A 57,671-nucleotide genomic window follows, 5' to 3' on the forward strand; every position below is an offset into this window, starting at 1 on the left:
ATTGTGGATCGTCGAAATTACCTTGTAACGAGAAATATCCTGAACTGGCATTCAGTGAAAAGCGTTTAAAAAGCCGAAGACTCGCTTCTATCGTACCTGCATGCAGGATATAATTGGAGTCATTTCCACTAATGGTATAGAACAATCCACCGTTATAGTCCGCAATCAACAGCAGTCGGTTCAATAAACTCAATTCACCTCGATAGCGATAGCTTAAGCCCGAACCATAATTGTAATTACGACTTGCGCCATAAAGCAGGTAAGGATCTGGAACAGCAGCCAAAGCTACAGCACCAGCCCCAACACTCATATTGAGCCTGTTGTTTTTCTTATATCTAAACTCAGAGACCCAATTATAATTAATACTTTGTGCCCCATAAAAGAACGCGTCATTATTATAGAAGTCATAATGTGCATTCAAGGTTCCAAAATGACTACTTTTCCTACTTTTAAAGAATTCCGCACCGTACAGCAATGCATGGACATTCACCGCGTTAATAAATGTGCTATCTCCATCCCCTACTTCAAAGTTGACATAGAATTGATCAAAAGGTCTTTTATAATTATGGGCTCCATTACTGTATTTAAAACGTAACCGGGCATAAAACGTATTCTTTCCCTCAGTTAGGAAATCCCCTTCGCGGGCATCGTATCGTCTTATGCCAGCGTCTACTTCGGCACTGATAACAGATGAGTCGACTGAATTATAATCATCTACTTTTCCCCATTTACCATCTAGCAGTCGATTAAGACCGTTGACAGGGTTTACGATAAAAGCGACGATTTCATTGCCGATCCGATTTCCATATTTTCCCCGTGCTAAAATATTCCGAGAAACCCGGTGCGTCATTTCTCCCAGAATTACTCCACCGAAAGCTGTATTTACGAGATCATTTATGGAAGGGTGTTGCGTTTCACCCGCTGTTTCCCAAATATAAGATCCCATTAAAGTCGCTACAGTTGATTGGTAAAAGTTATAACCATTACTTCGAAAAGCATTAAAATACAACTGTCCGTGATAGGGGTGGTCGATTTGATTGGTTGTGAACTGATTATCATCCCAGTCCCAGGCACTGATACGTTGATGGTCAATAAAATTTTGGAACGAAATATAAGAATATGGGTCGCGCGTAATAAATCTATTAAATGATGCCGGCACTGCCTGAGCTAAAAACCACTCCGCACCAGCTCGCCAAAAATGCTTCGGTCGAATAGGGTCTATATTTTTAGTAAATGTGTCCTGAATAGAATAATTGACGGGTATATCACTAAGTATCTTTACTTGGGCCATTGACATAGAATCCGCAGGCTGCTGCGCAACAGCAACAGATTGGCTGCAAAAAAATATAAATAACAACAATTTACCCACAATAGAAATGACTTTAAGAGGCAAAAATAATATTTTACTGTAGCTTCTTCGTACTAAACCTCAAAACATATAATAAAATGGCAGTCATAATTTACCAGGGGTATAGTGTATGCAGTGACTACAAAGCTATGCATCTTTCTAATTAAGAAATCGCTTACTGCAAGACGCCGAAAAAGCCTCATCTTTTTGATAAGGTTTAAAATAAATGACCGAGTATTAGTTGATTTTTACTCGGTCATTTTTATGTTGATTATTTCTAGTTGTTTTACTTTTTTGTGGCTTTAACAAGGTTATAGGCCCTACTTTTTATTCTTCCATTGTAGTGAAAATATTCGAATGCACACCTCCAAAAATTTGGCAAAATCTAAAGATTTCGCAAACGCAGTAAAGCCTCAATGTAATAATAATCTGCATAAATAAGTGGAACATCAACTTCAATGCCCCCCGGTTTATGTCCGACGGAATGCTTTAGCAAGAAATCACCTGCTTCTCCGAAATCAGTTCTGTAAGGTTTTTTGCTCAAATTGATAAGCATCTCACGCGCTTCGGCAACGTAATGATCTGCCGTTTCCTTATCCACATAACCTTGCAATTCTAATAACCCGCTGCTAAAAATAGCTGCAGCGGAAACATCACGCTCTTCATTTGGAATTTCGGGCGCATCGAAATCCCAATAAGGAATCTTGTCTTCCGGAAGATTTGGATGATTGAGGTAAAAGTCGGCAATTGACATGGCCTGCTTCAAGTATTTTTCCTCACCAGTTTCACGAAACATCACGACATATCCGTATAATGCCCATGCCTGACCTCTCGCCCAAGCAGAGTTATCGCTGTACCCTTGATGCGTTACTTGTGCTAATGCCTTGCCCGACTCGTCATAACAAACCACATGGTAACTACTATAATCCGGTCTAAAATGGTTTGCCATGGTAACGTCTGCATGTTCGACCGATAGTTTATAATACGAACTGTCTCCCGAATGAGCTGTAGCCCAAAACAGGAAGTCCAAATTCATCATATTGTCGATGATGACCGGAAAATCGTAGTCACGAAACGAATCCCACGATTTGATCACCCCTCGATTAGCGTCAAAACGTGTCGACAACGACTTTGCCCCCTGCATGAGGATCGGTAGATAGGTCGAATCGTTTGTTAGACGAAAACCATTACCAAATGGACAGAATACCATGAACCCGAGATCGTGCGTAGTGGTGTTATATTGTTCCTTGGCTACTGCCATGGACCAGAGATGGGCTGCTTCTTTCCACTTCTGATCTTGACTGTATTCGTACATGTACCACAGCGTCCCTGCAAAAAAACCACTACCCCACCATTCCGAAGGTTTATCGTGATAAGTTCCATCTTGATGTAAAGAATGAGGTATCTGCGTGGTATCGCGATGAGTCGTTAGCATGATCTCATACTGTTTCATAGCCTTCGCTAGTTCTTTATCCACGTCAAGGGTTTGAGGCTCCCTGTTACAACTACTAATCAGGGCAACAATCCCAAGTAGAACAATCGAAATACGATTCATTTGCATAATCATTTTTTATATTTTAACGTTAAATTTTCTTAAATATAACGAGGCTGTATCAAAAAAGGACTTTTTACGTCATCCCGACCGGAACGAAGTGTAGCGGAGGGATCTAAATATTTGTAATTCGAAACTATAGATTCCTCTATTCCGCTACGCTTCAATCGGAATGACGGATTTTACGACTTATGAGACATCCTCGTTATCAATTTAGGGGATGGCAATTCCACCCGTAATCAGCTCATTGTTGCCATCAAAGACAAAAAGATACTGTTGAGAGATCGTGCCCTGCCCTTTTGTTTTTACGATCACCTTAATTTGGGAATCGGTCCAAGAAGTGGAAGGCATAATGCTCAGTTCGGTACAGTTTGCATACACAGGCGCATCACCGACTTCTACCCGTGCGGGAGCGTTCGGCCCAGTAGCTAAATAGACATCATCGTAGACACCGCCTGGATTTACCAGACTGTTTCCAAACCATCCGGGAACATTCAGTTGGTTCCATTGATAGGAAGTCGAGCCCGATGCCTCCCCATTAAATACCGGCTTAATGTGCTCCCGTGTAAAGATAGGCATTGTCTTGGCACTTAACCATTGAATCCAGGTATAACCTTGTGTTTGCGGAGCTGCTGGGTCTGCCCGTAACCAGGTAGTTATCCGATTAAATCCGTCCATATCAAAGAGGTCGTCTAGGCTGGCTACCCATCCGATTTTATCCGTATTTCCTGAAACTTGAAGGGCCTGAGCCTGACCATTGGTAGGAATACAAAGGTCTGCCCTCCCATCATTATCCTTAAAGCCATTATCGGTATCCATCAGCCACGTCATCTTCCAGTGGCTTGCTGTCCCCCATTGATCTCTAGAGGGGGCGCCCGGAAAATTTTTCCCAGGAGGAACAGTTAACTGGTATGAAAGAAAAACCTCCTGGGTATCATCAAAACGAACCTTCAGTTCTGTACGTTTCCCGCCATACTGACCCGTAGTTGCCAACTCATCCTGCATGGAATAAGAAGTATTGCCAGAATAGGCGTAGTCATAGTATCGGGCCACATAGTTTGTAGATTTCGTAGTCCAAGCACCGATCAAGGGTGAATTCAGAGGTATCGGATCGTTGTGATTTCCCCCTTCAAAATCATCGTAGATAATAACATTCGGTCCAGAACCGAATCCACTTCCTGAAATAGTGAGCTCCTCTCCTTGGTTTACGCTACCCACGACCTGCACATCGCCATCGACAAGAAAATCACCCGATGCATCAATGACAACCGAGAGGACTTCCTTCGTCGTCTGAAGATCATCATCCGTGACTTCCAACTGCAGGGATATTGTCTTATCCGCATAGGGAGCATTAATCACCAATTGGCCGGTATATTTTTCCAATCCGACAGCGTCAACAACCTGTTGCTGCACATCATCCACAGATTGAACAACCTGTTTAATCTTGGACGATGTGGTAATGGTATAGTCAACCGTGATCGGGGTCTCTTTCAGCAATGAGCACTGAATAACATGGTCTGTTATGGTATGCCCTGGGGCGACAACAACGATGGAGGGCATATCGCCTTTTTTATCGAGAATGTTGTCCTTTTCTTTACAGCCCACAAGAGCTACCAGCAGAAAGCTGGCTATTGTACTTATTGTCATTAATTTTTTCATATCTATTACAAATTTAAAGTTTAAGTCTCACTCCTTTTAAAAAGTGGATAATAACGAGGCTGTATCAAAAAGAACTTTTTTACGTCATCGCGACCGGAACGAAGTGTAGTGGAGGGACCTAAATATCTGTAATTCAAAACTATAGATTCCTCTATTCCGCTACGCTTCAATCGGAATGACGGATTTTATGACTTATGATACAGCCTCCTTTTCTTTTAGGGAATAGCAATCCCCTCCTCAATCAGTGCATTATTACCATCAAATATAAAAAGGTACTGCTGGGAGATCGTCTCTTGTCCTTTTGCCTTGACGATTACCTTAATTTGCGAATCGGTCCACGAAGTGGAAGGCATAATGCTTAAGGCCGTGCAGTTTGTATATACAGGCGCATCCCCGACCTCTACCCGTGCGGGAGCATCCGGTCCCGTAGCTAAGTAAACATCATCGTAAACCCCACCCGGATTCACGAGACTGTTCCCAAACCAACCTGGTACATTCAATTGGTTCCATTTTTCTGAGGCGGGGCCTCCATTAAAAACAGCTTTATGATGTTCACGTGTCCAAGGTGTCACCGTCTTGGCACTCAGCCATTGCGCCCACGTGTAACCTTGCGTTTGAAAATTGACCGGATCCGCTCTGAGCCATGCAGTCATTCTATTGAATCCATCCATATCAAAGAGGTCGTCCAAGCTTGCAAGCCACCCGATATTATCTGTGTTTCCCCCAATCTGAAGTGCTTTAGCTTGGCCGTTGGTAGGTATGCACAAATCAGCCTTTTCATCCTGGAAGCCATTGTTCCCATCCATCAGCCACGTCAGCTTCCAATGACTCGCTGATCCCCATTGATCCCTAGAAGGAGCCCCCGGAAAGTTTTTCCCAGGAGGTACAGTAACTTGATAGGAAAGGAAAACTTCCTGTGTATCGTCAAAACGCACATTCAACGCTGTGCGTTTTCCACCGTATAGACCTGCCGTTGCCAACTCATCCTGCATGGAGTACGAAGTATTGCCGGAATAGGCATAATCATAGTATCGGGCGACATAGTTTGTAGATTTTTCACTCCAAGCACCGATCAAAGGCGAAGTCAACGGGATAGGATCATTGTGCGCCCCCCCTTCAAAATCATCATAGATGATAACATTCGGTCCGGAACCAAATCCACTTCCTGAAATAATGAGCTCCTCCCCCTGATTTACGCTACCTACAACCTGCACATCACCATTGATCACAAATTCACCGGATGCAGTGACAACAATAGAAAGGACTTCTTTGGTCGTTTGAAGATCCAAATCGGTCGCTTCCAATTGTACATATATTATTTTATCCGCATAAGGCGCATTGACCACCAATTGCCCAGTGTATTCTTTCAGCCCAACAGCAGCAGCAACCTGTTGCTGCACACCATCCAAGGACTGAACAAATTGTTTGATCTTCGATGAGGTTGTCACGGTATAATCGATCGTGATCGGGGTCTCTTTCATCACCGGAAAATTAATCACACCGTCAGCTATCGTCTGCCCTTGCGAAGTAACAGCGATGGAGGGGATATCGCCTTTTTTATCGAGAATGTCGACCTTTTCTTTACAGCCCACAAAAGCGATCAGTAAAAAGCTGGTTATTGTTATTACACCTATTATCTTGAAATTTTTCATACCTATGATGATTTTATGGGTTAAGACTCACTCCTTTCAAAAAGTTGAGATCAGCATCAAAAAGCAAGATACTGGAAGCCTCAAAAGAGATCTCTCCTTGGCTCCACATCTTTAAAGTAATCGTGTTGGTCACGTCGTCGCTACTGACATATCGCAAAGGGACAGCTATAGAGGTAGTCTCCGGCGTTGTTCCGTCTGCTAAAAATAGCAGCACACCACCGCGCTGTACATACATGTCAGTCCGTAGGATCTCGATGTCAGCTGCTTTGGATGCGTCATCGTTATTGCCTATATAATCTTGCCATAACACCCACCTCGAGCGTTCCGGAAATGCCGACTTCACCACGTCATTCTGCACCTGATTGCTAGAGTTCTTTGGGATGTGTATTACCATAGAAGGACGATCGTCATCCAGCAGGAAAGTTTTTGCTAAGCCGTCCTCCAGATCGGGCGTATTCTGCTTCCACAACCAACCAAAACGGTGGACAAGCCCTTGATGCCGAGGCGTAGGGGTACTCGTACTTTTAGCACCATCGCCTCTATATGATTGCATTCTAGGGCCCGTCCCCCCTGTTGTTGTCTCGGTGATATAGGCCGAATTCGAACTACTTCCATTGAGATTTGAAGCAGCACGAATACGATCTTGCTTCCACTGATACGTAGCCCCGGGATTTATGCCAGCTAAACAACGGGATACCGAATACATAAACGTGGACTCTCCCGGTCCTATAATAGAGCCGGTATCCCAGTTGATGGAACCAGCCCCTGATGGATTGGCTGCTCCACCTGGCTTTAATACACTTCGTGCCCAACGATATCCTTGTTCATCGATGTGAACAAAACGCAAATTATTACCCTCAATCACCCATTGCTCACTACCCGAAACAATCGTAGTAGGAAACGCAGTACCCTCGCTTTCCTCGTACAACCAGCCTTCGCCAAACCCCAACCAGATGGATTTGTCAGGTGGCGTCAGCGTATGCGTGTTACTGGTAAGTACGATCAATTTCTGATCGCCTAAGCCAGCTGGCGCATTCCAAGAAAGCTCAGCAGTACCTCCGGATACAGAAGTCTCTTCTACGACAATTGTCCTTTTCTTAACAACTATTGAAAACGATTTCGTCTCCACACGGTTACCTGCATCCATCACCTCAAGCTTTACGGAGATAGTATTATCTTCTGCAGGGATATCGACTTTCAATTGACCTTGATATTTATCCAGTCCCTTTCCTTCTACAAGGGTTGTTTCATGGCTATCTATGACTTGTGTGAGCTGTTGAATCTTCGCCTTAGCTGTAATCGCATAATCGAAGACCAGGGTCGAATCTGCTAGAACAGACAGATGAACAGCGTCGTTAGCAAAAGTGAACCCCGAGGCAGTGATATCGATGACGGGTGCCTCTGGCTCCATCCCGTTCTTCTTATCCTTACAACCTACACTACTTATTAGTAGTGCGAGCGCAATAATTACATTCATTAGTTTTTTCATGTTATCATAATTATGGTTCTAACTCATGTTATAGTTTCACTCCCATCGTCGGAAAGCTGATCAGCGTACATTTTATCCCTTGCTCTATCCAATCGTCTTGCAGTCTGTGCCTTCTGTATCTATAGTAGCCTTTTCAAGTTACGAGCAGAGCGACCATCATTGAGTGAAATGTTGCATTTATATTTTAATTAATAGCGACTGCAGCTGTTTCATTGATGTCATCCGAATAGATAAGGTAGATCTTCTCCGAGGCAGGATCAAGAGTGCCTAGTCTCACTTTTATGTTCACACGTTTATCCTCCCATAGTATTGGTCGTTGCAATTCCACTTTGGTCGCAGCTTCTATGGTGGGAGCATTAGCGAGGTAGAATCGCTTTATCGAATGATCCATATAAATATCACTAATATGGGTTTCTTGGGTAATCTGTGTCCGTGCATCGTTGCCATTGAATCCGATCATTCCAATATTAACTTTCTGACCATGTGGCAGTATCAACCGCGAAGCGTCTGCATCGTGTATTATTTTTCCATCCACTTTTGCCGTTAAGCGATCAGGCGTTAATAATAGCTCCATAAAGGCCCAACGCTCTACCATTTGCGTGCTGGTGGTCCCCCAATAGCTACCATCATATTCTTCGACGCCATCAGGATGTGTCATCAGACTCTGGGTCCAGGAAATACGTACGACAGGGTCATTCCCCACGTTGCTCCACACCCGTATCCATTTGTTAGATCCTTCGTTTCGGAACGTGCTCTCCCCGCCTTTGGTATTGGTCGTGAACGTAGCACTAGATGTTTCTCCAGTGACCACCACGTTGTTTCCAAAACCCGTAGAACCTATTTCCGGCGCCTTCGGATTACGAATCATTTCAAAAGATATTCCTTGATCGCTTATTCCTGTGATGCGTCCTGATATTCCGTTTCCGGTAACTGTCTCCCCATAACGTTCTCCGGGTTTAGGACCGATAAAACTCGACGATCCATTCAATTCAACCCCGTTAATGTCCCGTATGTATCGGTTATACAATCGTGCATCATATTTAGATTTGACATACCACCCGACATATATTGTTTTATTACCCTCTGTAGGATAGGGACTTTCTAATGCTGCAGAAGGCTGATGGAACGTATTCGACGCCCCGGGCATATAAAACACTGGTCTGCCGGCCACCCTTAAATGTGCTTGTGTTTCGAAATAAGAAGCCCCACTTCCACCACGTCCAGTATATACCTCATCCTTATTATCTTTGACAATATCGATCACTTGTCCCTGTACGTGATTCTCCCGAACCATATTGCGTACGCCATTTTCATAGACCACATCTACCTCATCCAACAATACGGGAGCGGCCTGTAATTTTGGACCAAACGTAAATCCGCCACTTCCATCACTGGTCACTGTCATTTCCGCATCTTGATGAAGATTTTCAAAGGAAAATGCAAAGGAAGATGTCCCACCTTCTGTTCGATTTACCGATTTTTCCACTAAAATTGAAAATTCTTGGGTACTCACTTGATCATGAGCATCTGTCGCCTGCAATTTCACAGCGATCGTTTTCTTTTCCCATGGAATATCTACGATCATCTGGCCTGCATAACCTTCCGCCCCAACAGCATTGTCGATCTTCTGCTGGATACCATCGACGGACTGAACCAACTGCTTAATCGTCGATGATGTTGTCACCGAATAATCGATCGCTATGGTTGTTTCCTTAGAAACTGGAAAATGTATGATCCCCTCTGATAGCGTATGTCCTGGTACCGCAACAGCGATAGCGGGCATTTCGCCCTTTTTATCGTCAATAGACTCCTTTTTTTTACAGCTGACTACAACGAACAGTAAGCAGGTGGCTATGGTAAATAATGTTTTGAAATTTTTCATTTCACAGTTTGTTATTGGATATATTTCGATTTATTACTGCATCTGTATCCCTACGCCGATCTGATTCCCGTCTACACCCTGAATACATACATATTTTCCCTGAATGGAGGTGAAGGTACCTTGTCGAAGATAAACCTGTATCTCATTGTCCACCCATACGGTGGCAGGCAGATATTCTTTTTCGGTGGCCAATGACAGGTCTGCATTGTTGGTCAACATAACACGTTGTTCCGAATCATCCACGGCCAGCATGTCGTAATAAACCGCAAAACCTGCAGGAACTTCGGACAGGTTAACCACCTGATCAATTGCTAAAGACTCCCATCGTCCCGGTTTTGCAGTCGTATGAGAAGTGGAGTTAACAAGCGCGCTAACAAAAGCGCCGTTCCTGCGCAAGTGAATGCTCGCATCTTCGACATCGATTGCACTTGAAGCGACGTACCTCACCTCGTCAAGTACCCAGGTCCTGACAAAAGGGGTATGAAAGGTTGCACCATTCCAATATTTCGCAAAATTCGTCGGTGCTTGCTCCATCAATAGGCGATCGTATTGGTAATATGGATTGATCCCATTGTTAGGGCTCAGCCGACATAGTTTGTGATTAAATCTATTGAGCCGATCATGTCCTTCTGTATTTCCATCATGTGTCCAATACCTTCGTACGAATATGCTGACGCCTGGTGCAAAATCCGTATCCTTAATTTTGACCACACTGGAACCATACGTTAAGTCCTTAAGGGGAGCTTTCCACGATTGGGCTTTACCGGGAGGGATCTGTTCCGTTGACGTGGCCCCCACCGTTTGTATGATCGTACCGACCCCATTTTTCCGACTATAAACAGCATGGGGTGCAGCCGATCCCGCTGAAAAATCAAAGAAATACATGGGCAACGGATTCAACTTGATTCCGAACCTCGATTCGGCATCGGATAAGGTTAAAATGCTCCCGTCAGAAAGTTCATCCGCCTCCCAACTTATCCCCCCGCTTTCACCGCTAAATGAGGATCCCTCCTGTACGTTAACCTCGATAGATAATGCATGGAATACTTCTTGACCATGTTTATCCTTTGCATAAAATTTTAATGCGATAACCTTGTTTTCGTAGGGAACATCTATTGTTAGTGCTCCGGCAAATTTCTCTTTACCACTCGCTTCAGAAACTAATTTTTCAATGCCATTCACCGTTTGAACGAATTGCAGGATCGCTGACGAGGTGGTCACAGTATAATCGATCGTGATCGTTGTTGCTTGTGTGACGGGAACTTGAATAGCGCCGTCTGCTATCGTAAGCCCTTGTGATGTAACCGCAAAAGAAGGTATCTCTCCTTTTCTATCGAGTACATCCTTTTCTTTACAGCTCACAAAAGTTGCCAGTAACAAACCGATGATGGCAACTAGGTACGTGAAATTTTTCATAAAATTATAAATTTATTTATTGGTCAGAAGAGTATCTTTGGCAGGATCAGCGGAATGATGAAGGTCTATCGGCTCCTCTTTTGAATTAGGATTATTAGAATTTAACGCTCGTAGTAGAAAATGGGCCCTACGCATGATATTGAGGGCCCATTTTCGTGATGGACTCAAACCGTTCTTATTTCGTTTGAATCGTTGCGTTTAGAACTACTCGATTTACCCCAAGTGCAGATCTCTACTGTTGGATCTTCAAAAGAAAAGTAGCATCATCCACACCTGAAGCAAGACTCTCAAAATACAACACCCCAATCTTCCCCTCATTTGTTTTGAAAGCGATGACTTGACCTACCTCTAATTCTTCCACTTTAGTTTGATTGATCACCAATTTTTGCAAAGGCAAGTCATTCCTCATCGCATCAAACTCTGCTTTCGTAAAGTTAGTCACCAAGAATCTTGCGCCCGTGTTTGCGAACCGATCTTGCTCCGTATCTGTATTATTAAGTGAATTGTTCGTATAGAAACTATCCATAAAAGGTGCTTTGCCGCAGTTAACACCTATATTTCCTGCACTATTTGGTGTACACCGCATCGATAAACCACCATACCCCTCTGGTATATCCAAATCCCAGCGGCTATTCTTACTACCACTTATCCCACCCATTTCAACCGTCGTCACGGTCGTTAATGGAACAGACGGAGGAATAATGGCACGAACGCGAATCGTTACCGTTGAAGCTGTCGACTTACCGTTCTCATCGGTCACTTCCACTTTTAGCACATAACTCTTATCCTCAAGAGGAATGTCAAGAGCGATATCCTTTGAAAAGGAGGTCTTGGCGTTCGCGTCGGCAACCGTTTCTAAAACACCGTCAAGGGTTTGGTCCAATTTTTTGATTTTACCAGCTGCCTCAACAGAATACTTCAAGGCAATTGTCGAATCTTGGTAAATAGCCACACTGATAATCCCATCCGTTACGGCTAGACCTGTGGCTTCCACTGTAATTTTAGGAGCTTCTGGAATGATGACGTCGTCACCACCATCTTTACTACAGCTAGCAAAACCAAGTGCTAACCCACCAATGGCCATAGCCATACATTTTGTAATCAACTTTCTAGTAGACATAATTTAAAATTTAATAAATAAAAAAATAACAAAAACGTTCATAAACCTATCCTGTTACACGGTTTCCTTCTCTTCTACGGGATATCCCCCATGGCAACATCAATAAAAACGGGATGACCCAAATTGCTACATAAGAAATGGGCTCAAACTTATTATTCACGGAATACGTATGCTTAGGCCTCCCAAAAATATCGACGAGAAAATCTGTCGTATACGGATCTACCGCATCTTCGTAATACAGATCAGCCATATCCTGATAAGATGCCCTCACGAGCTCTGGATTGGTCGTGATCGCAGCGGTATCATGGGGTGTATATACACCGTAATCCGGATCCAAAACATAAGCGGAACGATCGGCATATTCCGCCCGAACAACCACGTGCCGTCCTCCTACATCCAACAACTCTGCTTTGATACCATGGTCATTTAGCACCCCTTTTACCACGGTAGAGTGACTAGAGCAAAGACCGACCCCTCGTTCTAAATTTTTCTTATAATCTGAAAACTCATACCGTTCGTATTTCTTAGGATTGACGAAGGAAGCCATATACAGCAAATAATTTTCCCACGCCGGCACCCGCATATGGAAGCGATCGATCCCTTCCTTTTTCCAATAGTGCGAAAAACCATCGTGAACCAAACTGTTCACCCTAATGGAGAAATCTTGCTCCGATTCGCCTTCCTGACGGACCAGTTGCTTTTTGATATCCGGGTACCGAATGACCACATCATTCTTCCGATTTCTGATTTCGTGCTCTAATGTGTAGAGTTCTTCGTTCCGCATGGACTTGGACAACCCAACGGTATTGAGCAATAGCAGAAATATGCCTATTCCGAATAAAACACCTCTTAGTACCTTCATAGTGACTATTTTATTGTTTATAATGATCTGTAGTAATTACTTTAAGGGAGATGCCAGATAATTTTCTATATCCTGCCAATGTTTCCACATGATTTTTCGCTTGGTCTTTAACTGCTCGGTGAAATCAGGGCCTAATAAAAAAGAATCCTCATAGCCTTGATGACGCGCCTTGATCACCAATTGTTCTCCCCCTTTTTCCATCAGCTGGATCAATCCCAACGCATTATCATATTCGTTACGCATGATTTCATTGAAGCGGATATAATCCGGATGCCCTTCCCATGTCGCTACTTTACCAATGACGACCTCGGAACCGTTCAAGACGTCTGCTGCCCGATCGCGGATCTCCTGTGCGTAGATAAAATTCGCACAGCTTTCCAAGATCTTAGCATAAATACGTAAGCCTAATGCCATGTTGTTCAGATACGTCTTCTGAGCGGCCTGACTACCCACTCCTTCAAAAGTATGGGCGACACGATCCGCCCGTTCTGCAAACCCAAATGCACCCGCGGGCGGTACAAATACACGAGCACCGTGCAGGTCCACATAATCGTGACGAGCGTCCTCTTTTGATATGCTAAATACGTACGGTAAAAAATACGATTCCTCCGCTGCGGTAATCAATGCAGGATCGAACAATAACGGCCGGTTGACCAAGCGCATGGTCACGCCCCAATACAACGAACTGATCCGTGGTATCGTGGTGGATTTGTAAGCAAACGCTTCGTTCATGGCCGTAAAGGCACGCTTTAGAGACAATGCGTCCTGAGTACCGCCCCAATTCAAGGCTACTTCATCCAGCACGCTGTCTAGCGTCGCTTGCTCGTCTTGATTGGCCTTCGCCTTCAGCGCTGCCTCCATGATGCCGATGGTCAATGCGATCGTCTCAGGAGTATCGCAGCCACGATCATACGCTGCTCTAAAGTTAAGGTATACGGTAGCGGCTTGTTGTTGCTTGATTTCCAACACTTGCTTGACTACAGCAACGGGATCAATCAATCCTTGAACAGGATAAGTCGTATTCAGCAAAGACCCCACGGTATAAATCTTACGTTTGTCCCCTCCCGAGAAAAAACAATGCGGAGGCATATGCTGTTCGATATCCCGCTTCTCTGCTTCGGAATAATTTGAATTTTTATCATCTACATAAATAGACAATGGCTTGCCAGCTGCACTGGCTCCTGATTGATAGGACTCCAACAGCATTTTCATCCGTTGACCTGCACTGTATCCGCGACATCCAGCCGGGCCATTAGCACCGGAGTAGAGCCAGTCTGACCAGTCAATTCCAGCACCTGCATCGTTTGTTTTGAACCCAAACATGGTAATTTCCGGCACGTGAGTCAACATATCTGACATCATGCGCGAGTACATATTACGCGTCTCGGCTGCACAAACGGACGGTGCAAATGCTTTCTGGGTACTTCTCCTGGGGTGATCAACACGAGGTCCCAACATCGCAGGATGAGCTTCAAAAAATTCTTCTGGCAAAAAATTCGGCTCGTACCCCAAAAATGCCCCCTCTACTTGGTGTTTACGTAGAATAGCTGCCTTTGCAAGCAATAATTCCCGATTTTTCTTTACAAAGTCTACCGGTATGAAGGGAGCCACTAGCTTATCGGGAAAAAATTTGGACGGCGTAGGGTTGCTGGAGGCATACTCATGCCACGAGCTACCTTCTTCCGGTATCTCATGAAAACTTTTATCCGCCAGTGTACTGATATTGACCCGAACCGTTCCAAACGACTTCAAGGGTGTTGCCGACTCCACGATCCGTTCAAAATTTGATAAATCATTGACCGGTGCATTCACCACGAATACCAAGCCCTTTTCCCCATCTTGGGTGTGTTGTGCATACCCTTGATTAAAAAAACCTAAACTACCTTTAGCGATCAGCACTACCGATAGAAGCCACTTCATCTTACTTTTCGACATTTTTTCAACTCTAACTCTTTATATATTCTCTTTTTCTATTTTAAACAGGTATTATATCCCGTCCCATAATCACCGATGGATAGCTAAATCTCGAAGACAGCCTTCCAATTCATCAAGGGCCGCTATTTGATAATAACAAAGTAATTTCCTCTCTACTCACCCACCACCTTATTCATTCCGATACGTTTTTTAGCCACCACGATATGGTCATATAAAACACCCACGTCACTATGTTCTCCGTGATGATATAATCTGGCATTAAACAAGCTTACTTTCAGACCAGGTGCTGTCCTCAACCATAGATTTTCAAACGGCCCGTATTCGACGCCATCAATCCAAAAATTAATAACGCCATCTGCGTCTTCCTCCGTGGCCGTCGGAGTTCCCATATCGAGCATCAGTTCAATACAATACCACTTACCTGCCTCCAATTCTGGCGTACGTTTTTCAGGTTTTTCACGATACTCCGGTTTGGTGCAATAGCTATTGCTTAAGAAACAAGGAAGATGATCTCCCCAACACTCGCCATTAGGATTGCGACAATCCATGTACATCCCTCTATAATATGTGTATAAAAAGGGTTTAGCATTCCTATGATCATATTCGAACCCCATCGACACACGGTCTGTTCCATCCGGTCTCATTCCCGATGATCCCATAAGGCTTCTCTCCCCAGCGAATAATCCACCTCCATGATTCTTTGCTGTGAAATCAAATCCTTCTTCCCATTTAGCATACCAGCGTGCATAGACTTTATCATGTTTACTCGGTAAGACCTTCACCACATCTGCCCCACCTCTTCCCGGCTTCGCCCAAAGACGCATCACATGGTTATCTGGCTTATTAAAGGGCCCCGGATCTTTTAACAACGTATTTTCAGGTTCTGGATTTCTGTCGTAATCGTCCCAGACCCTCAGATGTCCATCCTCAAAGCTATTCATGAAAATAATATCCGAGGTCGTTAGGAGCTCCAACTCCTCCGGCTCTTCAGGCGACGGAGGTGGTTCTTCCACAATGGAATCTTCTACAGTTGGTTTTGAGGTTTTATCGCAAGCAGAAAGCGAAACAGCGATCAAACAAGCAGCGATCAGTACACTGTAAACTTTGACAACTAGTGATTTTTTCATAATAGTTATATGATTAAAATGATGCCGCTCGGACCAAGAACCCTTCTTCATTCATTTCATTATCCGCATTCACCACATAGAGGTACACCGCGTCATTGGCAGGCAAACATCCGATCATGGATTTGAAGGTAATGCCCGTTGCCGTACGGCTTATCGTTGGACAGGTCACATGCTGGAAATCAATCGAAGCCGTCGCTGTCGGAGAAGTGCTCAGATAAACACGTTCCAACGAATTATGGATATATACATGGTTGATGTCGAGGATCGTACTCTGTTGAGCTCGTTGGTAAAAGGGAAAATAAAAACGTTTGAACGTTGCATTTACCACCCCAGCTCCGCGCGTCATAGAAAGCGGTTCTGCCCATTCATCTGGAGTAGCAAAAAAATTACTCCCGCTATACGTCCATTGGTTACCCCAAGATGTGCGGAGAAATCGCATTCCATCAGCATTCCCCGGTGTGGAGTGTTTCCAATAATAGGTATCTCGATGCCAAGTACCATCATTCGTCATACGGAAAGGACTATAGCGCATAGGCCAAGTGTTCGTATCATACTGAAAAGTCATGGTAGGAGCAGGTTGACCACCTTGAATAGTGATACCGAAAAATGGTGCGTCGGTATGACCAGTTCCACTGGTGAGGCGAGTATGTTTGATTTGAGGAGCATCTGTGGCCGTATAATCGATAATGTTATATCTGTAAAAAAACTCCACATAGCATTCCTCTAGATCTGGCAAAATAGCGTACATATCTCCAAAACTGGTCTGATCGGGTGCTGCACGTGCAGCTTTCGTCCCTGTCAGCGGAGATTCGTTGGCGTATAAGTAATTTTTAGAAACGGTGTGCATATCTCCTGCGAATCCAGATTCACCGCTCACCACGCTAGCTCCAAGGCTACCGTTTTCAAAATCCGTAAAAAGAAATGTTGCATTGGTTTCGGTGGTAAATCCATTTCCCGTAATGACCACGGTCTCACCTTGATCAGTAGATCCAGAAATAGAAGCAATGACAAAACCCTCTAATACGGGTTCAGGTGTGGGGGGTGGTCCCTGCTCTACCTCTGTTTCTACTATCGGCTTATCGGTCTTGGTGCAAGCAGCAAGAGACACGAATAGCACACTTAGCGCTGTGAGCAAGGTACCGACGGTAATAACTATTGACTTTTTCATAATGGTTATAATAACAAAGTGATTTCCTTTCTACTCACCCACCACCTTATTCATTCCAATGCGCTTTTTGGCAATCACGATATTGTCGTACACAACACCCGCATCACCGTGCTCTCCATGATGGAATAGCGACGCGTCAAAGTTTCTTATTTTCAAACTCGGGACCGTCCTCAACCATAAGTTTTCAAAGGGCCCATATTCCACGCCATCGATCCAAAAGCTAACCACGCCATCTGCGCCTTCTTGTGTAGGCGTAGGAGTCCCCATATCCATCAATAGTTCGATACAGTACCATTTACCTGCTTCAAGTTTTGGTGTGGGTTTCCCTGGCTTCTCGCGAAGCGCCGGATCTTTACAATAGTTGGCACTCAAAAAACAGGGAAGATGATCGCCCCAACAGGAGCCATTTGGATCGGCGCAATCCATATCCATCCCTCTATAGTAGGCGTATAAAAAAGCCTTAGCATTCCTGGCATCATACTCAAAACCAATGCGCGCCATATCTGCTCCGTCCGGTCTCCTACCTGCTACCCCCATGAGATTTCTATCTCCCGCATGCAATCCTCCACCGTGATTTTTTGCCGTGAAATCAAAACCTTCTTCCCACTTCGCATACCAGCGTGCATATACTTTATCATGCGGACTCGGTAAGACCTTCACCACATCTGCTCCCCCTCTTCCTGGCTTCACCCAAAGGCGCATCACATGGTTATTTGGCGTATTAAACGGTCCGGGATCTTGAAGCAATGTATTTTCAGGTGCTGGGTTCTTATCCCAATCGTCCCATACATTCAGGTTTCCATCCTCAAAGCTATTCATGAAAATAATATCCGATGCGGTTAGCGGCTCCGGCTCTTCAGGTTCTGGAGGCTCTTCAGGCGTTGGAGGCGTTTCCACTATCGGGTCTTCTACCGCTGGCTTTCCCGTCTTATCACAGCAAAGCCATACAAAACACAGTAAAATCAATACTGGGCTTAATAAAATATTTCTTTTAATCATCTGCGTACTATTTTTTATATAAATCAATTAAAAATTACCGTTAAATTTCACCATACCTCCATCAAGGGACGTGTATGCTCGAACACCTACAGTTCGCCAAGATATGTTATAGATACCCACCATTACTCCCCTACAACCTTCCCAAGTCCGATACGCTTTTTAGCCACCACGACATGGTCGTATAATACGCCCACATCACTATGTTCTCCATGATGAAATAATGCCGCGTTGAACAAACTCACTTTCAAATTTGGTGTAGTTCTGAGCCATAGATTTTCGAACGGACCATATTCTATCCCATCAATCCAAAAACTGATGATACCATCTGCTCCTTCCATCGTTGGCGTAGCTGTCCCCATATCCAATAACAACTCCACACAGTACCACTTACCTGCCTCTAACCTCGGTGTCGGGTTGTCCACCTTCTCCTTATGTGCTGGATTAGTACAGTATCTCGATGCTAAAAAACAGGGAAAATGATCTGCCCAACAGGTACCATTCGGGTCAACACAATCCATATACATCCCTCTGTAGTACGTATACAAAAATGCTTTACCATTGGTACTTGGGCTATATTCAAAACCAACACCTACCCTATCTGTTCCATCCGGTCTATTACCTGCTACCCCCAAAAGGTCCCTTCGTCCAGCAGACAGCCCTCCGCCATGGTTTCCCGCTCTAAAATCAAACCCTTCTTCCCACTTGACATACCAACGTGCATATAATTTATCATGTTGGCTTGGCAATACTTTGACTACATCCGCATTTCCTCGTCCCGGTGGCACTAAAAGACGCAATACATGATTATCGGGTGTATTGAAAGGTCCAGGATCTTTTAACAACGTAGTTTTTGGGGGTAAGTTTCCGTCCCAGTCGTCCCACACATTCAAGTGACCATCCTCAAAGCTATTCATGAAAATAATATCTGATGCCGTTAGAGGCGCTAATTCTTCAGGCTCTGCAGGCGCGTTCGGTTCTTCAGGCTTTGACGGTATTTCTTCCGCAATGTGATCTTCTACCGTTGGCTTTGAGGTTTTATCACAGCTAATGCATAAAAAGCATAGTAAAACCCACGTCGAGGTAAATAAATAACGTCTTTTCATTCTAATCTTTATTATAATCACAAACATGGCAAGCCCACCCTTCCCAATTATCTATCGGTTTAACCATCCAGATGTTCAGAAAGAATAAATAGTTATCGGTAAGATTACGGCGCATCAATTACGCCGCAATCTATATTCGATTTACAAGTTGTCAGAGTTCAAAACGTATTAGAGCTATGATTATATCATGTTAATGTTATGGGCATATCTGATTAAATACCCTCAGTTGGAAGCATCCCCTGCCTAGGATGATGAAACGGTAGTCCCGCCTTTTTATCCCACCAGATTCGGCTAGTCAGCAGATTACCACCCTGCATTCTGTTTGATGCTTCGATCACATTTGCTTCGTTACGCTGATACTCTTCGTCCGGATAGGTCAAGCGCCTTGGTATCTCACCATTGGTGACCCCAAGTGACTCACCTGTCCAAATTCGTGGATAACCCGTTCTTCTAAACTCTGCATAACTTTCATAATGGTTGTAATAATTACCGATCCACTTCTGATTGATGATCTGCTCTAGTTTCTCTTCCTCTGTTCCTGTCAATGTACCGGCAGGAGATGCCAGATAATCGTTGATATCACTAACGGGAACACCGTACTGGGCCATGGACAAGCGGATACCATTCGCAAAATAGGTCTGTGCATTTTCATTAGTGACCCCTGCATTCGCGGCTTCGGCACGTAGAAAACTAACTTCAGCTGCATTTAACATTACAATGTCAAACACGGGCTGCAAAAACATATCCGACATCAGCGATATATTACCTCCCGAGTAACTTCCTGACTCATCCAGTAGCTGTAGGGGTAAGCCCAAATAGTCACCGGTTAATTCTGCTGGCTTAGCAAAGATAGGCAACCTAGGATCATTCAACTTCCCGAGTAGATCCGTAGTCGTAAAAGAAACACGCATATTTCCGGGAAGTGTGACACTCTTTGTATACAAAGAGTTTTGATTTTCCTCCACTCCGTCATTCAATGTCTTCACAAACATATTATCAGAATTCGTCAAAATGAGTGGCTCGTACGTCGCCTCATTGATATGCTCTGCAGCTACCTGCGGCGACGCATAACGAATGCGCATCGCCATGCGCAATCTCAACGAATTTCCTAATTTTTTCCACTTATCGATATTTCCTTGAAAGTAGAGATCATTGTTGCCCAGTGATTGTTGATCAGGCACCGTCCCCAGCGCTGCAGTAGCCTCTTTCACCTCTTTCAATAAATCATAATAGATGTCTTCCTGCTTATCATAAAAAGGCTGTAAGATGGTCGTGTTCACACCTAGAGCCGCTTGAAAATAGGGTAAATCACCATAGAGATCCGTTAAGTGTTGGAAAATCATCGCTTTCAGAATTCGAGCAATCGCGTTTTGATCATTTTTAGCGGGATTGTCCCGTGTCATACGCACTAACTCACTTGCGTTAATGTAGTATTGACGGTAGAAGTTATTGTGCGGATTTGCCCAGTTATTATTAGAGAATAGATTTCCTCCCGCTGGATTCGTATAATATCCGCTGTAGGATGAAATACGATATTGATGACTATGGATTTCAAACGAAAATCGCTTGGCCACATAGGTAAAAATATCTTCTGTCTTCACAAAACTTTGCTGCAACAGAAGGGGGTTCGTGTTGATCTCATCAAAACCCTTTGTACAACTAGTCGCCAAAAGGATCATGGCAAGAGCTGACTTCGTTATATATTTATACATTTTCATGATCTGTGTATTAGGAATTATTAAAGTGAAAATGACAGGTTAAAACCAAACGTTCTAGTGACAGGAATACCCGTCATTTCATAGCCTTGTGCTGTAGTGAATGGACCATACGCTCCTTCCGGATTGATACCCATTTCTTTCATTTCAGAATTCTGTTTGATGTAAAACAGATTCCTAGCAACTGCGGATAACTTGAGCGAATTCAGGGTAGAAGTTTTAGGAAAATGCCGACCGATGTTATATCCAACACGCAACTCTCTAAAAGCAATATAAGAACCATCCAAAACAAAAGCCTCCGCGATTTTATTTGTATTCAAATCACCGTAATACGCCCTTCTACCAATCACAATATCATTTTGAACATACGTCCCATCGCCTTGCTCAATAACGCCCTCGGCAATCAGATTCTCCCCCTTCTCGGTCTGTACAGCCGTACCGTATTGATATTGCTGAAATTTAGACATGGAAAACACCTCGCCACCCAAACTCATATCAATTAACGCACCGATACTGAAGCCCTTATAGTAGAAGTCATTCGATAGACCACCCAAGAAATCCGGCTGAACATTTCCCAATATCGAAGGCTCTGTTTCCGCTAACCAAGTACCATTCTCAGAGACCACTACTTGTCCAGCTTCATTACGCTTGAATTTGTAGCCCACGATATTACCAAAAGGCTCTCCTGGACGTGCCTCTATGGCGGTTTCACCAGTACTAAACAAATTGAGGGAATTAATATCAGGATACAAAGACAGCACTTTTGATCTGTTTCGCGAGAAATTCAACGAGACATTCCATCCGTAATCTTTCTGTTGAATCACTTTCCCAGTGAGCATGACTTCAAAGCCGTGGTTTTTAATCGATCCGGCATTGATTAGCTTATTAGAAAAACCGGTTGATGACGGGATACTGACATTCATGATCTGATTTCGTGCAACCGCATTGTAGTAGGTAAAATCTATCCCCAAACGATTATTAAAAAACTGAAGATCCGTACCCGCTTCAATAGAGGTCGTCAATTCATTTTTCAGATCTACAGCTGGAATATTGTTGCCAATAAAAGCCTGTCTGATAGAGCCATACCCCACACCTGCTTGCGTGTAACCGATCATGGTACGATAAGGAGCAGTATCTTTACCCGCCTGTGCGACAGAAAAACGCACTTTACCAAAATTTAAGATATCTCTAGGAAGATTAAACGCCTCTGTAAATACAAAACTCGTACTGACAGAAGGGTAGAAAAACGATCGGTGACCTGCCGCTAAAGTCGATGACCAGTCATTCCTACCGGTGATATCCATAAAAAGATAGTCGTCGTAAGCCAATTGTCCTGTAAAGAACACCGAGTTCATTCGGCGTTTATTGGGAGCATTAGTAGCTACGACGATGCCCGCATTAACAATATTATACCAGTGATCAACATTCAGTCGATTACCTTTCAATGTTGTCGTCGTTAGTTCGCGGTCACGGCGGCTAGCTCCTAGAGATGCAGAGCCCGACAACTTGCCGAACAAGTTCCCGTCAGCAGTCAACATCGCATCAAAGTTTTGTTCATTCATGCGCAAGCGGTCATTATTTACCTGTCCTCTCCTCAAGTTCCCTTCTCCTCCGGTAGGTGTATTGACGCCTATCCTGGAATCTCTATTTTCTACATAGAAATCAGTACCTCCTCTGGCTTGTAAACTCAACCAGTCGGTAAATTTGTACCGCAATGTTAGGTATCCGTTCACACGGTCACGTGAATCGGTCGCGATAAACTCATTGGCCACCCAATAAGGGTTAAACGGACGACCATCCGCCCAGTTTTCAGCCATACCTAGATCATTTTTATACATCTGTAGCATCTCATCGCTCAAGAAAGCCGGATACCGCTGTAGTGACATTCCCACCGTATTTATGTTTGAACCGAACCCAGGGCGATTATAGCCACCCGACTTCGTGTACGTCACACGAGACTCCACAGTCAACTTGGACGTCGCTTTGTATTCTCCCGCAGTAGAAATGGTCTGCCGATCGAATTCGGAATTCGGAAAGATCCCCTTATTCCGCAAGTCACTTACCGAGGCACGAAAACGGAGTTTCTCTGTTCCGCCCGATATCGCTAACGAATTGGTGTACGTAGAACCAGTTTTGTAGAACTTCGCCACTTCATCTCTTCCTTGCGGATTCATCGGGAAGACACCCAACATAGGCCATAACTGCACAGAAATTAACTGTCCTTCCATCTTAGGACCCCACATCGAGTCAAACGAAGTACCCATCTCATAATATTCGGTACCGTCATCTTGTGTTTTAAGTGTCCAACCCGCTACGTCCAATGACTCTGTCCAACCCGGTCCATACACATTCTGACGTCTAGGTGTGACCAACGCATCTTCGTACGTCGCATTTGAATTAAACTCTATTTTTGGTTTAGCACCCGCGCTTCCCTTTTTCGTGGTAATCAATATAACACCATTGGCACCACGCGCACCATAAAGCGATGCACCATTAGGTCCCTTGAGCACGGTCATGCTCTCAATATCATCAGGACTGATACCGCCGATCCCATCGCCATAATCCCGCCCCTGCCCTACCGGGTTGTCGAGTGCCGGAGCGCCCACATTATCATTATCCATAGGAACCCCATCAATAACATACAGAGGTTGATTGTTTCCCTGAAAGGACGAAGCCCCCCTTATATTGACATAAGAAGATCCACCAGGGCCTGTCGCTGGTGTACTTACAAAAACCCCTGCGACCTTCCCTTTCAACGAATTGGCTACGTTGATCTCTCTAGCTTCGGTCAACTCACTTCCTTGAATAGTTTGGGTCGAATAACCTAATGCTTTTTTGTCGCGTTCCACACCGAATGCGGTAACAACAACTTCTTGCAATGCCGAATTTTCATCGTACAACTGGACATTAATGACCGATCGTCCATTGACCGGTTCAGAAACAGAGCGCATTCCTACATACGTAAAAACAAGTGACCCCACACCCTCGGGAACACTTATCCGGTATGCACCCTGATCATCTGTAACAGTCGAACTAGTGGAACCCCTCAACTGCACAGAAACACCTTTTATCGGCTTTCCATCTAAAACAGCCGACACAGTACCGGAAACAAGCTGTTGTGCCTGCACACAGACTCCGGAATACAGAACCATCACGCAGAGCGCAATAAATAATTTTTTGGTAAATTCTCTCTTCATCATTTTTTAGTAAATTGGGTTAAAAAGGAAAAAAAAACAACAATCAACATATCCCTTTCAATATAATTGCTTTATCAGGACGCAAAATACAAAAAGAAAGGTAAAGAACAAAATAAAATTAAAAAATTTTTATAAAACCTAATTAAAAATGAAAAATAAGATATTAACAATCAAAAAGAATAGCTTTCAAAAATAAAAGGAATCAATGAACGATCAAAACCTTCTCCATACACCAAGAATCGATACGAAAGAACAAGACCGGAATTAGGAATCAAAAAAGGTTTCCTCCCGGGAAAAACAGGATTTTGCATACTTTTAAAGCTTCTCAAGATCCATTCCCCCTTATGATCCGGTCCTTTAGGATCCACCATTACCGCAACACCCCCCTCGTCACTTCCATTAATAAGCTTTCGAAAATCCATCCAGTCGCCAGTGACTACAGGCGTTTCCTTAGGCTCAACGTAGCCCTTCTCGGAAAAAAAGCGAAGCTGGTCAGCGTCTTTTAAACGAAGAGAAAGTCCACCATACCCTTTTTCATTATCCGCCCCCCCGACACCAACCCCCTCCATCGTAGGCTTAATTTGCAGTCGTAAATCGACCATCCGATAACCTTTTTCCTGAGGATAAACCGTAATCTCCGTGTATTCCTTTACGATTCTTGTCTTCCCTCTTTTTCCTTTAAGCAACACAAGCCAATCAACTTGCGAAGACAAGGATAGCGTATCCTTTATTTTTCGCACCTTAACCTTTCGTACGTCCCACGAAATATCCTCACATATCCAGCCATTTGCCACCTGTACCCCCTCCAACAATATTTGGTGCCATGCCCAATAAACGCCATGTTGATAAGGGTGATCTGAAGGTGAAGACTCCGTCAAAGCTTTTCCATCATACCCAAATAAAGGATGGATGTATCCCGCTCTTTTATACGCACCAGTATCAGGAGCTGTCCGATAAAAAAGTACCGGACGATCCTGCTCGGTAATCAAAAATCCTTCAGGCTGCTTTACAACAGAAAGCCCTTGTCCATACGCGACCAAGGTCGATCCGCACAAAAGCAGCGGCAGAAACCAGCTTTTAAGAATATCGACCATTATAACCCCCAAGTTTGCCCGGTACGCGATACTATGGACTGGTTCGCCTTATGCACAGCGATAGCTGAATTTTTACCTGTTACTACGTCCGAAAATGGCTTTTTCCCATCCCAAATACAGGCCAAAAAATCCAACAGTGCAAACACGGTTGGATCCGCATTCACATCATGAAGATCTTCAAAATTCACCGGAACAGGTTCACCTTGTCCCCAAGACTGCACAGTAGCCCCTGTCACACCATCAACCACACCAAGCTCTCTTTCTTTTTCTTCAGGATACAAATACGCTTTATTTTGCTGTATCTCCACCGTTGCATTGGATCCCAGCACCCGCAAAGAATACCCTTTATAAGCATTACTTAAAATAGAACTCACGCTAGCTTTTATACCGCCCGGAAATTCAAATAACGCCCTGACATTATCCCAAGTTTCTCTACCATCCTTCCAATAATCAATCCCCCCAACCCCGCTCACGAACACCGGATTAGCACCCCCGAACCATTGAAGCACATCTATCTGATGTGAACAAAGCTCGGCCATTAGACCTCCAGAATACTCCTTGTACATCCTCCAGTTTACCTGCCGCTCCAACGAAGGGTCAGCCACTGGGTTTCGCCAATCTGAATTGCGATGGTACTGACACTCATACTGAAGAACATCTCCTAGCCATCCCGCATCAATCAGCTCTTTCACTCGACGATACAAACCATAATACCGGTATTGGTAACCAACTTGAAACACAAGCTCTGGATGCTCCAGCACTTTTTTTTCTAACGCAATGGCCTGCGGAATATCATACGTCATCGTCTTTTCGACATAAACATGCTTTCCTGCCTCAATGGCATCCACGGCCATGCGATAATGCTCGTGCAAAGGGGTAGCAATAATAACAGCTTCCACACGCTTATCCTCTAATAGCTGTCTGTAATCTGAATAAGCGGCAGCCTTACTGCCAGCATGCGCCAACCCTTTTTCCAAATTTTTCGGGAGCACATCGTTGCATGCCACGACCTCCAAACCTTCCAAACGGCGTATGATATTCGCCATCCCGGCCCCTCGATTGCCCGTACCGATGATACCAACACCTAGCTTTTTCTCCCCACGAGGATAAGCTGGCAGTATTTGAGGAATCCCCATCATTGAGGCTCCAGCCAAAGTCACTGCCCCGTTTAACAAAAATGTTCTTCTATTCATATTCGCATCAGATTTTATATCTATATAATTATTTCATCAGGTTGTATCGCTCGATCAATCGTTTTGTACGTCATACCAAGACCACTTGACATAGCTTCTTTCACGTAATCAATCCAGACTAAAAACAACCTTCGTATCCTTATCCAATTCCACAAGCCTTTCTTTCTTTCCAACACGAACTCTAAAAGGCGAAAAAACCTCTTTAATCTCATTATTAACCGCACAAGCTAACAACTCGGTCAGCACTTTTCCATCCTTCGCCACCCCACTGAAGACGCGCTGTCCCTTACGATCAAACATCTCTACCAAACGGGTTTTAATCTTCTTACGTTTAGATGAAACCAACTCCAACTCCAAGGTCCAAAGAACACGGTAACTTGTCTCGGCACTACCTTCTCGCGCAATACGGAACGGCATACCGTCCACTTGCGTGGATCGAAACGAAATGGAAGTAGCCGGGCGGCTCCCGTACTGATACCCTAATCGCACTGACGCGAAGTCGGGTACCGAGTCAGTAATTCTCGAAATCCGGTTTCGCGACAAGTCGATGTTGGACGCCCCGTCATAGACGGTGGCCACCCAGATTGGGGTGGCATTAGCCCTAATTCGATTATCGTACAACAGCCCTTCGTTCGCGTTGCCAATGTAAAATGCATAGGCTTGGGTATTCGAGGTAGAATCCTCCAGCACCACGGAGATGTCATTGTCAAAAACCTCATTACCCCCGGCGCTCGCGCTGTAGAAGATGGCGGTGGCCAGAGGCACGTAATTCGGATATTCCGGGAAGGCCTTGCCGATGATCTCAAACGTATTGCCATAGATTTTATTTCCGATCGCTCCCTTGGGGTCGCCCGTCTTTGCGCCGTAGTCTGAAATCCGTATCCCGTTCGTACTGTAATCTAGGTTGTATTCACACGATGGTGGGGCAGCCGTGATGCGGAAGAAGTTGTTGTACACTTCTACGCCCTTGCGCCGATAAATACCAATGCCCGATCCGATTTCGGGCTCAAACCGATTGTTAAAAACCCTTGTGCTGTCGCCCGACGGCGACAGGCTGTAATGATTGGTTACGGTTTGTCTGTTTACAAACAAATTGTCGTGGATCACCGACTTGATCCCCTTTACCGTCAGACACCCCTGCCCACCATAAAAGGTGCTATACGACACCTCAGACGGACGTTCGCCTCGCAAGTTGACCGCCATAAATTGATTTCCGTGGCGGTTGATCACAAATGGACTCTGGATATCAAACTTACAATGCCGGATGGAGCCGTACAACCCTTCAACAGCGACTGTGCTTATCCCTGCCGATTCAAACTCTACCTGCTCCAACACAAGCCTAACATCGTCCGCTGTAGACTGCACACCGGCAGACAGGACGCCTACCGCCGCATTCTTTATACGTCCGTTTCGAATCGTCACTGTGCCTTCTCCGGTCACTTGCTTCATTCCCGACGTCGAGGCGTCGGCGGAGAAGACCTTTGCGTGGTCAAAAAAAGCGCCAAATCTACCTTCGAATAAATGACCATAGTGCCCATACCTTTCTACTCGACCTACAATCCCCACGCCCACGTCAAACGCTGGCCGAATATCGATCTCATCCACCAAACAATCGGTTTCCGCCCTTACGCGTACCCGATATTTGCCAGCAGGCAATCCCTGCAGATGCGCCATAACAAAACCACCACCCAACCGGGGTGATTGGTTTATAGTTGGGCAGCTCAATGCAGCAGAGTCTGCATATTCCGTTAAACAACGAATCGATTTACCCTGTTCATCTTCCACGAATACGCTAACCCGCATTTCGTTGTTCATATCGCCCTTCATATCTTCATAATAGTAACCCGTCACACCACACATGGCGTAGTAAGACCGGTCAGCCACCGGAAGCTCCATGTACGAAGACACTATTTCGTCACCCGCTTTCAGGCTCATTAGTTTTTCGCCAACAAAGACATGCACATCCTTAGTATTTACTACCTTCGCGCCTGGGGCGCTAGATAGCCCCCAACCGGTTATCCCCTGTTCGAAACCACCGTTAAGCAGGTTGTTGTAACCTCCATCGGCATAGTACACGGTAAATCCATTGAGGTCCAGTGTCACGTCCTTACCCAGAAAAAGGCCGCTGTGGTCACTGTGGATATCTTTTGTCAATCGGTAAGTGACTCCGGGCTCGACATAAAACCCTGGACCAGATACCAGTACCACACGCTCATTACCAACACCTTCCTGAGCAGCAACCCCACACCAACCTCCAAAAAATAAGACTAAAAGCCCTACATTAATTGCACAAACACTGATTCTCATTGTTTAACTTCGATTTTTAATTTCACATTTTCCGTTAAGTGAATCAATTGCTCACCTCCCGGATAGACTAGTTTATACGGCTCATTTGATACCACCACACCACCAGACACTTCAGTTTGCGTGAGTTCAACTTTTAGCCCCCCCCCTACCGAAGAGGCACCTCGATAAACCTCCGATCCCTGACGATCTAAAACAGACACCGGAACACCGGAGACACCCGTTCCGGTAGTCCCGACAAATTTCGCATCTAGGGTCCAACGGATCAGATAGTCCTTTTCAGCTTCACCGACTTGTTCCACCGTAAAAGGCATTCCTATCAACGTATTGGATCGAAACGCAATGTTCAGGGCTGGATTACGAGCCCCCTTATATCCCAACCGTATTGCCGGAAAATCGAGATCAGCATCCTTATGCTTAACCAAGGTATTCATCGTCAGATCAATATCCGCCGCACTCCCATAAGGACAAGCCACCCAAATTGGCGTTACATTCGAAACAACGGTATTCCTCTCAAACATCCCCCCATCCGCGTTCCCTATATAAAAGGCATGTGCGATTGTTTTGGCTTCCGGATCCTCATGCCATACCGACACTTGATTACCATAGACCTCATTATCTCCGGCACTGGCACTAAAAAAGATCGCATTCGCCATACCCACATAGTCCGGATACTCGTCAAACCTATGTGCCGCTATTTCAAATGTATTATTGTATATTTTATTGAACCTAGCTCCCTTCTCCGATCCCCTTACCGCGCCATAATCGGCCAGTCTCACCCCATTTGTACTGTAATCCAAATGATACTCACAAGACGGTGGGGCCACGGACACCTTGAAATAATTATCAAAAATCTCCACACCTTGTCGACGGAAAACATTAATACCAGAACCGATTTCAGGCTCAAAACGATTCTCATAAATCCGTAAACTATCGCCCGATGCCGCAATACTATAATGATTGGTTACCGTCTGCCTATTGGCAAAAATATTACGATAAACGGACGACCCCTTACCTTTCAGCACGAGGCATCCCTGTCCTCCGAAAAATGACGAATAAGACACTTCTGATGGCTTTTCGCCTCTCAAATCCACCGCATGAAACTGGGAACCGTGCCTATTGATGATATAAGGATTATTGGTACGAAACACACATTTAGAAATCGTGGCCTGTGGCACATCTACCGCAATAGAGTTAATTCCCTCGGATTCTATTTCTAGATTTTCCAATACCAATTTAATATCTTCAGCAGTAGACTGGACACCCCAGGACATTACTCCGGGAGTACCATTTTTAATCTTACCATTTTTGATCACAATCGTACCTCCTCCCTTGACCTGAGGCGTCCCTTTCCTCGGACGAGTACGCCTTACATCGTCAGCATAATCGAAAAAAGCAGTATATTTCCCTTCAAAAAGATGATCATTATGTCCATTCGGAACAGCTTCCCCTACAATACCAATCCCCACATCAAAGGCCGGCCGAATATCCACCTCGTCAATCAAACAATCCGTATCCGCCTTTATTCGCACCCTATACTTACCAGCCGGCAAACCATTCAGATGGGCAACAACGAATCCCCCACCTAGTCTAGGCGTTTTACGTTCAACAGGAACACTCGTCACTACCGTATCCATATAGGAAGTCTGACAATACACCAACTCCCCTGCTTCATCTTCCACATAAACACTAATGATCATATTATCTTCCAACGTCTTACGATCTTTATCATACCGTCCTGTTATCCCACACATGGCATAATAAGAGCGATTTGGATAAGCGAGATTGACATACGAAGACACCACTTCGTCATCGGGCAACATACTCAACAAGCTATCGCCGACAAATGCATGCACCTCTTTTGTGCTCACTACCTTCGCCCCCGGAGCCTTAGTCATATCCCAACCAATCACTCCTTGCTCGAACCCCCCATTTCGGATCTGTTCATAATCTCCCTTAGCGTATGTGATCGTATAGCCATTGAGATCTAACGTCACATTATTACCCAAAAAAACAGCACTATGTGTACTTGTAATATCATTCATTAACCGGTAAATGGCACCTCGCTCCGCAAAAATACCGGCTTCGGTAACTGGAATAACTCGCTTCAGAGAATCCGTGTCTGCCACTGCATTTCCTACTGAACCAAGTCCAAACAAGAGTCCTACGAGAGGCCAAAAAATCATTACTTTACGGCACATTACTGCCCTGAGAGAGTTTATCATATAGTAGATCATTTCGGTTATAAGAAAAATAAAAAATAAGGTTTCAAAACTATTAATCACAATTATACGGCAAAAAAATAAAAAATAGAAATGAAAAGAAAGAAATAACTTGAAATATAAGATTATTATTTCTTCTTTTGTATGATCGAAGATCGGATGTCTCTACCCTAAAATCACCCAGACAGACGATCTTCAGAATAGATAACTAATGAGAACGTATGGACATAATTAACAAAAATTCGATAGATCGTCGGCGCGCCATAATAATGGAGGAACTAAACAACAATGGCCAAGTCGACGTCAATTCACTCACTGAGCAATTAGGTGTAAGTCCGGTCACCATACGCAACGACCTCACACACCTTGAACGCAACCACCTCTTAATAAAGGCACGAGGTGGCGCCTTCAAAACAGAGCAGGCTGGCACTGACTTCACATTGCTTGAAAAGGAAAAACACCACCTGAGTGAAAAAAAACGTATAGGAAGAGCTGCTGCAGCGCTTATTGAATACATGGACACGATCATTCTAGATTCTGGAACCACTACGATGGAGATCGTGAAAAACATGAAGCACCTGTCCGATGTGAACGTGATCACCAATGCGCTAAACATTGCAGATGAACTGTCCAGCTACAAAAACATCAATGTAATCATTCCCGGAGGACTCCTGCGCAGAAACTCCCATTCCTTGGTGGGTGCGGCCGCTGAAGAAACATTTAAAAGCTACTTTTGTGACAAACTTTTCCTTGCAGTAGATGGACTTAGCATTGAACATGGACTCTCTACTCCTAGTGCGGAAGAAGCTCACTTGAACCGAGTCATGATCAGTATTTCCAAAGAAGTAATTGTCGTAACAGATTCCAGCAAGTTCAACAAAAGAAGCCTAGCTTACATCACTGAAATATCAACTGTTGATAAAATCATAACAGATAGCGGCATATCTCCTGAACTCGTCCGAAAGCTAGAAGATTTGAACATAGAAATTATCATTATTTAACCAACCACTTTCACAAACATGAAACAACACTGGAAATTATACGCACTTACGACCATTATTTTTTGGGGCATTTGGGGCGCTTTCATAGAAATCCCAGAAAAAGCAGGCTTTCCCGCCACATTGGGATATAGCGTATGGGCACTTACCATGATCCCTTGTGCGATTGTAGCCATTGCGTTATCCGGATGGAAACTTGACTTTCGAAAAAAATCAATCATTCAGGGCTGTATCATCGGATTGACAGGAGCAGGAGGACAACTATTACTTTTTGAAGCATTGAAAGACGGTCCAGCCTACCTCATCTTCCCAATCATCTCATTGAATCCGGTCATTACCGTTGTCATGTCGACAACGCTGCTAAAAGAGACAACCACCAGAAAACGGTGGACAGGAATCATATTAGCATTTGTAGCTATCCTGTTTTTATCCTATCAAGAATCCGAGACCAACACAGAAAGAGGGTACGTCTGGTTAGCGTTAGCACTGGCGGTATCCCTAATGTGGGGCATCCAGGCGTTTGTCATGAAATCAGCCAACAACCGTATGAGTAGTGAAAACATCTTCTTCTACATGACCCTAACGGGCTTAATGCTCATTCCTATAGCCGTCGGCATGACCGACTTCAAACAACCGATCAACTGGGGACTCTCTGGACCGTATCTAGCCGCTGGAATACAGATACTGAATGCTATTGGCGCATTGACACTCGTATATGCGCTCCGCTACGGAAAAGCAATTATAGTCGTACCTGCTGTGGCGCTAGCTCCTGTAATAACGATAGTAATTTCATTAATTTGGTATGCAACGCTTCCGCATTGGATTATCTTATGCGGATTAGTACTCGCGGTGATTGTCATCTACATATTAGCAGAAGAATAACCCGAGAATACTGATACATATGGTGACCAGCCATTCATTATGATTTATTTACCCCCATAGACTTCACGTTATTTCGTTCGAAATGACGTAGAAGTTTAGCTTTTTAAACAACCTCTTTTATTGACAGACGCTTTACAGCGAGAAAAATTAGACTATATTCTTCAGGAAGCCTACTTCCCATCCCTCCTATCTTTTCCTTGCCACTACTTCCCACTTATCTTTTACAACCCCATCAATAACCACTTTCAAATGATCGTACAAAGCTACCGTTGGGCAAATATGCATCGGCAATGCATAAAGCACGTCACCAACCTTCCATGAGTGACCTGCGGACGCTTCCAGCACCATGTGTTCTTCACTATGTCCCACCGGCCGTAGTTCTGGAGCATCCAAGAAAAACACCCTGTTATCCAACGGATTTTCAGAGGCAATTGCTTTGTAGCCCAAGTCAACACAAAGCCTGTTCGTAGCAGGCATGGAAACGACACGTGTCAGTATTACCACTGCCGGCAGAAACCCCTGTTCTGGAAGCATATTATCGTACCCCTTGTCCCACAGGATAAAAGTTCCGGGGCTACACTCCACCTCTGGGCACTGCGCATAAATCGGAAAAGACGGAGAGCCTCCAATAACGATACGTGGCCTAGCAAAACCCTCATTTTCCAACAAATCGCACATCTCCTCAATCGGCGCAAAATTCTCATCACAGATCACCGTACGTTTGGCTAAATCTACTTCCCGCACATGTCCATCGTAAGCATGGAAACCCTGAACAGATACCCCACCCATTTCCGCACACTTCTTATAAAGCGCCATAGTAGATTCTCCCGGTAACATCCCCGTGCGTCCCATACCGATATTCAAATCAATAAAAACCGGCACCGTAAAACCAGCCAACATAGAGACTTCTGACAATGCTTGTGCTGCCGTCAGACTGTCTACAATAGTAGAAAAGCGGGTATTTGGAAACGATTGCACTAAATCCAGAAAGCGGTCAATCTTTGGCCCCACCAATGGATAAGCTAACAACACATCTGGCACACCGCATATACCCAGCATGTTAGCTTCGGCAATCGTGGCGCACTTAAACTTTCGTATACCCGCTTCCATTTGCAACAAGGTCAGCTCCGCTGTTTTATGCGTCTTAACATGTGGACGCAAACGATCAACATCAATAATCATGGTTTTTAACAGCTCGATATTGTACTTCGCCCTGTCGGGGAAAACCAGCAATACTGGAGAATCTACCTCTCCTACGTTTTTAACCTTATACCACGTTTCCATATCTAACTTAAAAAACATCATTTCAAAAAAAGCTAAAGGCCATGTGCAACAAAGTTCATACTACCCTTATCTTGTATAAAGGCTCTTGCAACACCACACCTACAAACTTTGTTAAAACTAAGTTATAAAACAAGACTACGAGCCTGTATTCACCACATTCAGCTTAGCCGACACGAGGTCCTTAATTGAACTAACCGCATACGGAAATGTTTTCCTGAGATCAATTTCCTCATTTTCAACCAACACCTCTTGCAATTTTCTCATAAATGCATCCTTGATCTCCGTTGCCAGATTAATCTTGCAGATCCCCAATTTAATGGATTCCATCAAGGTAGCAGCCGGAATACCAGATCCTCCATGCAGTACAAGAGGAATTTGCGTCATGCGCTTAATCTCTCGCAAGAGATCCAGGTCCAGTTTTGGCTCTGCCTTATAAAAACCATGTGCCGAACCAATGGCTACAGCCAGCGCATGAACCCCCGTTTCGTTTACAAATTGCTGCGCCTCCTGCGGATCGGTAAACCCTAGCTTTTCCTTCGACTGCCCCAGCTTCGCTACATACCCCAATTCAGCCTCCACATTCGCACCGTACTTTTCAGCCAACTCCACCACCCGTCTTGTTACGGTCGCATTCTCCTGAAAAGTTCGCTCGCTATAATCAATCATGACAGAATCAAACCCTACATCCAGACAACTTACAACCAGTTCGTACGAACCAGCGTGATCGAGATGTATCCACGCTTCGACACCATACTCCTGCATAGCCGATCGAGCCATGCTTACCGCCGTATGAAGCCCCATATACTCTATGGACCCTTGTGTCAACTGCAGGATCACCGAACTGTCACGCTCCGCAGCTGCAGACAAGACCCCCGATAGTGTTTCAAAATTATAAAAATTAGTCGCCAACAAACAGCCATTTGAAGTGCTGAGCTGACTTAGCTTATCTTTCAACGTCATCATAAGAAAAATTAAATTTAGTTCTAGCAATTTCCATCACATCCTCTCGACTCGTAAAAGCTCCGGTACCACCCGCCGAAGTTGTCGATATAGCCCCGATCAAGTTTCCGTACATCTGGGATCTTTCAACCGAATGTCCTTGTAAAAAGTAATGGATAAACCCTGCATTAAAGCTATCACCTGCACCTATTGCATCCACCACATTCTCGTTCATAAAAGAGGGGACATCCGTAAAAACCCCGTTTTCCATGGCCAAGCATCCCTTTTGCCCAAGCTTGACCACTACGACATTCGCAAAACGACTAAGCTTATTCATCGCCCTCTCAACGGCCCCACAACCCGTTAAGGCGAGTAACTCCACCTCGTTAGGCAAAAACAAATCAACCAAAGGAAGCACCTCTCTAATCGGCAAATCCCATCGCTCGTTAGGGTCCCATTGCACATCCAGGGATGTGGTCATCCCTAACGACTTCGCTTTGTGCAATAGGCTTACCAAATCCCGTTTTAGTCTTGGCTGCAAGAAAATAGACGAAACATGAAGATGTCTCGCTTCCGCCAGCAAATCCCAATTGATATCGTTCATACCAAACGTATCCATGACCCCGGGATAAGTCACCATTGCCCGCTCATTCCCAAAACTAATCGCCACGGTAGCGCCCGTCTGTCGATCCCGATCACGGACTACAGCCTGCGTGTCCACCCCACTTCTGCGCAAGCGACTCATCACCAGATCGCCAAATAGATCCTCACCGACCTTCCCAACGAATGCCACATCAGAACCCAAGACACTTAAATTGTTTGCAAAAATCGCAGAAGAACTCCCTAATGTTAAACTCATAGCATTCGCCAAGATTTCCTTACCCTTCACAGGCAAGTGACTCAGACCATCCAAAATCAGATCAACATTCAATTCACCTACAACAACAATTTTTCCCATATTCATAATTCATTTACTGTAAAGAGAGTTCAATTATCAAAATCGACAAGATACCTCAAATTTCAAAGGGATATATATTAACACCTTTAACCACTCGTGATATTACCCCATCAACGGAAGGCGAATCTGGAAGTAAGCCTAGTTCAATAGCTTTATAGAAACCCATCACTTGTGCTGGCAATACGCTAACAATCGCTAGAAAGTCATCTTCTAAAACCACCTCACCATCTGACGACAAAGAAACATATAAATCCAAATCCAAATCGGATGATGAATCCTCTCCAATTCCGACCAAATACAACCCTGATCCCGAGGCGTTCACCGACTTGACCAGATCAACCTCATAATTACGAGCATGCCTATCATTCGAAAATATAAACACTACGAGCGTTTTATTATCGATCACAACCTTAGGACCATGCCTTACCCCAAGATAAGAATCAAATTTACAAATTACTTGTCCGCCAGTCAGTTCCTGTAACTTCAATTGAGACTCACAGGCGGCGCCACGAAGCGGGCCCGAACCCAAAAAAACCGCTCGGTCAAATCCCATAGCCGACACCGTCTTAAGACCCTCAACTTCATTCAACAGAAAAATATCAGCACACTTTATAAGCCTATCTACCTGTCTTTTACAGTCCTCTAAACGATCAATGCGAGAAACTAATATCCCCGTCAACAACATCGATGTAAAACTACTCGTCATAGCCAATGCTTTATCATTCGTTTCTTCAGGAAGAAAAACCACATAAGATTTCTTTTCCTGCGCAACTCGAACCAGTTCACCTCCCTCATTGCAGGTAACTACCAAATGATACACCCGACGACACAACGATTCAGCCAATTCGACCACCGCTACGCTCTCCGGACTATTTCCAGATCGGGCAAAGGAAACCAACAAAAGCGTATCCTCTGCACCAAAATACTGCTGGGGATGAGTTACCAGATCAGTTGTTGCAAAAGCCCAGGTATTTTTACCCACAATTTGCTGAAAAGATTGACTGAGAATATCACCAATATAAGCCGAAGTACCTGCTCCCGTAAGGATAATCTTAAGATCATCAAAAGCATAAGCGTCCTTTAAAAACTCAGAAATTAGTACCTTCTCCTCTAAAATCTTTTGATAGGTAAGCCGCCAAACATCAGGCTGCTGACAAATCTCACGTGCAGTATTCACAGCCCCCAAATCCGACTGCAGTTCATAACTAAGTCCTAATTTATTTTCAATACTATCAATCATAATCTAAACACTATACATAATAACGAATCACAAATATATAAACTTTTATTTCCTTTTATTATTATAATATAATATTTTTTTCCTTTCTAAAAGATCACACAAAGCAATAAAAACGCGCACCACAACTAAACGAAACAAATAGATATTGTCTAATTTGAATTTTATCCCTATCTTCGAGAGAATTAACACGCTCATTGCAAACAACATGACAACTACAAATAAATCAACCACAGTTCAAAGACGAGTACATATCCTAGAACAACTAAACAAAGATGGCCAAGTAAATGTGTCTGCCCTCAGTAAAGAGCTGAATGTAACTGAAGTCACTATCCGTAATGATCTTACGCGTTTGGAACAAAAGAAAATGCTCATCAGAGCGAGAGGGGGTGCGATTAAAATTGAACGCGTTGGGACCGACTTCCACCTTTCCGACAAGAACAAACACAGATACGAACAAAAGAGTTGCATCGGAAAAGCGGCCGCCGCACTCATCGAAGACGGCGACACCGTAATATTTGATTCAGGAACAACAACCTCCGAACTCACTAAACAACTTGACAACAAGACGATAACCGTCATTACAAATGCACTAAACGTCATCACGCAGTTGGCAGAATCGGAAAATGTAACGGTCATCGTACCTGGAGGTTTTCTAAGAAAAAAATCCCTTTCATTGGTCGGGGGAGCAGCGGAGGACAGCCTGAAAAACTATTTTTGTGACAAATTATTCTTAGCTGTAGATGGCATCAGCGCAGATTTTGGCTTATCCACCCCAAATGTTGAAGAAGCACACCTAAACAGGGTCATGATTTCGATTTCACAGAAAGTAATTGTGGTAACCGACTCCAGCAAGTTTAATAAGAGAAGCCTTGCCTTTATCGCCAACATCAACGAGATCGACACCATCATCACCGATTCGGGCATACCTGACGAAGAACGTATCAAACTTGAAAATGCAGGAATTGAAGTTATCATTACCGACCCTAGTTAACCCAAACAATTCTTTCTTACGTTTTTATTCTATTCAAAAACCTTTTAAAATAAAAAAACATCAAAAACAACTTAAAAAAGCACATGAAACATGTTTCGTAAATTTGTTTTATTTCATTACCTTTGTTTTTATTAAAACCTAACAAGTAAAAACGCGAGTAAATTTGAATTATTCACTATGCGAATTTCATCAACTAAAAAAACGAATCATGAACAGTAACCGTATTTTGCAAATTGCTTATTTGCTCTTCTTTTCTCTAACAACGGGAACTTTATTTACCACCATCATCCCGTCGTGCTCGCAACCACCTTCCTCACAAATAACACAAACCTACAACATCCCAGAAGAGTACTTGATAGAAGCCGACAATATTCCTTCATTTTGGATCAATACCATACCCGAGATCGAGGATTACATTAAAAATCATGTCAAAAAGGGCCAGATAAATCATGCCGGCACCTCGGCAGGAGGTCGAATAATTCAGTCTATTACGTACGGAAAAAAGCGAAAGGAGGGTGGCACGACTACTTTTTCAGGTTCCCTCGGCGTCAGTGATATACGACACTACCGCGGAGCAGACAGCGAAAATCTGGTATACATGGCTATATCAGCAGTTCACGGATACGAAGTAGAAGGCATTGTGGGCATGATCAATTTATTGTCGGTACTGGAAACCGGCAAAGACCTAAAGGGTACTGCTTGGCCAGAACTGACCCGGATGGCCGACAGCGTAGATCGGATTGTGCTCATCCCCTTAGTGAATCCAGATGGCAGAGCTAGGGTCCCTTTAAAGATGGAACCCAATCGAGGAGGAGCGCCTGACGCGTTTAACATACACGAGTACCTCAATACGGGCGGAAACCGAGACGGTACCATCATCGGATGGCCAGCAGTAAAGGAATTTATCCCTATGGATTTCAGTAAAGTCGGATTTCCAGGAGGGTACCCGAATGATGCAGGCGTAAACATCATGCACGACGATTTCTTTGGAACAGTCCAGCCCGAGACACGCATGCTTTTCGATATAGCAGCATCCGAGAAACCGGATCTCATCATAAATATGCATACCGGAGTACCCCGAAACAACTATTTTATGACAATCCACCGACCGTTTTGCGAACCACAGCTACAACCTGCTTTCGACAGACTATACCAGACAATCAACACGCGCTTAACGACCCAAAACCTACGAGGTTCAACTGATATAGCCCTAGAAACAGACCCGGCTGGCGCCGATATGAAAGGCTACAACTTGAGCACAGCACTTAATCTACATTGCGGAGCTCTTAGCGTCGTGATCGAATCGGCTTGCCATGGTTTTTCGGGAACCAATCTTAGTGGAGCACCAAGTTTACACAGCCCTCAAATGCTCGTAGACGCACAGCTAATCGCCCACCAAGAGTCTTTGCGGTTTTTATTACAATCTGGAGGCAGAGCCCAATGGCTAAAATAACCTGGTCTGATCAAAAAAAAAAAGATCACAACAAGTTTGACGAATCAAATGTATTGTAGTAAAGGGTCGGCAACATACCTGTGGACTTAACATATCTAACTTCTCCCATGTATAAAACTAATAATCTGTTTAAAAACCAGCTAATCGCTTTGCTGCATTTTTATTGCTGACATGTTCAGCTTGCCCTAAAACCAACATATAAAAAAGGAGCTAACCAATATCGGGAAGCTCCTTTTTTATATGTTTAGTCGATGCGTAAAGGTCTTTACACAACCTTTTTACAGATTCATTTAAAGCATGGGAACTTCCATTACCAGAATAGAAGATTTGGTAGTGGCTTTAAAATCCACCTGCTGAACTTCCCAAATACCGAGCCCATCCCTTCTTCCCAGATCTTCATCGCTAGCAGAGAGCTCTCCCTCTAATACAAATACATATACTCCATTTTCCGGGTTCTTTAACGTATAACTAATTTCGAACCCTTCTGTTAAATCAGCTAAATGAAACCAGGCATCTTGATGGATCCATACACCATCATCCTCCTTATTGGGGGACAATATTTGTTGAAATCTATTATAACGTCCTTCAATCGGGATTGTTTGCTGGTCATATCGCGGTTTCACATTCCGCTCATTGGGGAATAACCATATCTGCAAAAACTTAACTGCTTCATCAGCATCCGCATTGTATTCGCTGTGTTGAATACCCGTTCCTGCGCTCATCACCTGAATTTCACCCGTACGGATTACCCCCTTATTTCCAATACTGTCCTGATGTTGGAGTACACCGCCCAATGGTATCGAGATAATTTCCATATTATCGTGCGGATGTGCTCCGAATCCGTTTCCACCAGACACGCTATCATCATTTAAAACTCGTAAAGCTCCAAAATGTACACGATCTTGATCGTAATAACCACCGAAACTAAAACTATGGAAACTCTTCAACCACCCGTGATCTGCATATCCCCTCGTGCCTGCTCTATGAATTACTGTCTTCATACTATTCCTTTCAATTGTTTATACACAAAAGTAGGGGAATTTAGCCCGTTAGTTCTTAACCTATATTAAGAAAATCGACCTAATTCCTTTCACCTCGCAGCTTACTCAGAAATTCGGGTGTAATACCAATAAAAGAGGCTATTTGCTTCTGAGGCAATGTATTAATTAATGTCGGGTATAGATCACAGAATTTTTGGTAACGCACCTTTGCAGGAAGGCTCAGGTAGTCCAATGTCCTGTGATTACTACTGGCTAATGCGTTTTCAGTTAATATTCGAAAATAACGTTCCAATTTTGGAATCCGATCGAAAATACGCAATTGACAATCCCGACTTAAAATCAATACTTTGGAATCCAATAAGGCATCGATGTTCAATTCGCTTGATGTTTGTTTCACAAAACTGTACATATCTGAAATCCACCAATTCTCAGGAGCAAATTGTAGAACATGCTCAAATCCATTTTGGTCAATAATATAAGATCGCAGGCAGCCTTCTAACACAAAAGCAGAATACTGTGCTATTTCTCCTGCCCGATGTACGAAATGCTTCCGTGGAACATCTTTCTCGCGAACCAGTTCTTTTACGATTTCAATCTCATCCCCAGTCAAAAGGCATATCCCATTAATATGAGAAATTAATTTATCCACCATATCTGTTATTTGACCTCTTTATATCCTATTCCCATATTTTGGAACATGAAAGTCCATTTATCTACTTGTTCCGCAATAACCATAGCAGTGGACTTACCTGCACCATGCCCAGCCTTGGTGTCAATACGAATCAGAACGGGATTTGATCCTGTGTGATATTCTTGAAGACGTGCCGCAAATTTAAACGAATGAGCGGGCACAACACGGTCGTCGTGGTCAGCTGTTGTTACCATGGTAGCTGGATAGGCTGTATTCGGCTTCAACGCATGGTAGGGCGAATACTTATACAGATATTCAAACATCTCCTTACTATCATCCGCTGTCCCATAGTCAAATGCCCATCCTGCTCCGGCAGTAAATTTATGATAACGAAGCATATCTAACACGCCTACAGCAGGAAATACCACTTTAAACAACTCCGGTCTTTGCGTCATACATGCCCCCACTAATAATCCACCATTTGATCCACCCGCAATAGCCAACCGCTGCGAAGAGGTATATTTCTGGTCGATCAGGTATTCGGCTGCAGCGATAAAATCGTCAAATACATTTTGCTTATTCATCTGCACACCGGCAAGATGCCAGCGCTCGCCATACTCTCCTCCTCCCCGAAGGTTTGCCACGGCATGTATGCCACCTTGTTCCAACAGAATGATATTACCGGTAGAAAAGGACGGTGTCAAGCTTATGTTAAATCCGCCATAGCCATACAACACAGTAGGATTGGTGCCGTCTAATTTAATATCTTTTTTATAGGTAATAATCATCGGTATTTTCGTTCCATCCTTAGAGGTGTAAAATACTTGCTTGGACTCATAGCGGGAAGGGTCGAAATTGATTGCTGATTTTTTATAAACTTCCGATTTTCCGGATGCCATATCATATTTATAGATCGTAACCGGGTTAACGTAATTCGTAAAAGAATAATATAAATCTTCATCTTTTACTTTCGCACTGAATCCACCTGCAGAACCTATGCCGGGTAGCTCGATTTCCCGTTCTAGCGTTCCGTTTCGGTCGTATTGTTTTACCTGCGAGGTTGCGTCTTTCAGGTAATTCGCAAATATCTTACCTCCACCGGTTGTAGGCGATAGCGACTGTTCCGTTTCAGCGATTAATGTTTGCCAATTTTTAGGTTGTGGATCGGCAACATCGGCAGTTACGACACGTCCATTGGGTGCATCCAGTTCCGTATAAATAAACAATTTAGTACCATCGTTATCGATGATATCATGGTTTTTATCCATATCACCCACCACCGTTACAAAAACGGCATTAGGGGAGGCAAGATCTTTAATATATAATTCATTGCCGGAAGTGGTATTCGCTGCCGACACAATCAGATAACGTTCATCTTCCGTCAGGGTAGCGCTGATGTAGCGACGCGGCATATCCGTTCCTCCAAATACCAGTTCGTCATCTGTCTGCCGTGTATTTAATTTATGGAAATATAGCTTATGCTGATCTGTCATGGCCGACAACACCGACCCCTCTTTGGGTTTGTCATAACTGCTATAATAAATCCCATCATTGCCTTTCCAAGCTAACCCCGAGAATTTCACATCTATCAGCGTTTCTCCGACAACAGATTTATCTTCGGTTTTCAGAACGACAACCTTTGTCCAATCAGACCCACCTTCCGAAATCTGATAGGCTACCAACGAACCATCTTTAGAGAAGGATATATCGGCCAATGAGCTTGTACCATCTTCCGAAAATTTGTTAGGATCCAGAAAAACCTCTTCTTTTCCCTCATCACCTTTTTTACGCCACAGTACATATTGGTTCTGAAGCCCATCGTTTTTGTAAAAATAGATATAGTCGCCCTCCTTAATCGGAGCCCCTACCTTCTCGTAATTCCACAAGCTCTCCAAACGGCTATAAATAGCATCACGGAATGGAATCTGCTCTAAATAATCCTGCGTTACTTCGTTTTGGGCAGTTACCCATTGTTTGGTTTCATCAGATAAGTCGTTTTCTAACCAACGATACGGATCGTCCACAATGGTTCCGAAGTAGTCATCCTTCACATTCACGTTGTCTGTCTTTGGGTATGGTTTTAGTTTAATCGCCTTGTTCGCTTCGATGCTTTTTTGCGCTTGCTGTCCGCATCCGGCGATCGTCAATACTGACAACAGCATAATACTACATGATTTATTCATATTCTAACACTTGATACGACAAGATAGGAGTTTTTTTTAAGAAAGTTCTTGATGGCCTTTGAGAATAGACACTTTCAGAAAAAAAAGGATATCCATTATGTGGATATCCTTTTTTAAAGCGGTCTGGACGGGACTCGAACCCGCGACCCCATGCGTGACAGGCATGTATTCTAACCAGCTGAACTACCAGACCTAAGATTTAATTGTTAAAAGAGATTAGCGGTCTGGACGGGACTCGAACCCGCGACCCCATGCGTGACAGGCATGTATTCTAACCAGCTGAACTACCAGACCTAAAATCTTTTAATCTTTTTTAAGAACGTTAGAAAGTTAAATCTTTCTCTTTTTGAAGCGGTCTGGACGGGACTCGAACCCGCGACCCCATGCGTGACAGGCATGTATTCTAACCAGCTGAACTACCAAACCTCAACCCTTCTTGTTAGAAGGTGTGCAAATATAGCGCTATTTTCGAATAAACCTAAATTTTTTTAAAAAAATCTTAGTCTACGGTACCGTCTTTCATCTTTTCTGCATTCTCGGCAAACTGTAATGCATCGATAATATCCTGAATATCACCATCCAAAATAGCCGGCAAATTGTATGTTGTCAATCCAATTCTATGTTCGGTAAATCTTCCTTGAGGGAAATTATAGGTACGGATTTTCGCAGAACGATCACCCGTCGAAACCAATGTCTTTCTCCGAGCTGCAATATCGCCGTTCTTTTTATTCAGCTCGATTTCATAAAGTTTGGTACGAAGCATTTCCATGGCCAGTTCTCGATTCGCTAATTGAGACCGCTCTACCTGACAAACGACAACAATTCCAGATGGTTTGTGTGTCAATTGTACTTTAGTTTCTACTTTGTTGACGTTCTGTCCGCCGGCTCCACCGGAACGGGAAGTCTGCAACTCAACATCGGCTGGATTGATTTCCACGTCTACTTCCTCAGCTTCAGGCAAAACAGCAACAGATGCAGCAGAGGTATGCACACGTCCTTGTGTTTCGGTATCCGGAACACGTTGTACACGGTGTACTCCTGATTCATATTTTAGCTGGCCGTAAACATCTTCACCGATTACCTTCAAAATTACCTCTTTGTAACCACCAGAGGTCCCTTCTGTTACATCCATTACTTCATTTCGCCATCCTTTTGTCTCGAAGAACCGAGTATACATACGGTATAGGTCACCGGCAAACAAAGCAGCTTCATCGCCTCCTGTACCGCCACGGATTTCAATTATCGCATTTTTAGCGTCTTCTGGATCTTTAGGAATGAGCATCAATCGTATCTCATCTTCCTTTTCTTCTTTTTGAACGAAAAGGAGATCCTGTTCTTCTTTTGCCATCTCCCGAAGTTCCTGATCTTTTTCGTTAGAGAGGATATCTTTATTCGTGTCGATGTTGCTAACTATATTTTTATAGATATGATATTGATCTACAATTTTGCCAAGGTCTTTATATTCCTTATTCAATCTAGCAAAACGTTTCATATCGTTGATGGTTTCGGGGTTGCTTAGCTCAGCCTCCACTTCTTCCCATCGTTCTTTAATGGCTTGTAATTTTTCTAACATAATACTTTAACTAGGGGGCATATAAGCCCATTAGGGAGTACAAAAGTACTTAAAATTTATGTTATAGAAAGAAGTAATTTCTAATGACTTGAAACAACTTTAAGTCCCACGATCGAGGCTATTAACGTGAAAATAAAAAATATTCTCCAAAAGTCCGCAGGCTCTTTAAAGAAGATTATCCCCATCAGTACCGTTCCTACGGCACCAATCCCCGTCCATATGGCATAGGCTGTTCCGAGTGGTAATGTTTGCGTTGCTTTGATCAATAAGGCCATGCTGACAAATAGGGAGATAATAAACCCTCCGTACCAAAGGTACATTATGGAACCTGAACTTTCTTTCGCTTTACCAAGACATGTCGTAAAACCAACTTCAAATAACCCAGCAACAATCAATATAATCCAATTCATAATAAAAATAATTTTAAACAAAGGTCAGAAGATTTGAGGAAATAACTTTTTACAAATGTTAAAAAATCATCGTATATGCGCACGAATTCGACTTAGTGTAACTTGCGTAACACCCAGATACGATGCTATGAATCCCAGTTTCACACGATTGGTGATATTAGCTTCTTTCCGAAGTAAATCTTGATATCGCTCAGAAGCTGTTTTAAAGAGCTTCTGCATCAGTCGCTCTTCAATTTTAAGGATTTCAAATTCAGCCAGTTTTCTGCCCCAATTTGCAATCGCCGTAGAATTCTCGTAAAGACTTTGAAGGCTGGCGATTTCTATTCGGATCATTATAGATGTTTCGAGCGTTTCGATATTTTCATACCCTCGTTTACCATGAATGTAACTGTTTAACGAAATCATCGCTTCACCAGGAAATGAGAAAGCAAGGATGACCGCTATATCAGCTTTGTGATAATATATACGACAGATGCCCTCTTGTAGAAAGTAGATGTATTTCGATAGCTTGTCTGTGTCAATAAAGACAGTATTTTTGGAAACTTGAATCGTTTCGGAGATGGAAAGAAGTTTTTGCAGATCTTCTTTTTTTAATGGATGGATACGCTGAACGATATCTACGAATTCCATTTTTCTAATTGCAATTTTTCACCGTCCCATACGGCATAGGTTGAATAGTTAATCCACTCGCCTAAATTAATTACTTGAGTAGAATCGCTTAATTTAATGTCGTACGGAAAATGGCGATGTCCAAAGATCAGATAATCGTAATGCTTTTTTGTGAGCAGTTCCTTTCCATACTGAATAAGCCATTCGTTTTCCTCTCCAAGAAATTTTTCCTCTGCGTTGCTAGCAGCTCTGCTGTGCTTAGACCAGCGCTGTGCTATTCCGATTCCCAAATTAGGGTGAAGTCGCGCAAAAAGCCATTGACAGGCTGTACTTCGAAAGATTTTTTTTAGGAATTTATATTTGCGGTCGCCAGGCCCCAGTCCGTCACCGTGATGAATATAGAAACTATTTCCGTTGAGGCTTAATTCCAATTCATCCGAAATAATGGTCGCTCCTAATTCCTGCTCTAAATAACCAAACATCCACATGTCATGATTGCCTTTAAAGAGCGTAATTTTAACACCTAGGTCAGCTAATTCAGCCAGCTTACCTAAGAAACGAATATAGCCTTTTGGAACGACCGTGGCGTATTCAAACCAAAAATCAAAAATATCACCCACTAAATATAATTCCGCTGCATTAGATTTAATGAAATCCAGCCACGAGATAATGTTTCGCTCTCTTAATACGGACGATTCTTTGGGAAAAGACCCCAAATGGAAATCTGATGCAAAATATATGTGGTTGCGTATAGTCATCTTTGCGAAGCTAGACAATTGCTGCGAATTTTCAAACTGTAGAACGAGCCAGGAAATAACAAAGAAGAGCCTCAAGTTATATTCTTGAGGCTCTTCTTTGTCGATTATTACACCACTTATTCGGCCATAACGGCAAATTCGGCTCCCGATGCAAAGTCCTGTCCGCTTTGCGAGCTTAACGCCGTAAATCGAATAAAACGTCCTTTAATGGGTTTCCTCAGCGTAACCGATTTGGGTTTGAAATTATTTTCAAATTTACCTTCGATAATTGAATCACTCCAATTTTTCCCATCGGTACTCACCTGTAATTTATATTCTTTGATGTTGCCGTTGGGACCGTCTTGTCTCGGTGTATACGTAAATCCTTTGATTGTTTTCACATCACCTGCATCAAAATCCACCCAATGCGGGTATTGTGCCACTGTTACCGAGTACATCGTATGCCATATCGTAGACAGATCGCCGTCCACCAGATGCGAAGCATTCCCCTCTCCCCTTTCTTCACTCGACGAGAAAACAACTGTCATCGCAATACTTTCGATCTTCTCAAAATCAAATGAAATGGCTAACTTTTCGTTCTCTTTGAGCCAAGCAGAAACTTTCCCTCCACTACGTAGATTGAAAGGAGAAGTGTATAAGCGTGGCTTGTCGTTACCTATAGCATAATAGATCGCCGCATTATTTTTCTCTGTAGATATACTGATATCTCCATTACGACTGCGCGACATCGTCAAGGGTCTATCGCCTGCAGGAGAGACACCTGCTTTAACTGTACAATCATTTCCCTTAACAGGTCGGATGATAAAGCCAAAAGTGTGTGCGTCCGCTTTTACACGATCTTTTTCCAAAGGTGGGCCTTGACCGCAGCTATTCCCTCCCAGTCCGGTTACGGCAGCATTTAGGCTTAAATGAGTACCTGTACTTGTAGGCAGTTGATACGTATGAGGAGCTAATGTCATTTCCAATTCACTCCATGGCAATGCTGAAGTCGCCATCTGCTTGTTGGCAATAAAAATGGCACCATTACCGGAATCGTCTGTCAACGAACTCCAACGTACTTCCTCCCTATTCCCTGTACTTTGTGGATTAGGCCAAGCTACATATTGCTCCTTCACCGTACTCTTGTACAATTCGATGGATTGTGCTGTTTTACGATCCACGTAGTTGTTTACCGGTCCACGTCCGTAATACTGAAAATTGCCATATTTCTCCGGAACTTGCAATGTATAACCAATATGAGGCAATACCAAAGCGGCATTATTAGAAGTAATACTGGATTGCAGCTCAATAGATCCATCGCGATAAACCGTCCAGATCTGAGTTGCAGTAAATTTAAAATCTCCGCCACTAAACGGTCTGTCCATGTGTTCAGTAATGGTATAGGTTCCGGAACTCCCTCCACGTATAGTCGCACCATGTGGTGCCTGAGACTCCACGCTAAACGATAAAACCACTGAACCATCCGGTTTGGTATATGTGTTAGTCGAAAGGGTTTTATGCTTCAGGTTGTGAAGACCTTTTTTGAACCACTGCTGATAAGCCCAGTTATCGTTGTCTAACGGCGCTCTTAACGCATCCAATTTAGGACCTTCCCCGTCACGGATAATTTGTTCGTTGCCATACGTCAAACTGTAAATCGTACCGGTCCGGGTATCAAATCTTACTGTAAATCCGTCACTCTTAATTGTTTTGAAATCACCTTCCGAGCTGATTTGGATTGTTCCTCCTTTTGCTATTGCAGAAATCAAAGGCCTATTCTCCGCTTCTTTCACGAGCAACTGTTCTTCCATTTGCACAAAGCCTATTTCAGCCCAAAACTCATCCTTAGATAATAAGAATTGAATTTTCACAAAGTATTCAGACTGTGGATCCAATGCCGAAAAATCAAACGGTATGGTATACTGCTTGCGTTGACGGGCTCCTGTGATCTTATTATCCTCTTCAAAAGTAGTGCTTTTTTCTATCTCGATTCCGTCCTTATATAACGACCATTGCATCGTATAATCGCTTAATGGAACGAAATAATTCTTGTTGAATACCTCTATCTTCCCCTGTTTTATATCCACAGCACGCACACCAACATTTTGATACACCTTCTTCACCTCGTAGTACTGCGGCTTCGGGGTCATATCTGCGAATATGAGTCCGTTCATCACAAACGTACCGTCATTCGGTTTGTCGCCAAAATCTCCCCCATATGCCAGGTACTTTTCGCCCGTCGCCTTATCATAATAATACATCGACTGATCGATCCAATCCCAGATTGCACCACCCATAAAGTAATTTGTCGATTCAATAGCTTCCCAATAGTCAACTAGATTTCCGGCTGCATTACCCATCGAATGCGCGTATTCCGAAATATGAAAGGGATATTTGATCTTATAGGTTCCTTTCACCGCTCCACGTACCCAATCGATTGAGGGGTACTGATTCGACCCCATATCGACAATACTATTATTACGTTCATACTGCACGGGGCGCGATGTATCAATCTGTTTGATTGCCTCATAGGCTGCTACAAAATTCTTTCCCGGACCAGCTTCATTACCTAAAGACCATATAACTACCGACGGATTATTGATTGTTGCATGCACCATCTCGACATTTCGCGCGACATGTGCATTCCGCCACTCTACCGGGTGCGAGAGAGATGCATCTCCGTAGTAATATTGATGACTTTCTATATTTGCCTCATCTTCCAAGTAGATACCGTACTTGTTACACAAGTAGTACCAATATGGATCATCGGGATAATGCGAATTTCGTACGTGGTTAATGTTAGCCCGCTTCATCAACTTGATTTCGTTCTCCATTTGTTCACGAGAGATGACCTTGCCCGTTTCAGGATTTGTTTCATGACGATTTACGCCTTTCAGCTTCACGGCTTTACCATTGATATAAAAATAACGGCCCGCTAGTCCAAATTCATCGTCTTCTGCCTTCGTATCTTTAATCTCTACTTTCCGGAACCCAACAACAACCGAAACGGTCTCGACAGTACGGTTTTTATTATCTTTCAGTTCGCCGACCAATGTATAGCGGTACGGGCGCTCTGCTGACCACTTGTTAGGATCGCTAACCGGAAATGTTATTGCTGTAGAAGCAAAACCTCCTGCTTTTATCTCTTTCGCAGTAGCCACTACAGCAGTTGATCCTACTGCGGTATTACTATCACCATACAATTCATTTGCATAAAGACTGTAGACCATTTTATAGTCTTTTGCATCCTTCTTATCGAGGTTTCGGATATCCGCTTTGACCTGCAATGATCCATTTTCATAATTCGCATCCAGATCAGGAATAGCGATCAGATCCCGAACGTGAATTTTAGGTTTTGAGGTAAGGGAAACTGTACGGAATATGCCCGGAAGTCGGAACATGTCCTGTGCTTCCAGAAAGGAGGCGTCAGAATTCCGATACACCTCTACTGCAATCGTATTCTCTCCGCTTTTATTCAGATAGGATGTGATATCAAAAGAAGCTGCATTTCGGGAGTTTTTAGAAAATCCCACATATTTTCCGTTTATCCATAGATAGAAAAAAGAATCTACACCATCAAAGTTGACAAATATTTCCCGTCCATCCCAGGAAGAAGGAACGGAAAAAGTACGTCGGTATGATCCTACCTCATTACGGTAGATATAAGCTGTCCAATGCTCGGGAGGTGTTCGCATTACACCGCCACGCCAATCGTCCACTTTTACACTATGCTGAAATATTACTGGCTGATTGACATAAATAGGCACACCGTATTTCAATGACGCATCTTTTTGGATACCGAGAATATTCCAATTCATTGGCACTGGCACTTCATCCCAAGAAGAGACATCCAATTTTGGATCAAAGAAATTTCTCGGGCGTTGCTCAGGAGTTTTTACCCAATTAAATTTCCATGTTCCGTCGAGCGACATCCAATATTTACTATTTTCAGGCAATACTTTGCGCGCATGTGCTACATCATCAAATGAAAAAAAATAAGCTCGAGGTTGTTCTTTATTCAAGGATAAATCGTCAGGAGATTCCCATTCCTTGCCAGAAGGAGCTACCTCTCTCCCGTACCGAAAACCTGCTAGTGATGAAGCTGCCTGTTGTGCATGTGCTGAAAACGATATCGGCAATAATGTTGCGATTAGAAGCGTTATTCGGGCAGGTATGGATCGTATCATATTCAATAATTAAAATGCGTGGTAGATTGCAAAAATAATAGCAATAAGCATAACTACAACACCCTTGCTTCAATCATTCGATTGCGTAAAATACTTATATTAAAAAAGATACAAAGGGCAACAGCAATCAGTTATTGAAAATTTTCGAATTTATATCTTATATATCCAAAATAACTCCTACGTTTGATTCAGGAATTTTCTTAAATTAAAATTTAACAAATCAGGGTTACTATTTGAATTTTAAGGTATTAATAAGTGAGTAAGATAAGACAGATATTACCAAAAGAGATATCGGACCTTGAGATCATCGAGGGAGTCGCAAAAGGTGAAAGTAAAGCTATAAATACGATTTATGCGCATTTCTTTCCTTCTGTTGCTCGTATGATAATCAATAATAACGGGTCGAACGAGGAAGCGAAAGACATCTTTCAAGAGGCGGTAATGGTATTGTATGACCGTGTTACTCAACAAGATTTTGAGTTAAAAAGTAAACTAAAGACATTTTTATATGCCGTTAGTAGGAGGTTATGGTTAAAGCAGCTTAATCGAAAAGGAGCTTCTACCAATACCTCAGACATTTCTGATTATGAAGACATTCTTCATGTTGAAGAAGATATCGAAAGGCATGTAGACATTGAGACTAAGTTTACACAAATGGAAAGCTCGTTAGAGCAGCTGGGTGAGCCCTGTAAAACCATTTTGAACGACTTTTATATTGCGAACCTGTCAATGCAGGCCATCTGTGAAAAGTTTGGCTATACCAATACGGATAATGCCAAGACACAGAAATATAAATGTCTACAAAGACTTAAAAAGTTGTTTTTTAATAATACAGATTAAATATAATAGCGATCATGAGTAGTATGCGAAGAAATGAGTTTATTGATTGGGCAGATCAATATTTGAGAGGAGAGTTATCCGCGGGCGATCGTTTTGCTTTTGAAAAATTTTGCCAAGATCACCCCGAATTCCAGCAAATTCTTGAAGAACACCGAGGGTTCATCTCTTCTTGGAAAGAAACTGAACAAAGGCGTATGTTCAAAATGTCTTTACAGCAAGAATTATTACATCACCAAGCTCCTGCGAAAGCCAATACTGGGATCATCAAGATTTGGAAGAAACTACAGATGAATGCAGGTGTGGCCGCAGCAGTAGCATTGATCTCTGTCTTCTCCACATTATGGCTCACAGGTTATTTTACCAGTATCAAAAAGGCTTCCACAGACTACAGCGCCTTGCGTCGTGAAATGAATACGGTAAAGAAGAATGTAAATGAGCAAAACAGGAAGATCCAAAATATCAATAGCGGAAAAGAGAAGAGTCCGACGCCGATACACTTCGGTGCTACAGGGTTTATGCTGACCAGAGATGGCTACGTTGTAACAAACTATCATGTGGTAAATGGCGCTGATTCTGTGCATCTTCAGAACACAAAAGGCCAGGCATTTAAAGCCCAGATCGTTTATTCAGACATAGAGAAAGACTTGGCCATTTTGCATATCAGCGATAGTACATTCAAACCCTTAAAAACCGTTCCATATACATTCAAAAGACAAATCTCTGATATTGGGGAAGATATTTATACGATCGGTTTCCCTCGGGATGAGGCAGTATACGGTCAGGGATATTTAAGTTCGAATACGGGGTATGCAGGAGATACGATCGCTTACCAAATTTCGATCCCTATCAATCCGGGTAATAGTGGTGGACCGGTTCTAGACAACAGAGGAAATATTATCGGTATCATTTCTGGTAAACAAAAAGGTATTGATGGCGCCGGGTTTGCGATTAAAACCAAAGAACTTATCGAAACATTAAATCGGATACCTGCGGATTCATTAAGAGGAAATGTAGTTTTGAGTACTAAAAATACATTGTCGAATTTACCGCGGACCGAGCAGATTAAAAAAATTCAGGATTATATCTATATCGTTAAAGTATACTAGTAGCTTTCAATAGTACTATATTTAAAAGCACCTTGGATTTCTTGTCCAAGGTGCTTTTTTTGTAGATCTTATTCAACAATCAGGTTAATTCCCGCCATGCTGGCTTTATACTTTATTTTTTCGATCAAACCGTAATAGCTCCAGTTGCGCAACAGGAATTCATCGTCTTTGGCCGCTTCTTCTTTATTCGTTTGGTTCACGAGTAAAAGTGTACCCGCCTGCGATTTCACGCAGATATCGATCAACCGACGGCTATACAAGTGCAAACGGCTATCTACATAGTTCTTTTCCTTTTCACTAAAATGCTCGAGACTTTTGAGTTTTTTCGTTCTTCCCTTCCCGCCTCTATTAAAGGCGGACGCTTTCTGAATGCGATGTCTTGCCGCCTGTATAGCCATCCGTCTATACAAGAATTCCTCTTTATTGCCGATCTGAAAATTATCCTTGTCGATATTGACTGTAATCGGATGCTCTACAGAAAGAGAAGCCTCTGCTATGACATGATCCTTTAGGACATGTTGTTTTTTGGGAAGCTCCAATGCGATAAGCAGGAATATCTTCCCTTTTACAATCTTAATAGAGCTACCGCATATCTTTATCTGTCCCACCAAAGCCCGTTGCAGCAACACGCGTTTATCCGAGCGATCCTTGCCCAAATACGTACGGAAGGGAATCTTAAATAAGTTGAATTTGAAATCCCTACCTTTTTCATCATTACTGAATTTAATCTGAATGCCTGAGAACGGAATAGGCATGTCCTTTTTATAATTACGAAGCGACTTCTCCCCTTTCCAATATGCGAGTCGATCGGCGTTGAAGTTCTTAATCAACGTCATATTCATATTCGAGATGATGTCCGCAGGCAGTTTGCCTTTAAAGGAAGCGGACAGCACCCTATAAGTCGTGTTCATCCGCGAGGTGTTTAGAATGCCTTCCGGATCTTTATTGTTGTCTGCTAATTTCACCTTCACATCATCCCGTAAGTAGATCAGGTCTTTTATATTTTCCTGAAGATATTGATGCGTCAGGACCATATTCGAGCCACGGTAGACAATATCCTGCCATTCGAATAGTTTCTTAAAATATTCCGCACGTTTTTCCTTTTCGTCGCAGTCGATGTAAATCTGTACTTTGCGGGTTAAAATAATTGTATCATTTGCCATAGTTCCTCCTTTTTATGCTGTTTGTTTGGATTGCTTTATTTTTGCGTGCGCTTCAACGAATAGCTTCTTCACCATCGCGGAACTTAGCTGCAAGGCTTCTGAAATCTGTTCAAAGGAGAGCTGCAACTCGTAGCGCATATGGAAGATCTCTGCCTGCTGATCATTGAACTCACCCTGCAGTACAATTTTAGCAGGTTTATTTAACAGATCCATTTTCTCCGAGCTGTTGAATATGCTGCGCAACGTATCAATTGTTTTCTCTACCTGCATACTGACCTCATAATCGGATATGCCGCCGAGATAGTAAGCAATGCGTTCATAATTAAAACTATATTTCAAGCACAGTTTGATAAAGAGTTGTTGTTCGTCTTTCAGACTGGGCAGGATACTATTTAATCGATTCATCTGTTCCTGCTTTTCGGTTTCCAATCTTTCGAGGTAGACCAGATCTTCCTCCTCCTCTTCTTCCAGTTCATAGCCCAATAAAAACTCCTGATAATCCTCAATACCGTCCAAGCGTAATAGACTACGATTAAACCGATTTCTTGATTTGCTATAATAAGCCTTTATCGCAGCGTTAACCTGTGTTTTAAGAAAAGTAAAAACCGCATCCATGGAGTCTACATTCTCTCGAAATAACCAGAGCCGTAGAAAAGCTTCCTGTACAATACTTTCTGCGTCACATTCGTCCTTGGTGTACTTTTCAGCACGGAAATGAAAATAACCGTAAAACTTTTTGTAGAAGAAGTCCAGGCCCTTTTCCCTACCGTCGTTCAGCAATAAAATATGCCGTTCAATATCTTTTTTTTGTTGTAATAGTTTACTCATAATTGTTGTTTAGTTTGTTATCGATTAGATAGCTTACTGCAGCCCCGGGGGATATATCTGGCGGTTTTTGTGGCCGGGCCCGCGTAAGCTGTATATGAATAGAATGTGTTGGTATTGAAGATATAGCTGCAAGACTCTGTTGTGTATACTTTAACGTGTGTGATAAGCAGATTTGCGGATTCGCCTATGCGCGGATTTGCGATAAACGTACCTTTTAAATTGTAGTGAGTAATACCTCCGAATTCGATTCAGCGGTCATTCAGGTGTTGTGTATACCCTTCAAATAGGTAGTAAGCAAATTCGCAAATTTGCCTATTCACGAATCAGCTATAAAGTACCTTTCAAATTGTGGTGAGTAACACTTTAGAATGCGCATTACGAGGTGTCATCCAGTTGTGCATACCTTTCAAATTGCAAGAGTTAACACCGGAGGAAGATAGAACTATAGCAGGGCTCCGTTGTGCATACCTTTAAAATTGGGGTGAGTAACAACTTAAAAACTATGAATGAGGAATATTAGTTGTGCGTACCTTATAAATCAAGTAAGCGAATTTGCAATTTTGCCTATTCGCGAATAAGCACACCCGCAAGAAAATAAAAAAGTATTTAGCGAGTGGCATATCGCCCTCACCCTACGGCGTCACAAGAAGCCTCTAATTAAGATTGCATATTTTTATAACACGTATTGTTTTCGTATTTTTACACGTGAAAGGAAAATGTTATGAATACAAAACTTACATTGAATTTAGAAAAGAATATCATCGAAAGTGCGAAAGATTATGCTAAGCATAATAAGACCAGCCTTTCAAAACTGATTGAGAATTACCTAAAATCGTTGACCGAAAAAGAAGAAAACACGACGGTAAGTCCGCTTGTTGAAAGTCTTACAGGAATCATCCCTCAAGAGCCGGAGAAAAAATACAAAAAGGAATACGCCGAATATTTAAACAAAATTAGAAAATAACTTAGCCATCATTATTACCCGCAATAAAAAAGATTTCAAAAACAATATTCTTCCGGTAATGACCGCCAAAGAATACCTAAGTAGATAATATTACCTTTCAAAAGTAGGAGGGGCACACCTTTCAAATTAGGATGAGTAACACCCTTGCTAACACACTACTTACTCTCGTGTCCGTTGTGTATACCTTTCAAATTGTGTTCTTCGGCACCAAGCATCTTCATTGTCATCGTTGAGCGTATCGAAACATCTCACAATATACAGACACCATAGCGTTCAGATACTTATTCATCAGTGCTTGTCTCTAAGGTACTCATGAGCTCGCTATGCTCGGTTCGGCAGGCCTCAGTATGACAAGAAAAACAGTATATGCAGGTTACTAAACTTAACTAGCTCCTTTCAAATTGTAGTGAGTAGCAACTTCTCTCTGTTTCTCGTCTGGTAAATGGGAGTTGTATACCTTTCAAATTGTAGTGAGTAACATCATTGGAAGGTAGCCTTTTCTCTTCATCAGGGTTGTGCGTACCTTTCAAGTTGCAGGGAGGAACACCTTAAAAGAAGTTTACGGGAAAACCGTGGGATTGTGCACACCTTTCAAATTGCAGGAAGTAAGAACATTTCCAAATCTTCAAATCTGATACACATACCTTTCAAAACCTCCCCCCTTAACACCTAAAAAAAGTATTTAGCGAGTGGCCTATCGCCCTCACCCTACGGCGTCACAAGAAGCCTCTTAATAATAAAACATAATTATTTTCAGTACAATAGCAACCCCTTTTTAACAACATATATCCCAAAATGTCAAAAAGTATTTTGTAAATTTGAATAACAAAATAGATGTTGTTATGGATATTCAAACGAGGAAAATCGAATTTGTACAAAAATTTTTAAAGCTTCAAAATGAAGAATTACTGACTCGCTTGGAAAAGCTATTGCGTTCCGATCAATCAAAAAATGACAAAAATATTGAAGCGATGACAGCGACTGAATTTAATCAAAGGATTGATAAATCGTTAGAAGATTCAAAAAATGAGCGACTCACAAATTCAGATGATTTAATTGCGGAAATAAAAAAATGGGGTTAAAGGTATACTGGACCGATTCTGCCAAAAACGAGTTGAAAAACATTTTTAACTATCACAAGGAAAAAGTTAGTCTAAAAATCGCTCGACAGATAACTACTCAAATTGCCGAAAGTGCTAAGAACTTAAGTAATTTCCCAGAAATTGGAGTCCACGAAGAACTTCTACAAGAAAGACCGCAGAACTTCAGATATATCGTTAGTACAAATTACAAAATCATTTATTGGATAAACGACAAAAAAACAGCGTTGAAATTGTCGATGTATTTGATGCCCGACAAAATCCAATTAAAATTAAGCGAACTAAATAAAAAAACTTTCAAATTGGGATGAGTAGCACCTATCACATTCTAAATAGGTAAACGTCATGAGGTTGCACATACCTTTCAAATTGTAGTGAGTAGCACCGTCGTAGCGATAATACTCCTATCAAATCCTGTTGTGTATGCCTTTCAAAGTGCAGTAAGCAAATTCGAAAATTTGCCTCTTCGCAGATCTGCAATAGACTACCTTTCAAATTGTAGTGAGTAACATCAAAGATTAGCTCGGGAGATGATCTAAAGTCGTTGTATATACTTT

Annotated in this window: 43 protein-coding genes and 3 tRNA genes (1 of these 46 cut by a window edge); 9 read left to right on the forward strand and 37 right to left on the reverse strand. The window is 43.0% G+C overall.

Features of this window, described 5'->3' with window-relative positions:
• The 20 genes from C4F40_RS20995 to C4F40_RS21090 all read right to left on the reverse strand — a co-directional run.
• On the reverse strand, window positions 1-1,393 hold the 5' portion of the coding sequence (locus C4F40_RS20995) for a DUF3943 domain-containing protein (protein WP_196941376.1). Its footprint begins 65 nt before the window's first position; the window shows 1,393 of its 1,458 coding nt (coding positions 1-1,393); its start codon is at window positions 1,391-1,393; its stop codon lies beyond the left edge, outside the window.
• Window positions 1,394-1,733: 340 nt separating this feature from the next.
• Window positions 1,734-2,909 carry a glycoside hydrolase family 88 protein gene (locus C4F40_RS21000; protein ID WP_196941377.1) on the reverse strand — a complete coding sequence of 392 codons (1,176 nt, stop codon included), beginning with the start codon at window positions 2,907-2,909 and terminating at the stop codon, window positions 1,734-1,736.
• A 204-nt stretch (window positions 2,910-3,113) separates the two neighbouring features.
• Entirely contained in the window at window positions 3,114-4,559 is a 1,446-nt protein-coding gene (locus tag C4F40_RS21005; protein ID WP_196941378.1) for a hypothetical protein, read from the reverse strand.
• A gap of 215 nt (window positions 4,560-4,774) precedes the next feature.
• On the reverse strand, window positions 4,775-6,211 hold the full coding sequence (locus C4F40_RS21010; protein WP_196941379.1) for a hypothetical protein: 1,437 nt from the start codon (window positions 6,209-6,211) through the stop codon (window positions 4,775-4,777).
• 13 nt (window positions 6,212-6,224) lie between these two features.
• A complete protein-coding gene (locus C4F40_RS21015; protein ID WP_196941380.1) occupies window positions 6,225-7,700 on the reverse strand; it encodes a hypothetical protein in 1,476 nt (491 codons plus the stop codon).
• A gap of 184 nt (window positions 7,701-7,884) precedes the next feature.
• Window positions 7,885-9,582, reverse strand: coding sequence for a hypothetical protein (locus C4F40_RS21020; protein WP_196941381.1), 1,698 nt, complete (start codon window positions 9,580-9,582; stop codon window positions 7,885-7,887).
• A 33-nt stretch (window positions 9,583-9,615) separates the two neighbouring features.
• Window positions 9,616-10,998 carry a hypothetical protein gene (locus C4F40_RS21025; protein WP_196941382.1) on the reverse strand — a complete coding sequence of 461 codons (1,383 nt, stop codon included), beginning with the start codon at window positions 10,996-10,998 and terminating at the stop codon, window positions 9,616-9,618.
• A gap of 232 nt (window positions 10,999-11,230) precedes the next feature.
• A complete protein-coding gene (locus C4F40_RS21030) occupies window positions 11,231-12,118 on the reverse strand; it encodes a hypothetical protein (protein ID WP_196941383.1) in 888 nt (295 codons plus the stop codon).
• Between the two features lie 46 nt (window positions 12,119-12,164).
• The gene (locus C4F40_RS21035; protein WP_196941384.1) at window positions 12,165-12,980 is read right to left on the reverse strand and encodes a hypothetical protein; all 816 of its coding nucleotides are present in this window, start codon (window positions 12,978-12,980) and stop codon (window positions 12,165-12,167) included.
• A 36-nt stretch (window positions 12,981-13,016) separates the two neighbouring features.
• A complete protein-coding gene (locus C4F40_RS21040) occupies window positions 13,017-14,900 on the reverse strand; it encodes a hypothetical protein (RefSeq protein ID WP_196941385.1) in 1,884 nt (627 codons plus the stop codon).
• A gap of 167 nt (window positions 14,901-15,067) precedes the next feature.
• Complete coding sequence (locus C4F40_RS21045) at window positions 15,068-16,042, reverse strand: hypothetical protein (protein ID WP_196941386.1); 975 nt, start codon at window positions 16,040-16,042, stop codon at window positions 15,068-15,070.
• Between the two features lie 13 nt (window positions 16,043-16,055).
• On the reverse strand, window positions 16,056-17,210 hold the full coding sequence (locus C4F40_RS21050; protein WP_196941387.1) for a hypothetical protein: 1,155 nt from the start codon (window positions 17,208-17,210) through the stop codon (window positions 16,056-16,058).
• A gap of 30 nt (window positions 17,211-17,240) precedes the next feature.
• The gene (locus C4F40_RS21055) at window positions 17,241-18,209 is read right to left on the reverse strand and encodes a hypothetical protein (protein ID WP_196941388.1); all 969 of its coding nucleotides are present in this window, start codon (window positions 18,207-18,209) and stop codon (window positions 17,241-17,243) included.
• 122 nt (window positions 18,210-18,331) lie between these two features.
• Window positions 18,332-19,312 carry a hypothetical protein gene (locus C4F40_RS21060; RefSeq protein WP_196941389.1) on the reverse strand — a complete coding sequence of 327 codons (981 nt, stop codon included), beginning with the start codon at window positions 19,310-19,312 and terminating at the stop codon, window positions 18,332-18,334.
• A gap of 212 nt (window positions 19,313-19,524) precedes the next feature.
• On the reverse strand, window positions 19,525-21,024 hold the full coding sequence (locus tag C4F40_RS21065) for a SusD/RagB family nutrient-binding outer membrane lipoprotein (RefSeq protein WP_231390168.1): 1,500 nt from the start codon (window positions 21,022-21,024) through the stop codon (window positions 19,525-19,527).
• A 26-nt stretch (window positions 21,025-21,050) separates the two neighbouring features.
• Entirely contained in the window at window positions 21,051-24,227 is a 3,177-nt protein-coding gene (locus tag C4F40_RS21070) for a SusC/RagA family TonB-linked outer membrane protein (RefSeq protein ID WP_196941391.1), read from the reverse strand.
• Window positions 24,228-24,394: 167 nt separating this feature from the next.
• Complete coding sequence (locus tag C4F40_RS21075; RefSeq protein WP_196941392.1) at window positions 24,395-25,318, reverse strand: DUF6807 family protein; 924 nt, start codon at window positions 25,316-25,318, stop codon at window positions 24,395-24,397.
• Window positions 25,318-26,511, reverse strand: a complete 1,194-nt coding sequence (locus C4F40_RS21080) for a Gfo/Idh/MocA family protein (protein WP_231390169.1) — start codon at window positions 26,509-26,511, stop codon at window positions 25,318-25,320. Before C4F40_RS21080 ends, C4F40_RS21075 begins: the two co-directional genes overlap by 1 nt.
• A 108-nt stretch (window positions 26,512-26,619) precedes the next feature.
• A complete protein-coding gene (locus tag C4F40_RS21085; RefSeq protein ID WP_196941393.1) occupies window positions 26,620-28,818 on the reverse strand; it encodes a right-handed parallel beta-helix repeat-containing protein in 2,199 nt (732 codons plus the stop codon).
• On the reverse strand, window positions 28,815-31,001 hold the full coding sequence (locus C4F40_RS21090) for a hypothetical protein (RefSeq protein WP_196941394.1): 2,187 nt from the start codon (window positions 30,999-31,001) through the stop codon (window positions 28,815-28,817). The genes C4F40_RS21085 and C4F40_RS21090 overlap by 4 nt, the downstream gene beginning before the upstream one ends.
• Before the next feature lie 257 nt (window positions 31,002-31,258).
• Between C4F40_RS21090 and agaR (C4F40_RS21095) the strand changes: the two genes are divergently transcribed.
• Complete coding sequence (gene agaR / locus C4F40_RS21095) at window positions 31,259-32,038, forward strand: transcriptional repressor AgaR (protein ID WP_196941395.1); 780 nt, start codon at window positions 31,259-31,261, stop codon at window positions 32,036-32,038.
• An 18-nt stretch (window positions 32,039-32,056) separates the two neighbouring features.
• Window positions 32,057-32,917: a DMT family transporter gene (locus C4F40_RS21100; protein WP_196941396.1), complete on the forward strand. Its 861-nt coding sequence runs from the start codon at window positions 32,057-32,059 to the stop codon at window positions 32,915-32,917.
• Between the two features lie 186 nt (window positions 32,918-33,103).
• Here the strand turns inward: C4F40_RS21100 and C4F40_RS21105 are convergent, their stop codons facing one another.
• From C4F40_RS21105 to C4F40_RS21120, 4 genes are all read right to left on the reverse strand, one after another.
• Window positions 33,104-34,201, reverse strand: coding sequence for a D-TA family PLP-dependent enzyme (locus tag C4F40_RS21105; protein WP_196941397.1), 1,098 nt, complete (start codon window positions 34,199-34,201; stop codon window positions 33,104-33,106).
• A 135-nt stretch (window positions 34,202-34,336) separates the two neighbouring features.
• The gene (locus C4F40_RS21110; protein ID WP_196941398.1) at window positions 34,337-35,164 is read right to left on the reverse strand and encodes a class II fructose-bisphosphate aldolase; all 828 of its coding nucleotides are present in this window, start codon (window positions 35,162-35,164) and stop codon (window positions 34,337-34,339) included.
• Window positions 35,145-36,098, reverse strand: a complete 954-nt coding sequence (locus C4F40_RS21115; protein ID WP_196941399.1) for a carbohydrate kinase family protein — start codon at window positions 36,096-36,098, stop codon at window positions 35,145-35,147. The genes C4F40_RS21110 and C4F40_RS21115 overlap by 20 nt, the downstream gene beginning before the upstream one ends.
• A gap of 55 nt (window positions 36,099-36,153) precedes the next feature.
• On the reverse strand, window positions 36,154-37,338 hold the full coding sequence (locus tag C4F40_RS21120) for an SIS domain-containing protein (protein ID WP_196941400.1): 1,185 nt from the start codon (window positions 37,336-37,338) through the stop codon (window positions 36,154-36,156).
• A 205-nt stretch (window positions 37,339-37,543) separates the two neighbouring features.
• Here C4F40_RS21120 and agaR (C4F40_RS21125) point away from each other — a divergent pair, with 205 nt between their 5' ends.
• Window positions 37,544-38,329, forward strand: coding sequence for a transcriptional repressor AgaR (agaR, locus tag C4F40_RS21125; protein ID WP_196941401.1), 786 nt, complete (start codon window positions 37,544-37,546; stop codon window positions 38,327-38,329).
• Between the two features lie 208 nt (window positions 38,330-38,537).
• Window positions 38,538-39,782 (forward strand): M14 family metallopeptidase, encoded by a 1,245-nt coding sequence (locus C4F40_RS21130; RefSeq protein WP_196941402.1) that lies wholly within the window; start codon window positions 38,538-38,540, stop codon window positions 39,780-39,782.
• A gap of 290 nt (window positions 39,783-40,072) precedes the next feature.
• Here C4F40_RS21130 and C4F40_RS21135 read toward each other — a convergent pair whose 3' ends face one another.
• From C4F40_RS21135 to C4F40_RS21185, 11 genes are all read right to left on the reverse strand, one after another.
• Window positions 40,073-40,783: a pirin family protein gene (locus tag C4F40_RS21135; RefSeq protein ID WP_196941403.1), complete on the reverse strand. Its 711-nt coding sequence runs from the start codon at window positions 40,781-40,783 to the stop codon at window positions 40,073-40,075.
• A gap of 79 nt (window positions 40,784-40,862) precedes the next feature.
• Window positions 40,863-41,435, reverse strand: a complete 573-nt coding sequence (locus C4F40_RS21140) for a Crp/Fnr family transcriptional regulator (protein WP_196941404.1) — start codon at window positions 41,433-41,435, stop codon at window positions 40,863-40,865.
• 5 nt (window positions 41,436-41,440) lie between these two features.
• On the reverse strand, window positions 41,441-43,597 hold the full coding sequence (locus tag C4F40_RS21145) for a prolyl oligopeptidase family serine peptidase (RefSeq protein ID WP_196941405.1): 2,157 nt from the start codon (window positions 43,595-43,597) through the stop codon (window positions 41,441-41,443).
• Window positions 43,598-43,716: 119 nt separating this feature from the next.
• Window positions 43,717-43,790: transfer RNA gene (locus C4F40_RS21150), tRNA-Asp, on the reverse strand.
• 27 nt (window positions 43,791-43,817) lie between these two features.
• A tRNA-Asp gene (locus C4F40_RS21155) sits at window positions 43,818-43,891 on the reverse strand.
• Window positions 43,892-43,949: 58 nt separating this feature from the next.
• Window positions 43,950-44,023, reverse strand: a tRNA-Asp gene (locus C4F40_RS21160).
• Between the two features lie 73 nt (window positions 44,024-44,096).
• Window positions 44,097-45,170, reverse strand: coding sequence for a peptide chain release factor 1 (gene prfA / locus C4F40_RS21165; RefSeq protein WP_196941406.1), 1,074 nt, complete (start codon window positions 45,168-45,170; stop codon window positions 44,097-44,099).
• Between the two features lie 80 nt (window positions 45,171-45,250).
• A complete protein-coding gene (locus C4F40_RS21170; protein ID WP_196941407.1) occupies window positions 45,251-45,580 on the reverse strand; it encodes a DMT family transporter in 330 nt (109 codons plus the stop codon).
• Window positions 45,581-45,646: 66 nt separating this feature from the next.
• Entirely contained in the window at window positions 45,647-46,210 is a 564-nt protein-coding gene (locus C4F40_RS21175) for a Crp/Fnr family transcriptional regulator (protein WP_196941408.1), read from the reverse strand.
• Window positions 46,198-46,947 carry a UDP-2,3-diacylglucosamine diphosphatase gene (locus C4F40_RS21180; protein WP_196941409.1) on the reverse strand — a complete coding sequence of 250 codons (750 nt, stop codon included), beginning with the start codon at window positions 46,945-46,947 and terminating at the stop codon, window positions 46,198-46,200. Before C4F40_RS21180 ends, C4F40_RS21175 begins: the two co-directional genes overlap by 13 nt.
• 116 nt (window positions 46,948-47,063) lie before the next feature.
• Complete coding sequence (locus C4F40_RS21185) at window positions 47,064-51,113, reverse strand: glycoside hydrolase family 2 TIM barrel-domain containing protein (RefSeq protein WP_196941410.1); 4,050 nt, start codon at window positions 51,111-51,113, stop codon at window positions 47,064-47,066.
• 255 nt (window positions 51,114-51,368) lie between these two features.
• On the opposite strand from C4F40_RS21185, the gene C4F40_RS21190 reads away from it, so the two are divergent.
• Together C4F40_RS21190 and C4F40_RS21195 are read left to right on the forward strand one after the other, a co-directional pair.
• The gene (locus C4F40_RS21190) at window positions 51,369-51,953 is read left to right on the forward strand and encodes an RNA polymerase sigma factor (RefSeq protein WP_136822677.1); all 585 of its coding nucleotides are present in this window, start codon (window positions 51,369-51,371) and stop codon (window positions 51,951-51,953) included.
• Window positions 51,954-51,967: 14 nt separating this feature from the next.
• Complete coding sequence (locus C4F40_RS21195) at window positions 51,968-53,059, forward strand: S1 family peptidase (protein ID WP_196941411.1); 1,092 nt, start codon at window positions 51,968-51,970, stop codon at window positions 53,057-53,059.
• Between the two features lie 68 nt (window positions 53,060-53,127).
• On the opposite strand, the gene C4F40_RS21200 is transcribed toward C4F40_RS21195, so the two are convergent.
• Together C4F40_RS21200 and C4F40_RS21205 are read right to left on the reverse strand one after the other, a co-directional pair.
• Entirely contained in the window at window positions 53,128-54,222 is a 1,095-nt protein-coding gene (locus C4F40_RS21200) for a hypothetical protein (protein ID WP_196941412.1), read from the reverse strand.
• Window positions 54,223-54,234: 12 nt separating this feature from the next.
• The gene (locus C4F40_RS21205) at window positions 54,235-55,050 is read right to left on the reverse strand and encodes a sigma-70 family RNA polymerase sigma factor (RefSeq protein ID WP_196941413.1); all 816 of its coding nucleotides are present in this window, start codon (window positions 55,048-55,050) and stop codon (window positions 54,235-54,237) included.
• 721 nt (window positions 55,051-55,771) lie between these two features.
• On the opposite strand from C4F40_RS21205, the gene C4F40_RS21210 reads away from it, so the two are divergent.
• The 3 genes from C4F40_RS21210 to C4F40_RS21220 all read left to right on the forward strand — a co-directional run bounded on the left by C4F40_RS21210 (window position 55,772) and on the right by C4F40_RS21220 (window position 57,425).
• Window positions 55,772-56,014, forward strand: coding sequence for a DUF6364 family protein (locus tag C4F40_RS21210; RefSeq protein ID WP_196941414.1), 243 nt, complete (start codon window positions 55,772-55,774; stop codon window positions 56,012-56,014).
• Window positions 56,015-56,856: 842 nt separating this feature from the next.
• Window positions 56,857-57,096 (forward strand): hypothetical protein, encoded by a 240-nt coding sequence (locus C4F40_RS21215; protein WP_196941415.1) that lies wholly within the window; start codon window positions 56,857-56,859, stop codon window positions 57,094-57,096.
• Complete coding sequence (locus C4F40_RS21220; RefSeq protein WP_196941416.1) at window positions 57,087-57,425, forward strand: type II toxin-antitoxin system RelE/ParE family toxin; 339 nt, start codon at window positions 57,087-57,089, stop codon at window positions 57,423-57,425. Before C4F40_RS21215 ends, C4F40_RS21220 begins: the two co-directional genes overlap by 10 nt.
• The last annotated feature ends 246 nt before the right edge of the window (window positions 57,426-57,671 follow it).

The organism is Sphingobacterium pedocola (assembly GCF_015209965.1).
Taxonomy (GTDB): domain Bacteria; phylum Bacteroidota; class Bacteroidia; order Sphingobacteriales; family Sphingobacteriaceae; genus Sphingobacterium; species Sphingobacterium pedocola.

What these genes read in the sequence shown, in the direction of transcription:
- C4F40_RS21045 (WP_196941386.1), bottom strand. Translation starts at nt 16,042, where the DNA reads ATGAAAAAATCACTAGTTGTCAAAGTTTACAGTGTACTGATCGCTGCT.
- C4F40_RS21140 (WP_196941404.1), bottom strand. Translation starts at nt 41,435, where the DNA reads ATGGTGGATAAATTAATTTCTCATATTAATGGGATATGCCTTTTGACT.
- C4F40_RS21020 (WP_196941381.1), bottom strand. Translation starts at nt 9,582, where the DNA reads ATGAAAAATTTCAAAACATTATTTACCATAGCCACCTGCTTACTGTTC.
- C4F40_RS21215 (WP_196941415.1), top strand. Translation starts at nt 56,857, where the DNA reads ATGGATATTCAAACGAGGAAAATCGAATTTGTACAAAAATTTTTAAAG.
- C4F40_RS21005 (WP_196941378.1), bottom strand. Translation starts at nt 4,559, where the DNA reads ATGAAAAAATTAATGACAATAAGTACAATAGCCAGCTTTCTGCTGGTA.
- C4F40_RS21025 (WP_196941382.1), bottom strand. Translation starts at nt 10,998, where the DNA reads ATGAAAAATTTCACGTACCTAGTTGCCATCATCGGTTTGTTACTGGCA.
- C4F40_RS21105 (WP_196941397.1), bottom strand. Translation starts at nt 34,201, where the DNA reads ATGGAAACGTGGTATAAGGTTAAAAACGTAGGAGAGGTAGATTCTCCA.
- C4F40_RS21200 (WP_196941412.1), bottom strand. Translation starts at nt 54,222, where the DNA reads ATGGCAAATGATACAATTATTTTAACCCGCAAAGTACAGATTTACATC.
- C4F40_RS21085 (WP_196941393.1), bottom strand. Translation starts at nt 28,818, where the DNA reads ATGAGAATCAGTGTTTGTGCAATTAATGTAGGGCTTTTAGTCTTATTT.
- C4F40_RS21220 (WP_196941416.1), top strand. Translation starts at nt 57,087, where the DNA reads ATGGGGTTAAAGGTATACTGGACCGATTCTGCCAAAAACGAGTTGAAA.
- C4F40_RS21120 (WP_196941400.1), bottom strand. Translation starts at nt 37,338, where the DNA reads ATGATTGATAGTATTGAAAATAAATTAGGACTTAGTTATGAACTGCAG.
- C4F40_RS21060 (WP_196941389.1), bottom strand. Translation starts at nt 19,312, where the DNA reads ATGAAAAGACGTTATTTATTTACCTCGACGTGGGTTTTACTATGCTTT.
- prfA (WP_196941406.1), bottom strand. Translation starts at nt 45,170, where the DNA reads ATGTTAGAAAAATTACAAGCCATTAAAGAACGATGGGAAGAAGTGGAG.
- C4F40_RS21080 (WP_231390169.1), bottom strand. Translation starts at nt 26,511, where the DNA reads ATGAATAGAAGAACATTTTTGTTAAACGGGGCAGTGACTTTGGCTGGA.
- C4F40_RS21185 (WP_196941410.1), bottom strand. Translation starts at nt 51,113, where the DNA reads ATGATACGATCCATACCTGCCCGAATAACGCTTCTAATCGCAACATTA.
- C4F40_RS21050 (WP_196941387.1), bottom strand. Translation starts at nt 17,210, where the DNA reads ATGAAAAAGTCAATAGTTATTACCGTCGGTACCTTGCTCACAGCGCTA.
- C4F40_RS21075 (WP_196941392.1), bottom strand. Translation starts at nt 25,318, where the DNA reads ATGGTCGATATTCTTAAAAGCTGGTTTCTGCCGCTGCTTTTGTGCGGA.
- C4F40_RS21070 (WP_196941391.1), bottom strand. Translation starts at nt 24,227, where the DNA reads ATGATGAAGAGAGAATTTACCAAAAAATTATTTATTGCGCTCTGCGTG.
- C4F40_RS21100 (WP_196941396.1), top strand. Translation starts at nt 32,057, where the DNA reads ATGAAACAACACTGGAAATTATACGCACTTACGACCATTATTTTTTGG.
- C4F40_RS21175 (WP_196941408.1), bottom strand. Translation starts at nt 46,210, where the DNA reads ATGGAATTCGTAGATATCGTTCAGCGTATCCATCCATTAAAAAAAGAA.
- C4F40_RS21195 (WP_196941411.1), top strand. Translation starts at nt 51,968, where the DNA reads ATGAGTAGTATGCGAAGAAATGAGTTTATTGATTGGGCAGATCAATAT.
- agaR (WP_196941395.1), top strand. Translation starts at nt 31,259, where the DNA reads ATGGACATAATTAACAAAAATTCGATAGATCGTCGGCGCGCCATAATA.
- C4F40_RS21000 (WP_196941377.1), bottom strand. Translation starts at nt 2,909, where the DNA reads ATGCAAATGAATCGTATTTCGATTGTTCTACTTGGGATTGTTGCCCTG.
- C4F40_RS21065 (WP_231390168.1), bottom strand. Translation starts at nt 21,024, where the DNA reads ATGTATAAATATATAACGAAGTCAGCTCTTGCCATGATCCTTTTGGCG.
- C4F40_RS21145 (WP_196941405.1), bottom strand. Translation starts at nt 43,597, where the DNA reads ATGAATAAATCATGTAGTATTATGCTGTTGTCAGTATTGACGATCGCC.
- agaR (WP_196941401.1), top strand. Translation starts at nt 37,544, where the DNA reads ATGACAACTACAAATAAATCAACCACAGTTCAAAGACGAGTACATATC.
- C4F40_RS21055 (WP_196941388.1), bottom strand. Translation starts at nt 18,209, where the DNA reads ATGATTAAAAGAAATATTTTATTAAGCCCAGTATTGATTTTACTGTGT.
- C4F40_RS21035 (WP_196941384.1), bottom strand. Translation starts at nt 12,980, where the DNA reads ATGAAGGTACTAAGAGGTGTTTTATTCGGAATAGGCATATTTCTGCTA.
- C4F40_RS21040 (WP_196941385.1), bottom strand. Translation starts at nt 14,900, where the DNA reads ATGAAGTGGCTTCTATCGGTAGTGCTGATCGCTAAAGGTAGTTTAGGT.
- C4F40_RS21110 (WP_196941398.1), bottom strand. Translation starts at nt 35,164, where the DNA reads ATGATGACGTTGAAAGATAAGCTAAGTCAGCTCAGCACTTCAAATGGC.
- C4F40_RS21130 (WP_196941402.1), top strand. Translation starts at nt 38,538, where the DNA reads ATGAACAGTAACCGTATTTTGCAAATTGCTTATTTGCTCTTCTTTTCT.
- C4F40_RS21115 (WP_196941399.1), bottom strand. Translation starts at nt 36,098, where the DNA reads ATGGGAAAAATTGTTGTTGTAGGTGAATTGAATGTTGATCTGATTTTG.
- C4F40_RS21210 (WP_196941414.1), top strand. Translation starts at nt 55,772, where the DNA reads ATGAATACAAAACTTACATTGAATTTAGAAAAGAATATCATCGAAAGT.
- C4F40_RS21010 (WP_196941379.1), bottom strand. Translation starts at nt 6,211, where the DNA reads ATGAAAAATTTCAAGATAATAGGTGTAATAACAATAACCAGCTTTTTA.
- C4F40_RS21205 (WP_196941413.1), bottom strand. Translation starts at nt 55,050, where the DNA reads ATGAGTAAACTATTACAACAAAAAAAAGATATTGAACGGCATATTTTA.
- C4F40_RS21170 (WP_196941407.1), bottom strand. Translation starts at nt 45,580, where the DNA reads ATGAATTGGATTATATTGATTGTTGCTGGGTTATTTGAAGTTGGTTTT.
- C4F40_RS21015 (WP_196941380.1), bottom strand. Translation starts at nt 7,700, where the DNA reads ATGAAAAAACTAATGAATGTAATTATTGCGCTCGCACTACTAATAAGT.
- C4F40_RS21180 (WP_196941409.1), bottom strand. Translation starts at nt 46,947, where the DNA reads ATGACTATACGCAACCACATATATTTTGCATCAGATTTCCATTTGGGG.
- C4F40_RS21135 (WP_196941403.1), bottom strand. Translation starts at nt 40,783, where the DNA reads ATGAAGACAGTAATTCATAGAGCAGGCACGAGGGGATATGCAGATCAC.
- C4F40_RS21090 (WP_196941394.1), bottom strand. Translation starts at nt 31,001, where the DNA reads ATGATTTTTTGGCCTCTCGTAGGACTCTTGTTTGGACTTGGTTCAGTA.
- C4F40_RS21030 (WP_196941383.1), bottom strand. Translation starts at nt 12,118, where the DNA reads ATGTCTACTAGAAAGTTGATTACAAAATGTATGGCTATGGCCATTGGT.